66 protein-coding genes (2 of these 66 cut by a window edge) are annotated in these 57671 nt (G+C 43.5%); 10 read left to right on the top strand and 56 right to left on the bottom strand.

All coding sequences use genetic code 11. From position 1 onward, the window contains the following. The 33 genes from dnaG to gpr all read right to left on the bottom strand — a co-directional run. A protein-coding gene (gene dnaG / locus QR721_RS07975; protein WP_348025737.1) for a DNA primase crosses the window boundary here: on the bottom strand, positions 1-1618 show its 5' portion. It extends 203 nt beyond the left edge of the window; the window shows 1618 of its 1821 coding nt (coding positions 1-1618); the start codon lies at positions 1616-1618; its stop codon lies beyond the left edge, outside the window. Positions 1619-1969: 351 nt separating this feature from the next. After that, positions 1970-2776, bottom strand: coding sequence for a pyruvate, water dikinase regulatory protein (locus tag QR721_RS07980; protein ID WP_348025739.1), 807 nt, complete (start codon positions 2774-2776; stop codon positions 1970-1972). Between the two features lie 26 nt (positions 2777-2802). Further along, positions 2803-3432 (bottom strand): transcriptional regulator CcpN, encoded by a 630-nt coding sequence (gene ccpN / locus QR721_RS07985; protein WP_348025741.1) that lies wholly within the window; start codon positions 3430-3432, stop codon positions 2803-2805. Positions 3433-3516: 84 nt separating this feature from the next. Beyond that, a complete protein-coding gene (gene glyS / locus QR721_RS07990; RefSeq protein ID WP_348025743.1) occupies positions 3517-5601 on the bottom strand; it encodes a glycine--tRNA ligase subunit beta in 2085 nt (694 codons plus the stop codon). A gap of 4 nt (positions 5602-5605) precedes the next feature. Further along, the gene (gene glyQ / locus QR721_RS07995) at positions 5606-6481 is read right to left on the bottom strand and encodes a glycine--tRNA ligase subunit alpha (protein WP_348025745.1); all 876 of its coding nucleotides are present in this window, start codon (positions 6479-6481) and stop codon (positions 5606-5608) included. Positions 6482-6783: 302 nt separating this feature from the next. Then, positions 6784-7527 (bottom strand): DNA repair protein RecO, encoded by a 744-nt coding sequence (recO, locus tag QR721_RS08000; protein ID WP_348025747.1) that lies wholly within the window; start codon positions 7525-7527, stop codon positions 6784-6786. A gap of 20 nt (positions 7528-7547) precedes the next feature. Then, positions 7548-7688 carry a YqzL family protein gene (locus QR721_RS08005; RefSeq protein WP_348025748.1) on the bottom strand — a complete coding sequence of 47 codons (141 nt, stop codon included), beginning with the start codon at positions 7686-7688 and terminating at the stop codon, positions 7548-7550. 97 nt (positions 7689-7785) lie between these two features. After that, positions 7786-8700, bottom strand: a complete 915-nt coding sequence (gene era / locus QR721_RS08010; protein ID WP_348025750.1) for a GTPase Era — start codon at positions 8698-8700, stop codon at positions 7786-7788. A gap of 224 nt (positions 8701-8924) precedes the next feature. Continuing rightward, the gene (locus QR721_RS08015) at positions 8925-9290 is read right to left on the bottom strand and encodes a diacylglycerol kinase family protein (RefSeq protein ID WP_348025752.1); all 366 of its coding nucleotides are present in this window, start codon (positions 9288-9290) and stop codon (positions 8925-8927) included. Further along, entirely contained in the window at positions 9280-9744 is a 465-nt protein-coding gene (gene ybeY / locus QR721_RS08020; protein WP_348025754.1) for an rRNA maturation RNase YbeY, read from the bottom strand. The genes QR721_RS08015 and ybeY overlap by 11 nt, the downstream gene beginning before the upstream one ends. A 58-nt stretch (positions 9745-9802) precedes the next feature. Then, positions 9803-10765: a PhoH family protein gene (locus QR721_RS08025; RefSeq protein WP_348025756.1), complete on the bottom strand. Its 963-nt coding sequence runs from the start codon at positions 10763-10765 to the stop codon at positions 9803-9805. A 40-nt stretch (positions 10766-10805) separates the two neighbouring features. Further along, positions 10806-12029: a sporulation protein YqfD gene (yqfD, locus tag QR721_RS08030; protein WP_348025759.1), complete on the bottom strand. Its 1224-nt coding sequence runs from the start codon at positions 12027-12029 to the stop codon at positions 10806-10808. Positions 12030-12048: 19 nt separating this feature from the next. Continuing rightward, positions 12049-12330, bottom strand: a complete 282-nt coding sequence (gene yqfC / locus QR721_RS08035; RefSeq protein ID WP_348025761.1) for a sporulation protein YqfC — start codon at positions 12328-12330, stop codon at positions 12049-12051. A gap of 106 nt (positions 12331-12436) precedes the next feature. Continuing rightward, positions 12437-12955, bottom strand: a complete 519-nt coding sequence (locus tag QR721_RS08040; protein WP_348025763.1) for a hypothetical protein — start codon at positions 12953-12955, stop codon at positions 12437-12439. Between the two features lie 24 nt (positions 12956-12979). Next, on the bottom strand, positions 12980-13969 hold the full coding sequence (gene floA, locus QR721_RS08045; protein ID WP_348025765.1) for a flotillin-like protein FloA: 990 nt from the start codon (positions 13967-13969) through the stop codon (positions 12980-12982). After that, positions 13966-15321: an NfeD family protein gene (locus tag QR721_RS08050; RefSeq protein WP_431189539.1), complete on the bottom strand. Its 1356-nt coding sequence runs from the start codon at positions 15319-15321 to the stop codon at positions 13966-13968. The genes floA and QR721_RS08050 overlap by 4 nt, the downstream gene beginning before the upstream one ends. A 149-nt stretch (positions 15322-15470) precedes the next feature. Continuing rightward, positions 15471-15917, bottom strand: coding sequence for a GatB/YqeY domain-containing protein (locus tag QR721_RS08055; RefSeq protein WP_348025767.1), 447 nt, complete (start codon positions 15915-15917; stop codon positions 15471-15473). A gap of 15 nt (positions 15918-15932) precedes the next feature. Continuing rightward, on the bottom strand, positions 15933-16109 hold the full coding sequence (gene rpsU / locus QR721_RS08060; RefSeq protein ID WP_348025769.1) for a 30S ribosomal protein S21: 177 nt from the start codon (positions 16107-16109) through the stop codon (positions 15933-15935). Positions 16110-16248: 139 nt separating this feature from the next. Then, positions 16249-16917, bottom strand: coding sequence for a deoxyribose-phosphate aldolase (gene deoC, locus QR721_RS08065; RefSeq protein ID WP_348025774.1), 669 nt, complete (start codon positions 16915-16917; stop codon positions 16249-16251). Between the two features lie 3 nt (positions 16918-16920). After that, positions 16921-18144: an MFS transporter gene (locus tag QR721_RS08070; protein ID WP_348025776.1), complete on the bottom strand. Its 1224-nt coding sequence runs from the start codon at positions 18142-18144 to the stop codon at positions 16921-16923. A 4-nt stretch (positions 18145-18148) separates the two neighbouring features. Further along, complete coding sequence (locus QR721_RS08075) at positions 18149-18559, bottom strand: MarR family winged helix-turn-helix transcriptional regulator (RefSeq protein ID WP_431189496.1); 411 nt, start codon at positions 18557-18559, stop codon at positions 18149-18151. A 125-nt stretch (positions 18560-18684) separates the two neighbouring features. Next, positions 18685-20034 carry a tRNA (N(6)-L-threonylcarbamoyladenosine(37)-C(2))-methylthiotransferase MtaB gene (gene mtaB, locus QR721_RS08080; RefSeq protein WP_348025780.1) on the bottom strand — a complete coding sequence of 450 codons (1350 nt, stop codon included), beginning with the start codon at positions 20032-20034 and terminating at the stop codon, positions 18685-18687. A gap of 2 nt (positions 20035-20036) precedes the next feature. After that, positions 20037-20792 carry a 16S rRNA (uracil(1498)-N(3))-methyltransferase gene (locus QR721_RS08085; RefSeq protein ID WP_348025782.1) on the bottom strand — a complete coding sequence of 252 codons (756 nt, stop codon included), beginning with the start codon at positions 20790-20792 and terminating at the stop codon, positions 20037-20039. A gap of 35 nt (positions 20793-20827) precedes the next feature. Beyond that, on the bottom strand, positions 20828-21769 hold the full coding sequence (gene prmA, locus QR721_RS08090) for a 50S ribosomal protein L11 methyltransferase (protein WP_348029814.1): 942 nt from the start codon (positions 21767-21769) through the stop codon (positions 20828-20830). A gap of 28 nt (positions 21770-21797) precedes the next feature. After that, positions 21798-22922 (bottom strand): molecular chaperone DnaJ, encoded by a 1125-nt coding sequence (dnaJ, locus tag QR721_RS08095; protein ID WP_348025784.1) that lies wholly within the window; start codon positions 22920-22922, stop codon positions 21798-21800. A gap of 153 nt (positions 22923-23075) precedes the next feature. Beyond that, positions 23076-24911 (bottom strand): molecular chaperone DnaK, encoded by a 1836-nt coding sequence (gene dnaK / locus QR721_RS08100; RefSeq protein WP_348025786.1) that lies wholly within the window; start codon positions 24909-24911, stop codon positions 23076-23078. Positions 24912-24939: 28 nt separating this feature from the next. Then, positions 24940-25512, bottom strand: a complete 573-nt coding sequence (grpE, locus tag QR721_RS08105) for a nucleotide exchange factor GrpE (RefSeq protein ID WP_348025788.1) — start codon at positions 25510-25512, stop codon at positions 24940-24942. A 28-nt stretch (positions 25513-25540) separates the two neighbouring features. After that, positions 25541-26569, bottom strand: coding sequence for a heat-inducible transcriptional repressor HrcA (hrcA, locus tag QR721_RS08110; RefSeq protein WP_348025790.1), 1029 nt, complete (start codon positions 26567-26569; stop codon positions 25541-25543). Between the two features lie 76 nt (positions 26570-26645). After that, positions 26646-27809: a radical SAM family heme chaperone HemW gene (gene hemW, locus QR721_RS08115; protein WP_348025792.1), complete on the bottom strand. Its 1164-nt coding sequence runs from the start codon at positions 27807-27809 to the stop codon at positions 26646-26648. Positions 27810-27882: 73 nt separating this feature from the next. Beyond that, positions 27883-29694, bottom strand: a complete 1812-nt coding sequence (gene lepA / locus QR721_RS08120) for a translation elongation factor 4 (protein WP_348025794.1) — start codon at positions 29692-29694, stop codon at positions 27883-27885. Between the two features lie 169 nt (positions 29695-29863). Further along, entirely contained in the window at positions 29864-30187 is a 324-nt protein-coding gene (locus tag QR721_RS08125) for a hypothetical protein (RefSeq protein ID WP_348025796.1), read from the bottom strand. A 21-nt stretch (positions 30188-30208) separates the two neighbouring features. Then, positions 30209-31369: a stage II sporulation protein P gene (spoIIP, locus tag QR721_RS08130; RefSeq protein WP_348025798.1), complete on the bottom strand. Its 1161-nt coding sequence runs from the start codon at positions 31367-31369 to the stop codon at positions 30209-30211. A gap of 93 nt (positions 31370-31462) precedes the next feature. Further along, positions 31463-32554 (bottom strand): GPR endopeptidase, encoded by a 1092-nt coding sequence (gene gpr / locus QR721_RS08135; RefSeq protein WP_348025800.1) that lies wholly within the window; start codon positions 32552-32554, stop codon positions 31463-31465. A 155-nt stretch (positions 32555-32709) separates the two neighbouring features. Between gpr and rpsT the strand changes: the two genes are divergently transcribed. Beyond that, positions 32710-32976, top strand: coding sequence for a 30S ribosomal protein S20 (gene rpsT / locus QR721_RS08140; protein WP_348025802.1), 267 nt, complete (start codon positions 32710-32712; stop codon positions 32974-32976). A gap of 48 nt (positions 32977-33024) precedes the next feature. Here the strand turns inward: rpsT and holA are convergent, their stop codons facing one another. Beyond that, a complete protein-coding gene (gene holA, locus QR721_RS08145; RefSeq protein ID WP_348025804.1) occupies positions 33025-34047 on the bottom strand; it encodes a DNA polymerase III subunit delta in 1023 nt (340 codons plus the stop codon). A 260-nt stretch (positions 34048-34307) separates the two neighbouring features. Here holA and QR721_RS08150 point away from each other — a divergent pair, with 260 nt between their 5' ends. After that, complete coding sequence (locus QR721_RS08150) at positions 34308-34454, top strand: YqzM family protein (protein ID WP_348025806.1); 147 nt, start codon at positions 34308-34310, stop codon at positions 34452-34454. 40 nt (positions 34455-34494) lie between these two features. On the opposite strand, the gene QR721_RS08155 is transcribed toward QR721_RS08150, so the two are convergent. The 12 genes from QR721_RS08155 to QR721_RS08210 all read right to left on the bottom strand — a co-directional run bounded on the left by QR721_RS08155 (position 34495) and on the right by QR721_RS08210 (position 43436). Continuing rightward, positions 34495-36786, bottom strand: a complete 2292-nt coding sequence (locus tag QR721_RS08155) for a DNA internalization-related competence protein ComEC/Rec2 (RefSeq protein WP_348025808.1) — start codon at positions 36784-36786, stop codon at positions 34495-34497. 32 nt (positions 36787-36818) lie between these two features. Beyond that, positions 36819-37379, bottom strand: a complete 561-nt coding sequence (locus QR721_RS08160; protein ID WP_348025810.1) for a ComE operon protein 2 — start codon at positions 37377-37379, stop codon at positions 36819-36821. 59 nt (positions 37380-37438) lie between these two features. Next, the gene (locus tag QR721_RS08165; protein WP_348025812.1) at positions 37439-38068 is read right to left on the bottom strand and encodes a helix-hairpin-helix domain-containing protein; all 630 of its coding nucleotides are present in this window, start codon (positions 38066-38068) and stop codon (positions 37439-37441) included. Positions 38069-38164: 96 nt separating this feature from the next. Further along, positions 38165-38908, bottom strand: a complete 744-nt coding sequence (locus QR721_RS08170; RefSeq protein ID WP_348025814.1) for a class I SAM-dependent DNA methyltransferase — start codon at positions 38906-38908, stop codon at positions 38165-38167. 2 nt (positions 38909-38910) lie between these two features. Continuing rightward, on the bottom strand, positions 38911-39270 hold the full coding sequence (gene rsfS, locus QR721_RS08175; protein ID WP_348025816.1) for a ribosome silencing factor: 360 nt from the start codon (positions 39268-39270) through the stop codon (positions 38911-38913). Positions 39271-39272: 2 nt separating this feature from the next. Next, positions 39273-39845, bottom strand: coding sequence for a bis(5'-nucleosyl)-tetraphosphatase (symmetrical) YqeK (gene yqeK / locus QR721_RS08180; RefSeq protein WP_348025818.1), 573 nt, complete (start codon positions 39843-39845; stop codon positions 39273-39275). Beyond that, positions 39835-40401 carry a nicotinate-nucleotide adenylyltransferase gene (locus QR721_RS08185; RefSeq protein ID WP_348025820.1) on the bottom strand — a complete coding sequence of 189 codons (567 nt, stop codon included), beginning with the start codon at positions 40399-40401 and terminating at the stop codon, positions 39835-39837. Before QR721_RS08185 ends, yqeK begins: the two co-directional genes overlap by 11 nt. Positions 40402-40409: 8 nt before the next feature. Continuing rightward, entirely contained in the window at positions 40410-40700 is a 291-nt protein-coding gene (gene yhbY, locus QR721_RS08190; protein ID WP_348025822.1) for a ribosome assembly RNA-binding protein YhbY, read from the bottom strand. Then, complete coding sequence (gene aroE / locus QR721_RS08195; RefSeq protein WP_348025824.1) at positions 40700-41548, bottom strand: shikimate dehydrogenase; 849 nt, start codon at positions 41546-41548, stop codon at positions 40700-40702. Before aroE ends, yhbY begins: the two co-directional genes overlap by 1 nt. 27 nt (positions 41549-41575) lie before the next feature. Continuing rightward, on the bottom strand, positions 41576-42679 hold the full coding sequence (gene yqeH, locus QR721_RS08200) for a ribosome biogenesis GTPase YqeH (RefSeq protein WP_348025826.1): 1104 nt from the start codon (positions 42677-42679) through the stop codon (positions 41576-41578). 2 nt (positions 42680-42681) lie between these two features. After that, a complete protein-coding gene (locus QR721_RS08205) occupies positions 42682-43197 on the bottom strand; it encodes a YqeG family HAD IIIA-type phosphatase (protein ID WP_348025828.1) in 516 nt (171 codons plus the stop codon). A 104-nt stretch (positions 43198-43301) separates the two neighbouring features. After that, positions 43302-43436 (bottom strand): hypothetical protein, encoded by a 135-nt coding sequence (locus QR721_RS08210; RefSeq protein ID WP_348025830.1) that lies wholly within the window; start codon positions 43434-43436, stop codon positions 43302-43304. A 194-nt stretch (positions 43437-43630) separates the two neighbouring features. On the opposite strand from QR721_RS08210, the gene sda reads away from it, so the two are divergent. The 8 genes from sda to sigK all read left to right on the top strand — a co-directional run bounded on the left by sda (position 43631) and on the right by sigK (position 50131). After that, positions 43631-43792: a sporulation histidine kinase inhibitor Sda gene (sda, locus tag QR721_RS08215; protein ID WP_348025832.1), complete on the top strand. Its 162-nt coding sequence runs from the start codon at positions 43631-43633 to the stop codon at positions 43790-43792. Positions 43793-44021: 229 nt separating this feature from the next. Next, the gene (locus QR721_RS08220) at positions 44022-46355 is read left to right on the top strand and encodes a Na+/H+ antiporter subunit A (protein ID WP_348025834.1); all 2334 of its coding nucleotides are present in this window, start codon (positions 44022-44024) and stop codon (positions 46353-46355) included. Beyond that, positions 46356-46694, top strand: a complete 339-nt coding sequence (locus QR721_RS08225; RefSeq protein ID WP_348025836.1) for a Na(+)/H(+) antiporter subunit C — start codon at positions 46356-46358, stop codon at positions 46692-46694. Continuing rightward, positions 46687-48159, top strand: a complete 1473-nt coding sequence (locus QR721_RS08230; RefSeq protein ID WP_348025838.1) for a Na+/H+ antiporter subunit D — start codon at positions 46687-46689, stop codon at positions 48157-48159. The genes QR721_RS08225 and QR721_RS08230 overlap by 8 nt, the downstream gene beginning before the upstream one ends. Before the next feature lie 6 nt (positions 48160-48165). Then, entirely contained in the window at positions 48166-48648 is a 483-nt protein-coding gene (locus tag QR721_RS08235; protein WP_348025840.1) for a Na+/H+ antiporter subunit E, read from the top strand. Next, on the top strand, positions 48645-48956 hold the full coding sequence (locus QR721_RS08240) for a Na(+)/H(+) antiporter subunit F1 (RefSeq protein ID WP_348025842.1): 312 nt from the start codon (positions 48645-48647) through the stop codon (positions 48954-48956). The genes QR721_RS08235 and QR721_RS08240 overlap by 4 nt, the downstream gene beginning before the upstream one ends. Further along, on the top strand, positions 48928-49302 hold the full coding sequence (mnhG, locus tag QR721_RS08245; protein WP_348029815.1) for a monovalent cation/H(+) antiporter subunit G: 375 nt from the start codon (positions 48928-48930) through the stop codon (positions 49300-49302). The genes QR721_RS08240 and mnhG overlap by 29 nt, the downstream gene beginning before the upstream one ends. A gap of 121 nt (positions 49303-49423) precedes the next feature. Beyond that, complete coding sequence (sigK, locus tag QR721_RS08250) at positions 49424-50131, top strand: RNA polymerase sporulation sigma factor SigK (RefSeq protein WP_348025844.1); 708 nt, start codon at positions 49424-49426, stop codon at positions 50129-50131. A gap of 21 nt (positions 50132-50152) precedes the next feature. Here sigK and QR721_RS08255 read toward each other — a convergent pair whose 3' ends face one another. The 10 genes from QR721_RS08255 to alaS all read right to left on the bottom strand — a co-directional run. Then, positions 50153-50392: a YrhC family protein gene (locus QR721_RS08255; RefSeq protein WP_348025846.1), complete on the bottom strand. Its 240-nt coding sequence runs from the start codon at positions 50390-50392 to the stop codon at positions 50153-50155. Positions 50393-50434: 42 nt separating this feature from the next. After that, positions 50435-51148: a 5'-methylthioadenosine/S-adenosylhomocysteine nucleosidase gene (gene mtnN / locus QR721_RS08260; RefSeq protein WP_348025848.1), complete on the bottom strand. Its 714-nt coding sequence runs from the start codon at positions 51146-51148 to the stop codon at positions 50435-50437. A 20-nt stretch (positions 51149-51168) separates the two neighbouring features. Continuing rightward, positions 51169-51906, bottom strand: coding sequence for a YrrS family protein (locus tag QR721_RS08265; RefSeq protein ID WP_348025850.1), 738 nt, complete (start codon positions 51904-51906; stop codon positions 51169-51171). A 126-nt stretch (positions 51907-52032) separates the two neighbouring features. Continuing rightward, complete coding sequence (greA, locus tag QR721_RS08270; protein ID WP_348025852.1) at positions 52033-52509, bottom strand: transcription elongation factor GreA; 477 nt, start codon at positions 52507-52509, stop codon at positions 52033-52035. A 144-nt stretch (positions 52510-52653) separates the two neighbouring features. Continuing rightward, complete coding sequence (locus QR721_RS08275) at positions 52654-53295, bottom strand: O-methyltransferase (RefSeq protein ID WP_348025854.1); 642 nt, start codon at positions 53293-53295, stop codon at positions 52654-52656. Between the two features lie 22 nt (positions 53296-53317). Then, a complete protein-coding gene (mltG, locus tag QR721_RS08280; RefSeq protein WP_348025856.1) occupies positions 53318-54412 on the bottom strand; it encodes an endolytic transglycosylase MltG in 1095 nt (364 codons plus the stop codon). A 108-nt stretch (positions 54413-54520) separates the two neighbouring features. Continuing rightward, positions 54521-54808 carry a DUF1292 domain-containing protein gene (locus tag QR721_RS08285; protein WP_348025858.1) on the bottom strand — a complete coding sequence of 96 codons (288 nt, stop codon included), beginning with the start codon at positions 54806-54808 and terminating at the stop codon, positions 54521-54523. Between the two features lie 13 nt (positions 54809-54821). Continuing rightward, complete coding sequence (gene ruvX / locus QR721_RS08290; RefSeq protein WP_348025860.1) at positions 54822-55238, bottom strand: Holliday junction resolvase RuvX; 417 nt, start codon at positions 55236-55238, stop codon at positions 54822-54824. Beyond that, on the bottom strand, positions 55235-55507 hold the full coding sequence (locus tag QR721_RS08295) for an IreB family regulatory phosphoprotein (RefSeq protein WP_348025862.1): 273 nt from the start codon (positions 55505-55507) through the stop codon (positions 55235-55237). The genes ruvX and QR721_RS08295 overlap by 4 nt, the downstream gene beginning before the upstream one ends. Before the next feature lie 94 nt (positions 55508-55601). Beyond that, positions 55602-57671, bottom strand: partial view of an alanine--tRNA ligase gene (gene alaS / locus QR721_RS08300; RefSeq protein ID WP_348025864.1) — the 3' portion only. Its footprint extends 573 nt past the window's final position; only the last 2070 of its 2643 coding nucleotides appear in the window; the start codon falls outside the window, past its right edge — the gene reads right to left on this strand; its stop codon occupies positions 55602-55604.

Genomic DNA, 57671 nt, shown 5'->3' on the forward strand with positions numbered 1-57671 from the left:
TCGCAAGTTCAGCTGCCAGATTTTTTATTTTGTCATCTGATAGATGTTCAAGAAATGTACCGGTATTGCCGTTCTCAGTTTTCTCATGAAAGGCATAAAGATGTGTTACCAGAACCTGGTGAGCCTCAATATTAAAGGCGGCTCCAAGCTCTTCTTGTACACGTCTGGCAACTGTTGCATCATGTATCATGCAAGAAATAAGATTTCTCTCAGCATTGTGGAAGGCTTTAAGAAGTTTCCTGTCGCGTTGCTGCTTCGGTGTAAAGCCGGATTCAGAGCTGCGGCTCTGTGTCTTAACGGGCATATTTTGGGCGGAAAGATTCCTTAATAAAGAGCTGAGTTCCTCATTCAGTGTTTCAAAAGACACATCAAACTCTTCAGAAATTCCCTTTAAATAATGTTCCCGCTCCACAGGCCGTTCAATCCCTGCAATTTGCTTCAAAGCGGCCTCAACATATTGCAGTCGGTCACTTTCCAAATGAAGGTTGAACCCCTTCTTAAGATGGCGAAGACGGAATGCGGCGAATGAGTCAGCTGCTTCGATGACTTTGCGCCGGAACGCTTCAGCACCGTGTTCACGGATATAACTGTCTGGGTCCATATCTTCATCAAGATTCGCTGTTTTCACAATACATCCCGCTTTTTCAAGAAGCTGCCCAGCCTTTTCCGTAGCTGCTTGTCCAGCTGAATCACCGTCATAACAAATGACTACTGCATCTGCATATCGGCGAAGCAATTTTGACTGGAATTCTGTCAGCGCCGTCCCTAAAGTTGCTACCGCATTGCCGACCCCTGCTTCAAAGCAAGAAATTGCATCCATGTAACCTTCACAGAGTACAGCTTCATTTGTCTTCCTTATATGCGGCTTGGCAAGGTCAAAGTTAAAAAGCAGACGGGATTTTTGGAAAAGCCCGCTTTCGGGACTGTTCAGATACTTAGCATCCTGTCCTGAAATCGTTCTTCCTCCAAAAGCGACAATTTTTCCAAGATGATTGCGAATCGGAAAAATGACTCGACCTCGAAAACGATCTCGTGCTTTGCCATCATCAGAGACTGTAATCAATCCTGATTTGACAAGTGTTTGGCGATGGAAGCCTTTCTTCTCCAAGAATGAAACTGTGAAATCATCAGCAAGCGGCGCAAAGCCAAGCTGGAATTTGTCAATTGTTTCTTCAGTCAATCCTCTGTTCAACAAATATTGATGAGCTTCCTTGCCGTCTTTTCCGTGCCGCAGTAAATGATGATACAGCTTAGCGACCCAGCTGCTGGCAGAAAGCATATTTGCATCTTCATCCGAAAGCACAGGTCCATTTCCTGAAGCTTGCTCAGGCAACGCGATGCCAGCTTTTTCTGCGAGAGCCTCAATTGCCTCAATGAACCCAAGTCCTTCCAGTTCCATGAGGAATGTAGCCGCATTACCACCCTTTCCGCATCCGAAACAGTGAAAGATCTGTTTTTCAGGAGAGACAGAGAAGGACGGAGAGTTCTCTTGATGAAATGGACAGAGTCCGAAATAGTTTCTACCCTGTTTTTTCAAATGAACATGTTCGCCTACAATGTCGACGATATCATTGGCGGACCTTACCTGCTCGAGTATTTCTTCAGGTATATGACTCATAAATACCACCATGCCTAATAAGTATTCGCGAATCTCCTTAAAAATCCTGCATACTTCGACAAATTTCTTAAAAAAGCCGAAAAAAATCAATTACTGGGCAAGTCCAAAAAATGTATCTACCCAGTCTTATAACTATTCTTTTCTATATTCGATTGCAAAAATCCTGCAAAACAGTACAATCCTTTTTTTGGCTACTCAAAAAGAACTATACACAGAGTAATAGTAATATCATCATTGCACAAAAAAATATTATAATACACAATTTACGAATTTACCATATAAACAATCGCGGTTCTCTCCGATTAACACAAAACATTCTGCCCCTAAAGGATGCAGAATGTTTCGTTTATCTTAATGTTCGTCAATCATATGCATAATAAGATTGGCAGTTTCCTCAACTGCTTTGTTGGAGACATCGATTACACGGCAACCGATCTTTTCAGTGATTTTATTGAAGTATTCGAGTTCTTCCTCGATACGCTCCATATTAGCGTAAATCGCTTGATCTCCAAGACCGAGAGCCTTCAGTCGTTCTTTACGGATATCATTAAGCTTGTCTGGACTGATTTTCAGACCAATGCACTTATCCGGATCAATATCATATAACTCTTCCGGGGGATCGACTTCAGGTACGATTGGAACGTTTGCTACCTTAAGTCGCTTAAGCGCCAAATATTGGGAGAGTGGTGTCTTTGATGTTCTGGAAACACCGAGCAATACGATGTCAGCGCGTGAAATGCCACGCGGATCTCTTCCATCGTCATATTTTACTGCAAACTCAATTGCTTCTACTCGTTTGAAATAATCTTCATCGAGTTTGTGGACAAGACCAGGCTGCAGACGAGGCGGCTTCCCGAAAACACGTTCCATCGAATCAAGCATCGGGCCCATAATGTCAATTGCCTCTACGTTCCGTTTCTTTGCCTGTTCATTAACATATCGGCGAAGTTCCGGATCCACAATCGTAAAACCGATGACTGCGTTCTTCTCAATCGCCATTTCAATGGAATCATCAATAATCTTTGTGTTTTCAACGTAAGGTATGCGATGGAGGTCATACTCACCGTTATTGAATTGGCTGAGACCCGCCTTAATGACAAGCTCTGCCGTTTCACCGACTGAGTCGGAAAGTACATATACTAGCGGCTTTGCACACATAATTCGTTTTCCTCCTTAACACCATGTCAAATTTCATGAACTGTCGCCAACTCGGCAAAAGCTCTGGCAATCGTTGTTTTTGTAATTCTGCCGATGACTTCCAATCCTGTATCGGCATCTCGCACGACAGGCATGCCGTCGATTTCTTTCTCAATGAGCCTATTCGCCACATCGATAAGAAGATCCTCCTTACGGCAAACCGCAATGTTCGGCATTCTAGTCATAATAATATGAACCGGTACTGCATTTAAGTCCTGTTGGCCGATACTTGCTCGAAGCAAGTCCTTCCGAGAGACAACTCCAGCGAGCCGGCCATCCTCACCAGCTACAAAAAGTGTACCAATATCTTCAAGGAACATGGCGGAAATTGCATCATAAACCGATACATTTTCTTTTATGACAACTGGCAATGACTGATAATCCTTTACGAGCATGCGCCTGATTTTACCGGACAATGCTTCAGAATCATGCTTCCCTGTATAGAAATAACCGACACGCGGTCTTGCTTCGAGGAAGCCGGCCATTGTCAGGATTGAGAGATCCGGACGTAAAGTTGCCCGAGTTAGCTGGAGCTGTTCAGCTATTTTCTCTCCGGTAATCGGACCATCCGCCTTGACAATGTCCACGATTTTTTCTTGCCGGCTTGATAACTCCATATCTTCACCACCTACAGAACAAAGTCTGCTTTAGATTTCAATATATATCATTTCCCCGAAAAAGCGAAACATAACGCTGTTTTACTAGAATTGCTGCTTCCATTCGATTGCTGCAAGATCTGCATATTGACGTACCATGCTTGCAATCTGACCGAGAAGAAGAAGTCTGTTCTGCTTGATTGCGGGATCATCAGCCATGACCATGTTATTGTCAAAGAAATCTGCAATATACGGTGCAAGTGCAGCCAATGAGTCAAGTGCATCTGCTGCATTACGTTCCTTATCTGCAGTGATGTAGTTCTTCTTGGCAGTTGTGACCTGCTCATGAAGTGCACGTTCGGAATCTGTCTTGAATTTTGAGCTGTCCACTTCACCATCAATTGCTTCCTTGGACAAATTCAACACCCTTACAAGCGCTTCTTCTATTGATTTAAATGCCTGTTCATGACGCTTTTCTGCAAGTACGGTCGCCTTTTCTCTTGCATAGGAGAAAATCCCAATGCCACCTGCAGTAACAGCTTCGACAATGTCATATTCGATACCAGCCTCTTTCAACAGAAAGGCCGCCCGCTGATTAAAGAACTGCTTTACATTCGCTCTTGTTTCTTCCGCATTGTCACCAATCAAATCTGCTGCCTCAAGCTGTTCAAGAACCGCATCAAGGAGTTGTTCTACAGGGATTGCCCACTGTTTCTCATCGATGATACGCATAATACCTGCAGCCTGTCTTCTTAGACCGTACGGGTCCTGAGAACCGGATGGAATGAGCCCTGCAGCAATCGTACCGGCAACTGTATCCAGTTTGTCTGCAATGGCTACAACCGAACCTGGCAAAGTCTCCGGCAAGTCTCCGCTCGCCTGTACAGGCATATAATGTTCTCTGATTGCCACAGCTACAGCTTCCGACTCACCGAAATGGCGCGCATATTTCTCTCCCATAATGCCTTGGAGTTCAGTGAATTCTCCAACCATGTTCGTTACAAGATCGAATTTACAGATGAGACCTGCGCGTTGAACAGTTTTACTGTCTTCTTCGTTACAACCAATTAAATGTGCAATTTTCACTGCTAAAGCCGAGACTCTTTCAGCTTTTTCATAATATGTGCCGAGTTTTTCTTGGAAAACGACAGTCTTCAGCTTATCCATATTCTCGGATATCGACCCTTTTTTATCTTCTTCAAAGAAGAAATCGGCATCTGATAGACGGGCGCGAAGCACTTTTTCGTTCCCTTTGCAAACAGTCTCAATAAACTCTGCCGTTCCATTTCTAACTGCAATGAAAATCGGAAGCAGTTTACCAGCAATGTCTTTCACTGGGAAATAACGCTGATGCTCTTTCATTGAAGTGATTAGCACTTCATCTGGAAGGTCGAGGAATCCCGAATCGAATGAACCAGCAAAAGCTGTCGGATATTCAACAAGGTTAACGACTTCCTCAAGAAGCTCCTCGTCTATCGGCACATTGTATCCATTTTCTTTTTCAAGCTCATGGATTTGGTTAACAATTATATTTTTACGTTTTTCGAAGGTTGGGATGACGAATTGCTTTTCAAGCAACGCAGCATATTCAGCTGAATTCCCGATCTCGAACTCACTTCCGAGGAAACGATGCCCGTATGTTTTCTTACCTGTTGTGACACCGGCAATTTCGAATGGGATTACAGCTTCTCCATATAAGGCGACGAGCCAGCGAATTGGACGAGCGTAGCGCATCGTTTGATTTCCCCAACGCATGTTTTTGCCAAATTGAATACTTGTGATGATATCAGCAAAGCCTGGCAGTACTTCTTGAACCGGTTTGCCTTCTATTGTCTTTCTGACATGCAGATAGGAGACACCTTTCACTTCTTTTTCATAGAAGTCTTCAGGAGATTTCCCTTGACCGCGTGCAAAACCGAGAGCTGCCTTCGACCAGTTTCCTTCTTCGTCTTTTGCAATTTTGGCAGCAGGCCCTTTTGCCTCTTCTTCAATTGTCTCCTGCTGATCTGCTGCGTTGCGGATCAGGACAGCAAGACGGCGCGGTGTCTGGTATGTCTCAAGGCCTTCATAAGAAATTCTTTCTTCTTTCAGCCATGCAGCTGTCTTATCTCCAAGCTGTTTTTCTGCATCATTGATGAAACGGGCTGGCAATTCCTCAAGCCCAATTTCAAATAGAACATCTTTTCCCATCTGTTCAAACCTCCTCTTTCAGCAGTGGGAATCCGAGTTTTTCCCTTTCTGCTACGCATGCTTTGGCGATATTTCTGGCAAGGTTGCGGATTTTCCCTATATAGCCGGTTCTTTCCGTTACCGAAATGACACCTTTTGCGTCAAGCAGGTTGAACGTATGAGAGCATTTAAGAACATAATCATATGCTGGGAATACAAGATTTTTCTCCATGGCATCCCTTGCTTCCTGCTCATACATGTTGAAAAGCTTGAACAGCATTTCTGTATTGGATTCTTCAAAAGCATATTTGGAATGCTCATACTCAGGCTGATAGAAAATATCACGGATAGTCACACCGTTGTTCCATTCAAGATCAAACACATTATCCTTATCCTGAATATAGGAAGCAAGGCGCTCAATTCCGTATGTAAGCTCGACCGTTACAGGCTTTGCTTCAAGTCCGCCAATTTGCTGGAAATATGTGAACTGGGTAATTTCCATACCATCCAACCAAACTTCCCAACCGAGACCTGCTGCTCCAAGAGTCGGATTTTCCCAGTTGTCCTCAACAAAACGGATGTCATGTTTAAGCGGATCAATGCCAAGCTTTTCCAGAGACTTCAAATACAATTCTTGAATATTATCCGGTGATGGCTTCATGATAACTTGGAACTGATGATGCTGATAAAGACGGTTTGGGTTCTCTCCATAACGTCCATCATCCGGACGACGAGAAGGCTCTACATATGCCACGTTCCAAGGCTCTGGACCAAGGCTGCGCAAGAGTGTCATCGGAGACATCGTTCCTGCCCCTTTTTCCGTATCATACGCCTGCATGAGCAGACAATTTTGATTTGACCAGTAGTTCTGCAATGTCAAAATCATTTCCTGAATGTTCATTGTTTTCCTCCAATCACAAACTAAACCCGTCCCTATGCCAGGCAAAGCGCCTGACATAGGGACGGGTTGCTATCGGCCCGCGGTTCCACCCTACTTGCATATGGGCTCTGACCGCATATGCCGCTTTTTTAATTCATTCTGCTCGTGAAGCGCCCTTCCCTTTCAGAAACGCAGCCCGGCTTGCACCATCCCGGGTTCGCTCTTACGTCATATGAAAGGTACTCTTCTTCGTCAACGCAGTTTATTCAGATTCATTTCAATATGTAAAATGATACTTCATCGGCAAATTCGTGTCAAGAAACCTACTTGAACAGATCTAGCTGGTTCAAAAACTTTCTTGATTTAAGAAAATAACCGCCATATTTATCGTAATACGCATCAATGAGCTGTCTTAACAACCGGACGTTCTCAGGCTTCATCGAAATATTACCGATCCGTTCTATGCCTATTTCAGCAAAGAGTCTGAACAAGCGCGGCAGCTGACCTGGAAGTACGATGGCATCCTCACTTGAAGAAAAGCAACTGCGGCATAGCATTCCGCCTTCCGCAACAGAAAAAGCAGTCAACCCTTCAGTTCTGCCACAAAGAGTACAGTGGTTAAGGATAGGTGCGAAGCCTGCTTTTTGGAACAGCTTCAACTCATAGATCATGACTGGTATGTCGGCTGTTTCTTTTTCAGCAATCCAATGCATGGTTCGCTGAAACTGATCATATACATAAATGTCAGGCTCATGGTTCTCAATAAGCTTATCCGTAAGTTCAGACAAATAGGCAGCATATGCCGTTTTTATAATGTCTTCACGAATTTTACGAAAAGAGTCAAGGACGTCTCCTTGCTGCAAACTGCCAAGCTTATTGGAAGGATATATAAGAAATTGTGCATAAATGAATGGCTGCGTAAGAGCAGCCATTCTACTTTTCGGTTTTTTTGCACCTTTTGCGACAACAGCGAATTTACCAATCTTGCCGCTGAATATGGTGACAATTTTATTTGTTTCTCCGTAATCCTGTGTGCGGATGACGAAGCCTTCAATTTTTTCAAGCATTGTTCTTCAATCCTTGCCGGTTACATTTGCGGACCTTGGAAAGAGTCGAATGATACATCCGTGTCCCCTTCTTCCACATTTTCACCTTCCAATTCTTTCATAAGCAAATATGTTTCGATACTTCCTGTTTCACTGAATAGCTTCCATGTTAAATCCAACACAAGAAACCCCCGCCTTTCGTTGTTTGGAAATTTTAATTTTGCATATTCTTAGACTGGCCCGAAACTGGCATTTGCAAAAGCTGAAGTTTTTGCCAATTTAATATTCGTCTCTGCGGAAACCGTATTCTCTCAGTTGGCTTTCCTTGTTACGCCAATCTTTTTGAACCTTGATCCACAACTCGAGAAAGACTTTCGTACCGAGCAGCGCTTCTATGTCTTCTCTAGCTTTTTTGCCGATTTGTTTAAGCATTGATCCTTGTTTTCCAATTAGGATCGCTTTCTGAGTCGGCCTTTCTGTAATGATAGTTGCCTGGATGTATAGTGTATTGTTTTCCCGTTTTTCGATGTTTTCAATCACAACTGCGATAGAATGAGGAATTTCTTCTCTCGTGAGCTGCAGAACTTTTTCACGAATGAGCTCGCCCATAATAAAGCGTTCCGGATGGTCTGTCACCTGGTCAGCTGGATAATATTGAGGACCTTCTGGCATGTAATCCTTTAGCTTACCAAGAAGAGTATCAACATTATTGCCCTGTAAAGCTGAAATTGGGAAGATTTCCGCAAAGTCATGCTTGTCTTTATACTTCTCAATCAGTTCAAAAATCTCATCTGGATGAATCAGATCGATTTTGTTGATGATTAGGAAAACAGGACGTTTTACTTTTTCCAGGCGATCTAGAATATACTGATCTCCGCCACCATACCCTTCGTCTGCATTGACCATGAAGAGTACAGCATCCACTTCGTTAAGTGTGTTTTCTGCAACCTTCACCATGAAGTCCCCAAGTCTGTGTTTTGGCTTATGGATGCCCGGTGTGTCTATGAATATAAGCTGTGCATCTTCTTGTGTCAGCACACCCTGGATTTTATTACGTGTCGTCTGCGGCTTATCGCTCATGATGGCGATCTTCTGTCCGATGACTCTGTTCATGAATGTCGATTTCCCTACATTCGGTCTGCCGACAATAGATATGAAGCCTGATTTGTAGTTGTTTTCCTGATGATTGTCCATAACGTTCCTCCATCTGCTACTCTGTATATTATTTAAACGAAAACGTATTATTTTAAACTTGTTTTGCCAGCTTCTCTTACATCATACTACAAAAAAATCAGCATTTTAGAAAATCGACAAAAGCTTTAAAAACTACATTTTATCTTCATAAAATCGACAAGAAAGACTAAATTCCAATACTGCTTTTAAATAAAAAAGTCCTTTCCCGGGGAAGAAAGGACCTCTTAGAAAAAGATATCGTATAATTTCGGAACAAACAAGAGCAGACCGATTGCAAATGCAGCGAGCGCAGCAATCAGTACAGCACCGGCCGCAACGTCTTTCACAAGCCCTGCCACCGGATGGAATTCCGGCTTTATGTAGTCGATTAATTTTTCTGCTGCCGTGTTGAGCAGTTCTGCTTGAAGGACAAGGCCTATCACGACAACAAGAATCATCCATTCTAGCCGGTTAATTCGGAGCAGAAATCCCGCTCCGATTGCAAACACAGCAGCTATTGAATGAATCCTGAAATTGCGCTCACTCAAAAAAGCGGAGCCAATTCCTTTTATTGCGTGAAACAGCCCAATACCATGCTTCTTATCGTTCAAGACCGAACCTTCCAAGTATTTCTTCCTGTCGGCCGAACATTTTCTTTTCGTCCGATTCATTCATATGATCGTATCCCAAGAGATGCAGGAAGCCATGGACTGCGAGAAAGCCAAGCTCCCTTTCGAAAGAGTGTCCATATTCGGAAGCTTGTTCCGAAGTTCTGTCGACTGAAATGATAATATCTCCAAGAATTCTTGGCATATCCACGCCTGTAATCTGCAATTCTTCTTCTCCGGTCTCTTCAAGAGCGAAAGAAATGACATCAGTAGGCATATCCTTGCCACGATAATCTCGATTGATTTCCCTGATTTCCTCATTATCGACAAATGTAACGGACAGTTCAGCATCTTCTGGGATATTTTCATCTTGAGCAGCAAATTGCAGCAGTTCCTCAATCAGCTTCTTGTGGGAAGTTTCAATTCTTCCTTGTTCATCGTTGAAATCTATTTCCATTCTTGGTGACTCCTTCTATTATAAGAAAATACGGATTCGCTTTTTTATATTCGACAACCTATTTCCCCTGCTTGTCATAGGCCTCAATAATGCGCTGTACGAGCGGATGGCGCACTACGTCCGTCGCATTCATATGGATGAAGGAAATACCCTTCACTTTTCCAAGCATGTCTTCCGCAACTTGCAAACCAGACTTGACACCTTTTGGCAAATCAACCTGGGTAATATCCCCTGTAACAACCATTTTCGAGCCGAAACCGAGACGTGTCAGGAACATTTTCATCTGTTCTGGTGTCGTATTCTGGGCTTCATCGAGAATAACAAACGCATCATCCAGAGTACGACCGCGCATATAAGCAAGCGGAGCAATTTCAATTGTCTCCCTTTCAATCAAGCGCATTGTCTGTTCCACCCCAAGGACATCATGAAGACCATCATATAGAGGACGCAAGTAAGGATCTACCTTCTCCTTAAGGTCACCAGGCAAGAATCCAAGGCTCTCACCAGCTTCAACTGCTGGTCTTGTTAGTATTATTTTCTTAACCAGACCATTTTTCATCGCATGTACTGCCATGACAACTGCAAGATAGGTTTTCCCTGTACCTGCCGGACCAATGCCGAATACCATATCCTTTTCTTTAATTGCAGAAATATATGTTTTTTGTCCAAGTGTTTTTACACGGATTGGCTTTCCTTTTATATTCTTCAGAAGTTCATCTTCAAACAATGTTTCCAGCTGGCTGATATTGCCGGCCTGAGCAAGATCTACAGCATAGACAACATCTCTTTCAGAAATCGTCAAGCCGCGGCGAATGACCGAAAGCAGGGCCGCTAAGGTTTCCGCTACGAGTTGGATATCCTCATCATTACCAGAGGCTTGCACTTGGCCTCCTCTTGTCACGATAGATACATTTAGCTTTTGTTCCATCTGTTTAAGATATTTGTCATTTGTTCCGAACAGCTCCAAAGCCTCTGTCGGACTTGCCAATTGCAAGTCGATTGCATGTAGTTTATCCGGCATAATCAGTCTCCTTGGTCATTTTCAATAGCATTTCCGAACGTCATTTCTTAATCGGCTCGGCTAATGCAATATTTTCTTCAGCAGTAAGATATAAAGACAGTTTAACTTTACCATTCTCAATTGTTTGATGCAAAACTTTTCCTGCGACAATGCTCGCCTCCGGACCAAGCTGCAACTGTAGCTCCTGCTTAGCCTGTTCCAATGCAACAGCTATCGCTTCCTTATGAGTGCGTTTTCTGCTAATCAATTCTTTTTCGCTGAGTGTATCCGTCACAAATTGCATTGGCATGTCCCATTTGATAAAACGGATTTTATTCTCCTCATAATCATGCTGGGTATGCTTGTAATCCGTACTGCCAAAACCCCAGACCGGCAAATGGAAATCGCCAAAACGCATATAGTATTTCTTTTTGCTGTTTCCTGTCAGTGTCTCATATGTTGCATTTAGCGGTACGGTCACTTTTGTTTCATACCATGTTCGCGCTCTAATATCACCATCCGCTGCTACAATTGTACCCTTTTTCTTCGTTTTTTCTTCATCCTCTTCATCTGATGACTCTTCAAGATTTTCTCCGAGTTCCCCAGAAACGAGCAAGTCACCTTTTTCAACATAGTCATCAACTTGCTTCATCGGCCTGCCTTTTGATACATACATTTTTTTGATGACGCCATTTTTAGATGCGATGAGATGCCTTGGTTCCTTCGTTTCTTCTTTCGCAACAATCGTTTTCTCAACACCACGTAATTCTAAGGATGTGCCACTTTTCTTAACACCAATCCAAAGTAGCTGGGGAACGTCCTGCAGCAGCTTGTGCTGTATTGTACTCGGCTCATCGAGGGTGAAGAGCCATGCGCCTGAATGAATGCCATATTTCTTTAGTTGTTTTTCGATTTTTACTTCCAACTCATGCGGTACACCACTAACTTCAACCCGCCACAAAATATTAGAAAGAAAGATAATAAGCAACAGACTTAGAACTGCTGCTGCAAACCATTCTTTTTTACGCAAAAAACCGCGCCAGAGAAAAGGAAGCCCCTTCTTTTCTACAAAACGGATTTTGAAATTATAACCCCTGCGCAGTTCTCGAATTGCCGGGATGTGAACTTTTTCAATGCGACCCCGGCATGTATCTGTTCCCGTTTTTCTAATATCCCATGCCGGGATGCCTGCCTTGGCACAAGCTTGAAAAAAACGTTCAGGCAATTTTCCTGTAACGACAATTGTCACGTATCCGGTCATGAATGTTCCTTGATGCTTTGCCATGGCTATTTCAGCCTCCCTCCTAATCAGGTATGAATTTCACTTCATCAATATTTCCTTCAAGCAGGATTTCTTCAGGCAGCATCGTTCTTAGCACAAAGGAAGAACCTTTAATAAGAATATAGCCTTTATTTGCCTTCAGCCGGAGCTCTGTATCGGAGTAGACAGAGAGCCCCTGATGGTTTTCAATGTATGCATGGATCTGACCAATCATCGTCACCCGTGGCAGCTCCAAAAGGACATCAGAAGGCAATGCCAAATATTTGCTCATCCAGGCACGCATGCGCTGATGCATTTTTTTCAAGATGATGGCCCCCTCTCCTGTTTATATTTATGAAATAAATTGAAAATCAGAACAAAAAAAGGCAGGCAGAACATTCATATGTTCTGCCTGCCTTCTTGAATCCAATTTATTTGTTGCGCATGTTTCTATTTGAAGTATGTGGTTTTAACGCCCGAGGCGGACCAAGTACTTCACTCAGTACAATTCCTTCAGCAAGCTTTTGCCGATTCAGCTTTTTATGAGCGAAGGAATGCGAAGCTTGATGTTTGTTTGATGCTTGTTTCCGTATAGGAAGTGTTCCGGAACGCTTCGTATTTGCAGCATTCCGAGCCACTTCCAGCATTTCCTTTGTTTCATTCACTGCACTCTGTGCTGTCTCTTTCACCTGCTTTAATTGTCGGTCGCGCGCAGCTGATTCTTGGCTTCTTCCATTGCCTGAACGCTGCATACGCCTCAATTCGGGTGTTGCAGGCTTCCTTCTTTGTTCAGGAGCTTTCTGATGTTGCGGTTGTGTACGGTTTTCGCCTTTTTCCTGATCTGATTGCTGTTTTTTATTCCTGTCCTGAATAAAGGAAACAATCCCACCGATTACAATCAGCACGATAAAGAAATTCGATGCTACAAAATCAAACAGTTGCTCAAGCATCATTTCACCTCCCGAATTAGGGAATTACTTTTCTTCATCATGATGAGAGTCATCATTTTTTCCGATTGCACTGCGCATATTCGTATCAGCATTGATGTTCTGGTAGTTCATGTAATCCATGACACCCATCTTCCCTGATCGCAACGCCTCAGCAAGAGCACGAGGAACTTCAGCCTCAGCTTTTACTACATCAGCGCGCATTTCCTGTACGCGGGCAACCATTTCCTGCTCCTGTGCAACAGCGGCTGCACGACGCTCTTCAGCTTTCGCTTGAGCGATGTTCTTGTCTGCTTCTGCCTGATCCGTCTGAAGGATCGCACCGATATTCTTGCCGATATCAACGTCAGCAATATCAATCGATAGGATTTCAAACGCAGTACCAGCGTCAAGTCCTTTCGCAAGCACTGTATGAGAGATTGCATCTGGATTTTCCAAGATTACTTTATGAGTTTGAGAACTACCAATTGTACTAACTACACCTTCACCGACACGAGCGATAACTGTTTCTTCACCAGCACCACCGACAAGGCGGTCGATATTCGCGCGCACAGTAATTCTTGCAAGTGCCTTTACTTCAATCCCGTCCATAGCGATACCAGCAATAAATGGTGTCTCAATTACTTTCGGGTTAACACTCATCTGAACTGCTTCCAACACATCACGGCCAGCAAGATCTATTGCAGCCGCACGTTCAAATGATAGTTCAATATTAGCGCGATGAGCCGCGATCAATGCATTGACAACTCTGTCAACATTACCACCTGCAAGATAATGACTCTCCAGCTGGTTTGTCGTTACATCCAAACCTGCTTTATACGCTTTGACAAGCGGATTAATAACACGGGACGGGACTACCCTTCTAAGGCGCATCCCAACAAGTGTGAACAGACCAACACGGACACCAGCTGCAAGAGCGCTGATCCAGAGTGCGACCGGAACAAACGTAAACAAAACAATAACAGCAATAATGATTACTGCAATGATGATAAGTGGCAGCAAACCTTCAAATGTCATTCATTTTCCTCCTTATTATCTTTTATCTCTCTAACTACGACACGGACACCTTCAACTTTGACAACTCTTACTTTTGAATTACTGTCAATGAAACCACCTTCAGTTACGACATCAACACGCTCATCGACAATTACTGCGGTTCCTGATGGTCGGAGTGGGGTCATTGCGTATCCTTCAGCACCAAGCAGACTGCTGCGATCTGTGTTCGATACATAGCCCAGATCTGTCGTCGTCCTGTCCTTCAAGATGATATGCCTGAACAGGCCTCGCTCAGCTCCTACATATTTGAACAGAACGATGGCTGCCACAATCGCGACAACAAAAGCGATGCATATGCTCAAAATCATATTGTTCAAACTATAGCCAGACATAAGCAGTGATCCGACAATCGATGCAACCCCAAGGGCTCCAATAATACCCCCTGGCACGAAGAACTCGAGTACGATGAGTACAATGCCAAGTGCCAATAAGACGACCGCTTCCATTCCAGCAAGCCCTGCAATGATATGTCCATAGAAGAATAGAATGAGAGAAACGAGCGCCATTGTTCCTGGAATACCAAACCCCGGAGAATACAATTCCACAATAAAACCGAGACTTGCTACAGAGAGAAGAATCGGTACAACGACCGGATTTGTCAGGAATCCGGCAAGCTCTTCAGCAAAACTCGTTTTCGTCTCAACAACTTCTGCTTTCGCTAAGCCAAGATCGTCCAATACACCCGTCCGATGTTTAAAGATTCCTTCTGCATAACCTACTTTTACAGCTGTCTTCGGGTCAAGTGTCAGAAATTCTCCCTTCGGCGCACCAAGATCCGGCAAATCGATATTTTGATTCGCCATTGCTTCAGCATAAAGCGGATCTCTGTTCTTTGACTCTGCAGCACTGCGCATTGCTGCAATCCAAGCAGACTGGGCTTTCTTGTCGGCAGCTGTGCCATCCTGATTAATGACACCGCTTGCTCCCATTGTCGCGTGCGGAGTCATATAGATCTGATCTGTATTGAGTGCAATATAGGATCCTGCGGAAAGCGCCTGATTTGTGACGAAAGCGGCCGTCGGAATATCGAGGTTTTGCAGAAGTTTAGCAATTTGGCTGGCAGAATCGACTCTGCCTCCAGGCGTATCAATCTCAAAAATAATTTGATCAGCGCCTTCTTCCTCGGCTTCTTTTGTTGTCCGTTTCAAAAACGCTTCAAGTCCCCGCTGAACCTCTTTCTCCACCGGAATCACATAGACAAGCTTACCCTGCCCCTCATGATTCTTCTGTGCCTCCGCCTTTGGGGAAGATACGAAGAATGCCATTGAGAACAGCAATAGCCCAAGAATGGAAAAAACTATTTTCCTTTGCAGTACATTCACCTCCCTGCCTGTTTATTGATATGTAGTCGGGCACCTAAATCATAACATAGTTTCCAGAAAGACAAACAGAACATTGCCAATTTTGAACGCAAAAAACTCAAAAAAACCCTGCCGCAAAAGCGACAGAGTCTTTTCGTAGATTATTGCAAATGCTTTTGAACAATTTTATTAATCAATGAGCCATCAGCTTTGCCTTTCACTTTCGGCATGACTGCACTCATCACTTTGCCCATGTCTTTTTTGGATGCAGCTTGAACTTCCTGAATGGTCGACTGAATAATATCTTCCAATTCAGCTTCGGAAAGCTGCGCTGGCATATATGCTTTCAGCACTTCTATCTCAAAGTTCAATTTCTCTACAAGATCATCGCGGCCAGCTTCTTTGAATTCGTGAAGGGAATCTTTTCTCTGCTTGAACTCTCGAGTCAATACAGTAAGTTCTTCGTCTTCCGAAAGAGTGTCCTTGCCAAGCTTGATTGCTTCATTTTGCAGCGAAGCCTTGACCATGCGGATGACACTGAGACGTTCTTTCTCGCGTGCTTTCATGGCAGACTTCATGTCCTGGTTCAATTGTTCCAGTAATGTCATATGCTTTAACCCTCTTTAGTGTTTGCGTTTTCTAGCCGCCTCAGATTTCTTTTTGCGGCGTACACTTGGTTTTTCATAGTGTTCACGCTTACGGTATTCTTGTAGTGTACCACTTTTTGACACGCTGCGCTTAAAGCGACGAAGAGCATCCTCAAGAGATTCGTTTTTACGAATACGAGTTGTGTTGGACATGCTATTTCCCTCCCTCCGAAGCATAAAACATAAATATGCAGACATATTTGTCTATCATATGTCTTGGATAAGTATAATATATGCCATGTTCACGGTCAACCGGTTATTTACAATCTCATTATAATTCGGGCTAATTTCTTCAATAGTCTGAACTGCTTTCAAGACCATTGACTAAAGCAACGCCGCTGCTTGCCCCAAGGCGTGACGCACCGGCTTCAATCAAGGCTTTGGCATCCTCATAGGTACGGATGCCTCCTGAAGCTTTTACTTGTACTTTGTCAGAGACCGTTGATCGCATCAGTTTGATATCTTCAACTGTTGCACCGCCGCCTGAAAAACCTGTTGATGTCTTGACGAAATCTGCTCCAGCCTGTTCAGCCAGTTCACAGGCTCGTTTCTTCTCTTCATCTGAAAGTAGTGCAGTTTCAATAATCACTTTGACAATTGCCCGGTTTTTAGCCGACTCGACAACCATCTGGATATCATCAAGTACGACGGCATCGCGCTTCCCTTTCAATTCTCCTACATTGATTACCATATCGATCTCTGTTGCACCATCTATAATTGCCTGTTTTGTTTCAAAAGCTTTTGTTCTAGATGAAGAGGTACCAAGAGGGAAGCCGATTACAGTGCAGACTCCTGTCTCTGTACCTTCAAGCAGACTACTGGCGAATGGTACCCAATAAGGATTTACACAGACTGTTGCAAACCCGTATTCCTTCGCCTCTGATATTAGAGCCTCAACTTGTTCAAGTGTCGCATCAGGTTTTAGCAATGTATGGTCAATATAACTAGCGAGATTATTCATCTATTATTCCTCCGTTGAAACTGTTTCCTGTATCGTATTATCTTTAGTTCCCACTTGCAACTTTTTACTGTTTTTGCGAACGAGCAAATACAATAAGAGAACGACGATAATCAAGCCTGATGTGAAGACATATACATTGCTGAAACCGAATCCACCCGCAACGAGACCCAATGTATAGGTTCCGAGTGCGATTCCAGTATCATAGAGAGTATAAAAAGTCGCAGTTGCATGACCGCTGCGATGCGGGTCTGTAGAATCGACGGCCATCGTCTGAAATCCCGGCAGCAGCGAACCGTACCCTAGACCGGATACAGCTGCTGCGAGGAGAAGCATGCCTCCTGTCTGTGTAATACTGAGCATATATAGGCTGATAGCGAATAGAATCAGACTAGGTATTATAACAAAGCTCGGTCCTTTCAAGTCGAACATCTTTCCTGTTATCGGCCTGGTTAGCAGCATAATAGCTGCAAAAACGATAAAGAAGTAGCCAGATACTTTTTCAAGGTGGAGTTGGTGCGAATAAACTGAGATGAGTGACACAATTCCTGAGTATGCAAAACCGACAAGACCTGACACAGCGGCAATTGGCAAAGCTTTCAGTTCAAAAAGTGAATGAACAGAGAACTTCTCTTTCACTGGAGGCAACTCTACCTTAGGAACTCTGACTAGAAACGTAATACAAATGCCAATAATGCCAACGATACCAAGAATGAGAAACAGCATATGGAATGATACGTATTGCAACAATGTGAGGCCGATAAACGGACCAAGTACCATTGCTACGTTCATTGCCATAGCAAAATAGCCAAGCCCTTCACCACGGCGGCTCGCCGGTATGACGTCAGCAGCAATTGCACCTGTTGCTGTTGTAGCGATCGCAAACGAAATGCCATGTATAAATCTAAGAACGAGCAAACTCGTATATTGGTCAAAGAGCAGATAAAGGATCATAGTAGCTGCAAAAAGCAATACAGAGAAGATGAGCATCCGCTTTCGGCCGAACTGTTCTAGAAGTTTACCTGAAAATGGGCGGAAAATTATTGCTGAAGCCAACATGACCGTTACCATCAATCCGGCTTCTGCTTCATTTTTGTGAAGGAATTCTATTGCATAGACAGGCAAAGTCGTCAGCAATGTGTAGAAGATGAGAAAAACGATAAAGTGGTTCAAAGATGTAGCAATAAAACTTTTTGTCCAAATCGGTTCTTTTATATGTGTTGATTCCATAGCATCACACTTCTTTCATTATTTTTTTCATCAGTGCATTCAATGTGTCAATTTCATTATCCGTAAGGTTACCGAGCTGCTCGTTTTCAAAAGTCCGTATTTTGTTTTGTATAGACGGCATTTTTTCAAGAGCCTCTTCACTTAGACTAATAAGATTCTCCCGTTTATCCTCTCCTTTTGTTCTAATGATCCAGCCATTTTCCTCAAGCTTTCGAATCGTGCGGGTTACAGTCGGTCTTTCAACGTTCAAATAATGGCTTATTTCCGTTTGTGACAGCTGTCCCTTCTTATCCAAACAGTAAAGAATCGTCCACTGAGAACTGAAAAGACCGAATTCCATTAATGTTTCATTCGTCTTTTTGTTCAACAGGCGCACGGTCTGGTTAAGTAAATGGATTGAATTATCTTTATTCAAAACGTTCACCTCATAAATTAATTACCTAGGTAACTATTTTGTTTACCTATTCATTTTACATCTTGCTTTGATAATTGTAAATAAAAAATAAGAGCACTCCGTATCGTAGCGGAGAGCTCTTAAAATCAGTTTGCATGAAGAACCGAAGCGTTTTCTTCCATGACACGAACGAATGAACCTTCGTTATATGGATAGCCTGCCTTATCGATTTTCACTCTAACAATTTTTCCAATCATATCAGGTGTACCACGGAAACGGACCTTCAAGTAATTGTCTGTATATCCTTCTAACACATCAGGATGATCTGCATCGGGTACGCGTTCTTCCGGAATAACTTCAAGTACTTCATTTTCATACTTGGAGGCATATTCCTTCGCTTGCTGGTCGGAAAGTGCGATCATTCGGTGAACCCGCTCATTCTTCACATCTTCATCAACTTGTCCATCCATGCGAGCAGCAGGTGTCCCTGTTCTGCGTGAGAATGGGAATACATGAAGTTCAGAATAGCCGATCTCCTGAACGGAACGATACGTTTCCATGAATTCTTCCTCTGTTTCACCCGGGAACCCGACGATGACATCAGATGTAATTGCAAGACCTGGGAGCGCCTTTTTGATTTTATCGACTTTCTGTTTGTAGAAAGCACAAGAATACTTACGGCGCATTCTTGTTAGCACGGAATCCGAACCTGACTGAAGCGGCATATGCAGATGACGAACAATCTTCTCGGACTTGTCAAGAACCTCGATCACTTCATCTGTAATCTGGCTCGCTTCAATGGAAGAGATACGGATGCGTTTCAAACCAACGACTTTTGACTCCAAGTCACGAAGCAACTGTGCAAAGTTGTAATCTTTCAAGTCTTCACCGTAACCGGCTGTATGTATGCCAGTCAGTACAATTTCTTTATACCCTGCGTCAACAAGCTGCTGAGCTTGCTTGATAACATTCTCAGGATCACGGGAGCGCAACAGCCCTCTTGACCATGGAATGATACAGAATGTACAGAAATTGTTGCAACCTTCCTGGATTTTCAGAGAAGCTCTCGTTCTGTCTGTAAATACAGGGACGTCCATCTCTTCAAATTCGCGGGTCTTCATAATATTCGTCACGCCATTGATTGGTTCGCGTGTCACTTTATGTTCTTCGATATATTCAATCATCTGTTTGCGGTTCTGCGTTCCAACAACGATATCAACGCCCGGGATTTCCATGATTTCACCTGGTGATGTCTGGGCATAGCAGCCTGTTACACAAATGATTGCTTCGGGATTCTTACGGACTGCGCGTCGGATAATCTGACGGCTCTTCTTGTCTCCTGTGTTTGTAACAGTGCAAGTGTTGATTACATAAACATCGGATGAGCGCTCAAAATCGACACGTTCGTATCCATTTTCCTTAAAAACACGCCAGATTCCCTCTGTTTCGTAATGGTTCACCTTGCAACCTAATGTATGAAATGCCACTGTAGGCATATTCAGCACCTCAATTCTTCCAAATGATAAGAAATGCCAGCAAGTGCATACAATGCAGCTGTCTCTGTACGCAAAATACGAGGGCCGAGTCGTACAGGCTTCATTCCTGCTTCCTTGAACAATTCGACTTCCCTGTCCGAGTAGCCGCCTTCCGGACCAATGCAGATTAACATGCGCATTCCCGGCCTTGTCTCATGGAGCACCTTTGCGAATGAGTGGTGTACTTCAGAACGGGCTTCTTCCTCATAGGCAAAAGCAGCGATATCATATTCCTTGCTCAATTCCGCCAATTGTGTTGAACTTACAGGCGGCTCTACTGCTGGAACATGATTCCGATGGCTCTGCTCACTGGCTTCTTTTACAATTTTATCAAAACGCGGCTGCTTTTTGTCGATTTTTTTTTCGTCCCAGACAGCAACAGATCTGTCAGCCTGGAAAGGAATAAAAGCACCAGCTCCCAGCTCGGTCCCTTTTTGAAGGACAAGTTCGAACTTGTCTCCTTTAGGAATCGCCTGGGCTATTGTGACATGGACCGGCATTTCGGCAGACTGTTCCATCCATTGTTCAACAAGCAGTTCAATAAACGTATCTCTCAATGTCAAAATCATGCAAAGCGCCGCCCTGCCGTCCGGATGGTTGCAGAATACTTTGTCACCCGGTTTCATCCGCATGACTCTCGATATATGCCTGGCATCATTGCCTTTGACGATGACTTTATCTCCCGACCAAGAGGATTCAGGTACAAAATATCTTTGCATCAATGTTCACTTCCCAGCTGTTAGTCAGCAGTTGTTCACTGCTGTTTGATCGCCGAAATGGAAATCCAGTCATCCTGTTCATGTACTGATTCAATTTGGAAGCCGCTCTTAATGAGACGTTCCTCAACCATTTCCTGTTTCTCTGAAATAATTCCTGAAACAAGGAATCGTCCGCCTTCCTTTAGACAGTTCCATGCATCATCGGTAAATTGCACGATGATTTCGGCAAGGATATTTGAAACGATGATATCAGCCTCGGCCGAAATTCCTTCAAGAAGACTGTTTCTCTTGGCAATAAGCTTCGTTTCAACACCGTTCAGCACCGCATTCGAAATTGTGCTTTCAATCGCAACTTCGTCAATGTCATAAGCGTGAACTTCAGAAGCGCCCAAAAGCAAAGCAGCAATTCCGAGTATGCCTGATCCGCACCCAACATCAAGGATGAAATCGCCTTTTTTCACATGACGGTCCAGGGCCTGAATGCTCAGACTTGTTGTTGCGTGGGTACCTGTACCGAAAGCCATACCCGGATCCATTTTGATAATCTTCTCATCTGAACTTTCAGGTGTGTAGGATTCCCATTCCGGAACAATTGTAATATGGTCTGACACTTTAACAGGTTTATAATACTGTTTCCAGGCATTCGCCCATGATTCTTCTACGATATCTCGCTGAGTAAGCGTACCCCGGCCGATATCTATACCAAAGTCGCTAAGCTCATCAACCCTTGAACGGATTTTTTTAAGATTTCCAGGCAATTCATCTGTTTCAGCAAGATATGCTTTAACATAGACACCTTCCTCTGGATAATCTGCCGGATCCAGGGAATACATCTCCCCAAATTTGTCCGGCCGTTCTTTCAGCAGTTCAGCAGGATCCTCTATGGAAACGCCAGCTGCCCCTTCTTCATGAAGAATATTGGAAACAGCTTCAACTGCCTCGTTCGTCGTATGAATGCATACTTCTATCCAGTCCATCATTCCACTCATTTCTTAAAATCAAGGATTACTCGCCTTTGAATGCTTTTTTAAAACGCTGGAAGAATGAATCTTCCTCTTCTACAGAATCATTACCGCCAATTTCATTGAATTCCCGCAGCAGTTCTTTCTGTCTGTCGGTCAATTTCTGAGGAGTTATGACCCGGACTTGCACATGCTGATCCCCATGTCCATAACCACGCACATTTGGAGCACCTTTGCCCTTCAGTCTGAATGTTTTTCCAGTCTGTGTGCCTGGTGCGATTTTCATCTTGACGCGGCCATGCACAGTCGGTACTTCGATTTCATCACCGAGCGCCGCCTGGGCGAATGTGATTGGCAATTCAAGATAAATGTGATCCCCTTCACGCTGGAACATTTCATGAGCCTTTACCTGGATTACAACAAACAGATCACCTGGAGGACCTCCATTAATACCAGGCTCACCTTTACCGGAAACACGGATTTGCTGGCCTTCATCAATGCCTGCAGGTATCTTAATATGGATTTTGCGATTTTTCTTAACTTTGCCGGTACCATGGCAAGTTGTACATTTTTCAGGAATGATTTTACCTGTACCGCCACAATGGTTACAAACGCGACGGTTAACAACTTTTCCGAATGGTGTCGACTGCTCTACATTCAGCTGGCCCGAGCCATGGCAGTGTGAACATGTTTCGACCTTTGTTCCCGGTTTGGCACCTGAGCCGTTACATGTATCACAATTCTCCTCTTTCGGAATCGTAATATCTGTCTCTTTTCCGAAGATGGCTTCTTCAAAATCAAGAACCATACGATACTGTAGATCAGCACCTTGACGCGGGGCATTCGGATCTTGTCTGCGTCCGCCTCCACCAAAGAACATGTCGAAAATATCTCCGAAACCGCCAAAATCTTGGCCGCCTCCTCCGAAACCGCCAAAGCCTTGACTTTGCGGACCTGCATGCCCGAACTGGTCATACTGGCTCCGTTTCTGTTCATTGCTGAGTGTTTCGTATGCTTCTTTCACTTCTTTGAACTTGTCTGCAGCGCCCGCTTCCTTATTCACGTCCGGATGGTACTGGCGTGCAAGTTTTCTATATGCTTTTTTAATTTCCTCTTTAGAAGCGCCTTTATCAACGCCGAGGACCTCATAGTAGTCTCGCTTGCTCAATTTGTTCTCACTCCCGACAGCTATTGCATGTTGTTAATCTTATCATCTCTTGGTCTTCGCTGGCAACCGGGCTCCATAGCCACTTTTTGCCCATTTGCAGGAAAAGGGCCAAAGCCTGAACTAACTGGACTTTGACCCTTCCTCAAAAATTACTTATTTTTTCTCGTTATCATCGTCAACTTCGCTGTAGTCTGCATCTACTACATCATCAGCTGAGCCAGCTTCAGCATTTTGGCCTTCAGCAGCTTGTGCATCTTGCTGCATTTGTTCATACAGTTTTACAGAAAGCTGTTGAACTTGTTCCTGCAAAGCATCTTTCTTCGTTCTGATTGCTTCAATATCGGAACCTTCCAACGCAGATTTCAATTCTTCTTTAGCTGCTTCTGCTTTTTGCTTGTCTTCATCAGAAACTTTGTCACCAAGGTCTTTGATTGTCTTATCTGTAGTGAAGATTAACTGATCCGCTTCGTTACGAAGTTCAACTTCTTCACGACGCTTCTTGTCCGCATCTGCATTTTCTTCCGCTTCACGAACCATTTTTTCAACTTCTTCATCAGAAAGACCTGAAGATGATTTAATCGTAATAGACTGTTCCTTATTCGTACCAAGATCTTTCGCACGAACATTTACGATACCGTTCGCATCGATGTCAAAAGAAACTTCGATCTGTGGAATACCACGTGGTGCTGGCGGAATATCAGTCAACTGGAAACGTCCGAGCGTCTTGTTGTCAGCAGCCATTTCACGCTCACCTTGCAAAACATGAATGTCAACAGCTGTCTGGTTGTCAGCAGCAGTTGAGAATGTTTGTGAGTGGCTTGTCGGAATTGTTGTATTGCGCTCGATCAGCTTAGTGAATACGGAGCCCATTGTTTCAATACCGAGTGAAAGTGGTGTTACGTCAAGAAGTACGACGTCTTTTACATCACCGCGAAGTACACCACCCTGAATTGCCGCACCAAGTGCTACAACTTCATCAGGGTTAACGCCTTTTGATGGTTCTTTACCGATTTCTTTCTTGATTGCTTCCTGTACTGCCGGGATACGAGTTGAACCACCGACTAGCAATACTTTATCAATATCAGAAGCAGAAAGGTCTGCGTCTTTCAATGCTTTTCTAGTAGGAATCATTGTGCGTTCCACAAGATCAGAAGAAAGCTCTTCGAATTTCGCACGTGTCAAGCTAGTTTCCAAGTGAAGCGGTCCAGCTTCCCCTGCTGTGATGAAGGGAAGGGAAATTTGTGTCTGAGCCACACCGGACAAATCTTTCTTCGCTTTTTCTGCAGCGTCTTTCAAGCGCTGTGTTGCCATCTTATCCTGAGAAAGATCAATACCGTTTTCTTTCTTGAATTCCTGAACAAGATAATCGATGATCACTTGGTCAAAGTCATCCCCACCAAGCTTGTTATCACCTGCTGTTGAGACTACTTCAAAAGTACCTTCACCAATATCAAGGATGGATACGTCGAACGTACCGCCACCAAGGTCATAAACAAGTACTGTGTGATCTTCATTACCTTTGTCGATACCGTATGCAAGTGCTGCTGCTGTCGGCTCGTTGATGATGCGCTCTACTTCAAGACCGGCAATTTTACCAGCATCTTTTGTAGCTTGGCGCTGTGCATCATTGAAATATGCAGGTACTGTGATAACAGCTTTTTCAACAGTTTCACCGATATAATCTTCTGCATAGGACTTAATATATTGCAGGATGATTGCAGAAATCTCCTGAGGTGTATAGTCTTTTCCTTCAACATTGACTTTGTAGTCAGTACCCATATGGCGCTTGATTGAAAGAATTGTGTTTGGGTTTGTGATAGATTGGCGCTTCGCAACTTCCCCTACTTGACGTTCGCCGTTTTTGAAAGCGACAGCAGATGGAGTTGTACGGTTTCCTTCCGGGTTCGGGATGACAACCGGCTCGCCGCCTTCCATTACTGATACACATGAGTTAGTAGTTCCCAAGTCGATTCCGATAATTTTGCTCATAGTTTCATCCTCCTAGACGTTGCTTAGATTATTGATTGACTTTAACCATGGCCGGTCTGATGACCCGGTCTTTAAGCATATAGCCTTTTTGCAATTCTTCTATTACAGTATTAGCCTCTTTGTCCGGCTCGCTCACTTGCATCACTGCATGATGCAAATTCGGATCGAACTCTTTGCCGACTGTCTCGATTTCTTCGATACCATGGGCTTGCAATGCTTCTGTAAGCTGTCGATAGACCATTTCCATGCCTTCAACAAAAGTTTTAGCCGCAGCATCCACTTCAGTTTGCAATGCTCTGTTGAAGCTGTCGACAACAGGCAGCAGATCACCCGCGATATCCTGGGCTTTATATTTGCGTTCCGCCTCTTTTTCCTTCACGGTACGCTTTCTGAAGTTATCAAACTCAGCTTGAGCTCGAAGCAGCTTGTTCTTAAGCTCTTCATTTTCCGCTGTCAGCTTGTCAATTTCCTCCTGACGCGGTTCAGTGCTCGCTTCCCCCGTACTTTCTTTGTCGGAAGAAGCTGCATCTAGTACTTCCACTTCATCGGTTTCAGTGTTCTCTGTTTCTTCATTGATATCATTATTCTTGTTCTCTTCCAATGAAAGTACCTCCTCTTGACCCGTTATGTCATCCATTGCTTTTATACCATAGGTACAATGCGTCTGTCATTTCATTTGAAAGTGTATGGAGCAGAGCCATCACTTTGCGATATTCCATGCGTGTCGGACCTAGAAGCGCTATCGTTCCAGTCTGTTCGTCACCGAGATGGTAAGTCGCTGTAATCAGACTTAAATCTTTGATCGCTTCCAGCTCATTCTCATGCCCGATAGAGACCTGGATGCCAGACGTTTTTGCTTTTAACAAGTTAGCCATGACGGTCTCATTGTCGAGCATTCTGTACAGCGCATGTACCTTTTCGGCATTGTTGAATTCCGGCTGCATCAGCATGTTTGACTTGCCACCGAAGTAGAGTTTGACATGCTGGTCTGCAGTAAAAGCTGCTTTCAGATATTCAAAAGCTCGTCCTGATGCATCCATATACTGAAGCATCAGCGTGCGAACTTCCGTCTGCAGCAGTTCAGGAAGCCGATATAATGGCTCGCCCTTGAGTCGATCGTTCAATATGTTGACCATTTTCTCAAGATCCGACGTGTCCATGTCTTCCGGAATTGCGAATGAGCGGTGTTCAACATGGCCCGTATTCGTAATGAGAATCGCAACAGCTGTCTGCTTCGTCAGTGCAACGAGCTGCAGCTGTTTAAGCTTTGTCTCAAACATTTCCGGACCAAGAATAATTGCAGTATAACTCGTCAGATCGGACAAGATATGTGCAGACATTTGTACAATCTGCTCCATTTCGAAAAAATTCCCTTGAAGCCGATCCCTGATAACTGTCGGCCCGCCCTTAATCGCTGAACCTATGACATGATCCACATAGTATCTGTAACCGAGTTCGGAAGGAATTCTGCCGGACGACGTATGAGTCTTTTCCAGCAACCCCATTTCCTCAAGGTCTGCCATTTCATTCCTGATTGTGGCAGCACTGAAAGAAATATTGTCTTTTTTAGCTATTGCCCGCGATCCTACCGGTTTCGCAGACTTAATAAAATCATCAATGATCACTTCCAAAATCAGCAGTTGCCTATTCGTCAACATGATGATCACCTCTGTTAGCACTCTTTATACTTGAGTGCTAATGCTGATATTAAATTATCAAATTGCGCTTTTATTGTCAACGAGAATGCACTTTTTTCATCTTGGTTTCGTCGAGCAGGAATTCAGCCATCGCCTCATTACCAAAAAGGATGCCATCATCAGTCAGATGAATATGATCAGCAGTCTCTCTCAACCAGCCTTTTCGCTGTAAGTATTCGATTTCTTCACGATACAAATCGTCTATGTCAATTCCATAGCGCTTTTTGAAATGTATCTTGCTTACACCTTCAAGGCGGCGCAATCCGAGGAACATTTCTTCTTCAATTTCCTCTTTACGACCGATTTTTTCTACTTGTAGAACCGGATTCCCTGAAGCCGAGGCTTCTTTTATATAAGCAGGAATCGGACGTATGTTGACAACACGTTTCCCTGGCAAGTAGCCGTGGCTGCCTGCCCCAAAGCCGTAATAGTATTCATTGCTCCAGTATGTCAAGTTATGACGGCTTTCAAACCCCGGTTTTGAGAAATTGCTGATTTCATATTGTCTGTATCCACTTTTCGCCATTTCTCGACGCAAGAGTTCATACATTTCCGCTTCTTCTTCATTCGAAGGACGGTGGAGCTGACCTTGACGGTGCATATTATAGAAAACGGTTTTCGGCTCAATTTGCAATGAATAGGTAGAGTAGTGCGGCAATTTGAACTGGAGTGCCTCATCAAGGGTTTTATGAAAATGTTCGACAGTCTGATGTGGCAAAGCATAAATCAAATCAAGGCTCACATTGTCCAATCCCGTCCGGATAAGTGAGTTGATCGTGTTGTATACATCAGCCTTTTTATGCAGTCGCCCTAACTGTTCAAGCATCGCATCGTCAAATACTTGTACCCCAAGAGAGACTCGGTCAATACCACGGTTTTTCAAAAGTTCCATTTTGTCTCCGTCAAACTCTCCCGGATTTCCTTCAATGGAAAACTCAATACAATTAGATAGATCAAAGTGGGCATCTATGATATCCATTAATTTATCCAGCTGCTTAAGAGTAAGTGCCGTTGGTGTACCACCGCCAATAAAGATTGTGCGTGGTTTCAGTTTTTCCCCTTGAAGTGAAGTGGCAATCTCTTTCTCCAAGGCAAGCAAATAATCATCTGCAAGCTGTTCATCGTAGAAAAACTTGACGAAATCACAGTAATGGCAGATTTTCTGACAAAACGGAATATGGATATATGCCGACTGGATCATGGTGTTTCACTCCTTGAATGAAATAAGGAAAACGAGCTTAAGGGGAACCCCAGCTCGTTTTCATGCAACAGTTCTATTTATCGTCGTCCATTTTAAGTACTGCCATAAACGCTTCTTGTGGAACTTCTACTGAGCCAACCATCTTCATCCGCTTCTTTCCTTCTTTTTGCTTCTCAAGCAATTTGCGCTTTCGGGAAATGTCCCCACCGTAACATTTGGCAAGTACGTTTTTACGGATTGCTTTAATGTTTGAACGTGAGACAATCTTTTGGCCAATTGCAGCCTGTACCGGAACTTCGAATTGCTGGCGCGGAATCAATTGTTTTAGTTTCTCAACAATTTGCTTACCGCGTTCATGAGAGAAATCTTTATGAACAATGAAAGAAAGGGCATCGATTTTTTCGGCATTAAGCAGAATGTCCATCTTGACAAGATTGGAAGCTCGGTAGCCGATCAACTCATAGTCAAATGAAGCATAGCCTTTCGTCTGGGACTTAAGTTGGTCGAAGAAGTCATAGACAATCTCTGATAGCGGAATATGATAAATGACATTTACCCGGATATCATCGAGATATTCCATATCGACGAACTGTCCGCGTTTTTTCTGAGAAAGCTCCATCACTGTTCCGACATAATCATTCGGCACCATGATGCTTGCCTTCACGTAAGGCTCCCGTACTTCTTCAATGGAAACCTGATCAGGCATCATTGACGGGTTGTCGATCTTAAGCACTTCGCCGTCAGTCTTGACCACTTCATAAATTACACTTGGTGCTGTTGTAATTAGGTCAATATTAAATTCGCGCTCAATCCGCTCCTGAATAATTTCCATATGAAGAAGGCCGAGGAACCCACAACGGAAACCAAATCCGAGCGCCTGAGATGTCTCTGGTTCATATTCTAGAGAAGAGTCATTCAGCTCCAGGCGTTCAAGCGCTTCTCGCAAATCATTATATCTATTGGAATCGACAGGATACAATCCGCAGAATACCATCGGATTCAGTTTCCGGTAACCGGCGAGCGGTTCAGTCGCACTATTTTTGGCAAATGTGATCGTATCACCAACACGTGTGTCTCCAACATTTTTAATAGCTGCAGCAAGATACCCAACATCACCGACAGAGAGTTCTTTTTTAGGCAGGGGATTCGGTGTGAACACGCCGACCTCGTTCACTTCAAATTCTTTGCCTGTTGCCATCATTCTTATCTTGTCCCCGACCTTAACTGTGCCTTCTTTGACACATGTATAGGCAATAACTCCACGATATTGGTCATAGAGCGAGTCGAAAATAAGTCCTTTTAGCGGCGCTTTTGCATCTCCCTCAGGAGCAGGGATACGTTCCACAACTGCCTCGAGAATATCTTCAATTCCGATATTTGCTTTAGCGGAAGCAAGGATGACGTCATCCGGATCTATGCCGATTACATCTTCAAGTTCCTTTTTCACACGTTCAGGATCAGCATTCGGCAAGTCAATTTTATTTATGACTGGAATGATTTCCAAGTCGTTATCGAGCGCAAGATAAACGTTCGCAAGTGTTTGCGCTTCAATCCCCTGAGCGGCGTCAACAACGAGAATCGCCCCTTCACAGGCTGCTAGGCTTCGTGAAACTTCATATGTAAAGTCGACGTGCCCAGGTGTATCGATCAAGTGGAATGTATATTGTTCTCCATTCTTGCTGTCATACTTAAGTTGGACCGCGTTCAACTTGATTGTAATTCCACGCTCTCTCTCAAGGTCCATCGCATCCAACATCTGATCTTTCATTTCACGTTTCGTCAAAGCTTTTGTATTTTCTAATATCCGGTCAGCAAGCGTCGATTTCCCATGGTCAATATGAGCGATAATCGAAAAATTGCGGACGTTCTTTTGGTTATCTGCCATGAAGCGGTTCACTCCCAATTGTTCTGTTTCTCCAAAGAGGGAAAATGCCCAAAATGCCCGAAGCCCATGCATCGCTGCACGGGCTTCTAGGGCACTGTTCCAGTTCGCTCTTTCAGCTAGATTTGATTATAGCAATAGAGGCTGTCAGTTTCAACAATTATCAAGCTATCTAAAAGAGTAGACTGGCAATACTGTATAGGAAATTGACGATGACATTGTACATTACTGACACAGCTCGTTCCATCACTGAAGCCGTTTTATTTGTGAGCAGTCCTTCTGATTGTTCCGGAACTTGCTCCACAGGGAGGAAAACTGGGTCTGACTCAGCCTGCATTTCCGTTTCTGGCAATATCGGCAGATCAGTTTGAGGTGTTTCTTGCTGAATTTCAAATTTTTGCTGAGCTTCCTCGTCAGAAGTCTTTCCTCCTGCCGTATGCATGCCCATGAAAAAAACTGCGAGAAACAGCCCAAACCATAAAAGACCTTTCTTCATCCTCCCTGCCCCTTTCCAATCCTATTTCGCGTTTACTTTCTCTGCATTCCAGTAATATTCACTGAAGACCTCAGCGAGTACATCTGCTGTACGATATACTTCATCCAGACTATTTTCATAGCCGCCAATCTCTACAAGAACTGCGTTGCCGGACAAGTCCTGATTGAAGATACCGTTTGTCCCGGCTCCGGCCTTTTGAATAACACCACGGCTCAAACCTTTATATTTTTCCTCAAGCTTATAGTGCAATTTAGTCGCTAGACGAAGGTTTTTCTCATAATTCGGATGATCTGCTCCCACAACAAACATGATTTGTCCGTAACCTTTTCCTTTGATCGTTTTCGTCGTATGCTGACGAGGCAAGCTGTCCCGGTGGATATCAAAAATGTATTCCAAGTCTTTGTTGCCTGAGACCGCAGCCTCGACAACACTCCTTGAAGCCGCATATGACTGACCATATCCCCAGCCACGTTTGTTCAAGATACTCATAAAGTCACTGTTATCACGTGCTGTCCCAAGTCCGTTCTCCTGCAAGCGTTTCTCAAAACGTGCACTTACTTTAGATATGTTTACTGATTTATGATAAGCTTCATCCGGTTTTGTAGAGCTTGGCATCTGCGGAAGGAATGCTTCCCTATTATGCGTATTGTAAATGAAAGCGACCTTTCGATTGCCTGTCGTTTGCTTCGCTTTTTTCGGTTCTTCTTTCTTCACTTCTTTTTCCTCATCTTCATCTCCACTAATTGCATGGCGGTCTTTCAGCACTTCATCGAGCGGCGGTGAAGATTCCAATGTAAGGTTCGCATAGTCCGTCCCTTCACCGGCTACGATGATTTTACTGCCGAAAGAGTCAAAGCCCGGCAACTCTTGACCGAGGAGACTTCGTGGATCACTCGGTTTAATATTCGTCATTATATGAAACAGGGTAGTCGACACTTTCGGCAGCTCTTTTTCTTTTGGATATGCCTCCTGGAACCCCCGGTTTTCCATTCCCATCAAGTAAAGAAAAGACGAACTGTCAATATCGCTTGTCCACCTGCTGATTGTTTCAGATGATAATCGATATGCCGGAGCTATCGTTGTTAGCAACCCAATAAGGAAGAACAGCACTGCAATACAAATGATATAAATGCCACTCTTCCTGTAAAATAGCGAAAACCCGCCAAATCGCTTGTTCAACATCGGTTCCACCCTTCCCCTGCGGCTAGCTATATATCAACTCTATGAACGCAGAAGAAGAGATAGAACAGACTATTTATTTTTTAATAGAGAACTTTAGCGTGTATATCCAGATGATTCATCAGCCGCAATTTTTCCATGAAGGGCTGCATTGATTCCAGCGGCAATTACATGAGACATATCTTCCATGAAACCATCTACTTCCTTTGGAGTCACAATTAAATTATGATCGATTGGTCCGAGCACTTCCCTAACAAGCTCCCGTTTTTCATTATCCGAGAGGGTACCGACCATTCCCATGAATACCTGGCGTTTATCCATATCAGGCATATCGTCGTCAGTCAATTTTTCCTTACCGAAGTGAAATCCACCTGGCACAAGAGATTGTGATGGTTTGTTGTCATTTTCCCATGTTCGTCCAAGATACTTCAGCAAATCGTCCATTGTGTCACTCGCTATAGTAGCTGCATCGACAACAGTCGGAACTCCGAGAGCGAAGACCGGAACACCAAGGGTCTCTTTTGAAATAGCCTTACGTTTATTACCAATCCCGGAGCCTGGATGGATGCCTGCATTGGACAGCTGAATCGTTTCGTTAAGCCGCTCAACAGCTCGTGCAGCGAGCGCATCAATTGCAATGATAAAGTCCGGCTTGAACTTTTCAGCTATACCGAAAATGATATCGCTCGTTTCCATTCCTGTAAGTCCCATAACACCTGGGGAAACAGCAGCAACGGGACGGTAATCTCCATGAACTGTTTCTACTTCCAATTCAAATAAATGATTCGTTACGAGCACTTGTTCAATTGTCATCGGACCAAGCGCGTCCGGAGTCACTTGCCAATTACCGAGCCCTACGACAAGTCCTTTCATCCCTTTCTCTATCCCTGACTCTTCCAACAGCTTGCCTATTTCTTCAGCAAGTACTTTACTAGCCATCTGTTGCCTGTCCGTATCCTGGCGTTTTACACTATCTGTGTAGATTGTTACGTATGTGCCCGGCTGCTTTCCGATATCGACTGAGGCATCAGACGTAATTTTCACTGTGCTGACCTTTACCCCGCCTCTGTTTTCTTCGGTGGATATGATCCCTTTTTTATCAAGTGAATCCCCACTTTTTTCCACAATCATATCTCTCGCTTCTACAGCCAGATCCGTTCTCGGGGAAAAATGCCCTTTCTTTTCCATGTGATCGCCTCCATTTGTCCAAAAGGTTTTTACAAATATTGTTTGCAATGTGATTGTGATTCATTCATAAGGAGAAAAAGTATTGAAAAGATAGCGCCCGTTTGGTAAAATACTCTTGTTCATCTAAAGTGAACGGATGATTGGGAGGTGAAATCATGGCTAACATTAAATCAGCTATCAAACGCGTTGGAGTTAACCGCAAAAAGCATGACTTGAACCAGTCTTACAAATCTGCTATGCGTACTGAAATCAAACGTGTAGAAAAGCTTATTGAGGCTAATGACGTTGAGAACGCTAAAACAGCTCTTAAAACAACGATCAAGAAAATCGATAAAGCAATTCAAAAAGGCATCATTCACCGCAACACAGGTGACCGTCAAAAGTCACGTTTGTCTAAAAAAGTGAATAGCTTGAGCGCCTAATTGCACAAAAAACGATCCTGCATTTGCATGGATCGTTTTTTCTTGTTTTTATGCTTTTTTAATTATGTCATAAAGCAGCAGTTCGAAGGCAAGCCTTTTATCCATCAGCCCCTGTTTCATCCTTACATCCGTTTCAGTGAATTTTTGGATTATCCGCTCCAGCTGTCCAACCGAGAAGGAACGCTCTCTGGAGGCTGCGATTTTCACTACATAGGGATGGACTCCGAGCTGCTTCTGCATTTGCTGCTGGGAATATCCTTTTGCCTTCATCAGCTTTACTCGAAGAATCGTCCTGAACTGGAAAGCAAGCAGACCGAGCAGTGCAATCGGTTCTTCCTTCATCTTCTCTAGCTCTTGGAATATTCGCAAAGCGCCATTCAGATCTTTGTCAATCACCTTATCAACGAGCCCGATCGCCGTACTGTTCGTTGTTTTGGCAATTAGCTTTTCTGCAAGCTCTTTCGTTATGACTTTGTCTTCCCCTGCATACAAGGCCATCTTCTGTATTTCATTTTCAAGCATGCGCAAATTGCTTCCAAGTTCGACTTCAAAAATTTCATAAGCTGCCTTTTCAATAACGATATTATGCTCTTTGGCAATCTGGTCAATCCATGGGCCAATCTGCTGTTCTTTGACCGGGTGGCATTCTGCAACAACTGCATGTTTTTTTAAGAGTTTCACGATCTTTTTACGTTCATCCAGCTTTTCATATGGGGCTGTAAGTACAAGTACACTGTAGGGAACAGGAGCTTCAAGGTACTGCTCCAATTTGGCGACATCATGCTCAAACGGAAGCTTATCTCCACTAGCCTTCAGGAATCCAGGGTTATTGGCAAGAACCAATTTTCTTTCAGAAAAGAAAGGATACGTTTCAGCGTCACCAACAGCCGATTCAATCGGTGTTTCTTCCAAATCATAGACAGAAATATCTCTCTCCTCATCGTCCCGGAATATAAGCCCTTCAATAGCCGTTTTAATATTCTGGGCAAAATAAGGTTCTGTTCCATATATAAGATAGACAGGCGCAACTTCTTTCTTTTTCAGCCTGTTCATTATTTCAAGATAAGACATGATTCCACTCCCGCTCAAATAGATGCTTCCATTATACAGTAAAATGAGCAAAATGGTTATGGTGCGGAAGAGTTCCTGACTCTTCCGCAATCTATATGAACGCCTTTATGGCGGGATTATAATTAGCTTGGCTGATTTGGCCTAAACTATTGCTGACAACTACTGGTGCTTGAATTGGAACAGAATGGATGGAATTCCTGCGATGTTGTAGCTTTTTTTCAGAAAATATTCTATACTTGAGGCAATTAGGAGGGGTAATTGTGTACGAAAGCGAAAACGAGTTTGAATTGGATGTCCAATCTAAAAATCATGACGTCGTTGACAGCATTAAGGGGTTTACTTTCTCGCTATTGTTCTTCATTATCATCTTTGCAATCGGTGTCACCATCAGTGTCATGACAAAGTAAAAGAGACTTTTAAGGTCTCTTTTTTCTTTCCTGCTTTATGCTATGGGCGAAATGGCAAAAAGGTTCCCGAATGCCCGTCCTTATAGCGGTATATAACGGCTCCCGACTGGTCTGTTCTGAAGACCTTCACATTGTTTCTCTGCAAAATTTCCAACACTTCAGGTGCCGGATGTCCGTACCGATTTCCTCTCCCTGCCGATATGAGGGCATACTCCGGATTTAGCTGTTTAATAAATTGTTCATCAGTTGAATTTTTGCTGCCGTGATGACCCGCCTTCAGTATATTGGCATTTATACCGGGATAGCTTTCAATCAATTTCCTCTCTGCCGGGTGTCCGATATCTCCTGTAAAAAGCCAGCTTCTATTTCCTATTTCCACAAAGAGTACAAGAGAATTTTCGTTAGCAGACTCCGTTTTTTCGAGAGGACTGAGCGCATGAAATTCAATATCTCCGATCTTCTTAACTTCTCCTGCAGCCAAATACTGCAGATTCGCTCCCGATTTTTGTATTGCTTTCTGAATGAATAAAGCAGGCTCATACAGCGGACTGGCAATTACTTTCCCGACACTTAATTCCTCAAGGATAAAAGGAAGACTTCCATCATGATCGAGATCCTCATGGCTGATGAATACAGCATCAATATGCTGAATGCCGCGACTTTTAAAAAATGGGCTAATGATTCGCCTGTAAACATTCCTGTTCGGTTCCATCGTCTCATATGAAAAACTTGCTCCCGCATCGATTATGATAACCCCTTTCCGATAAGGCTGTTCGATTACGAATGCATCTCCTTGGCCTATATCCAACATTGTCACCCTTCCCTCATTTGAGAAATAAGGAATGAGCGCTGGAGCAAGCAGAACTGCAACCGACGCAATCCCTGCAATGAATGCTTTGTTTTTCCTTTCTTCAAGCAAAAAGTGCATGAAAAGAATAAAAGTAAAAACATACAAAGGTGATAATCGGAGAAAAGACTCTCCCGGCAAAATCGGAAAGTCCGCATACTGATCAATGAATGTTACAAATTTCATAACCTGTGGATGAATTTTTTCAAAACAGCTGCTGAGTATGATAATGGGCATTTCAGAAAGCGGCAAAAGCAGTAATAGAAACAGAATGAACATAACAGGTATGACGAAGAAACTGAAGTACGGAACAATAATCATATTCAGGATGATTGAGAGCGGCTGTAACTGTTGGAAGTAGGCGATTTGCAACGGAAGTATCATCATCTGTGAGACAAAACCGAGACGAAGCATCGCAACAAATAGAGATTCTGATCTGGAAAGCCATCTTTGAGACAAGATGATTCCAAAAGAGACGAGGAATGAAAGCTGAAAACCGACATTGGTTATCATCGAAGGAGAAAAAAGCAAGAGGGTTAGAAAAACAATCGAGATAATGTCTGAAGTCTTGAGTGACAACTTTATTTTAAAAAGTAAAATAACGAGTGCAGTCATGAGACTTGCCCGCCAAACAGATGGCTGTCCACCTGCAATGAATGCATAAGCCGGGAGCATTATGATGAGAGCCCATTGTGCCTTCTCTTTTGTAAGAAGACCCAAATTAACGACGAGGAAGTAGATCATTGTCACAATCAGTCCTACATGAAGACCGGAAATAGCCAATAAATGCGAAAGGCTCCATCGCTGGAACAATTCGATAACTTCATCTGGAAGTGCTTTATCATCACCAAGTACAAGTGCCTTATGCCAGGAAGATGTATAAGAGGATAGGCGAGATGAGGATACTTCGAGCAATTCATTACGAAGGTCAAAAATTGAAGCCCACTTCGATTTACCACTGCATTTTGCCTTTTCCAAATCAGTTATGATGAGCTGCTGCTTAAATCCAGCTCTGTGCAAATGTTTGGCAAAATCAAATTCTCCAGGGTTGGTCGCAGGGTCGGGAGTCTCCAAACTGCCTGCAAATAGACAGTAGGCACCATGCTGAAGCATCCCTTTATTAATCGACTCGTCTTCCTTCAGGAAATAGAGGGCGAGCACTTCGTCCCTCCTGCCATCAGGTGTAAAAGAAAAACTCAGTTTTCTATTCTCTATCTCAACAGAAGACGAAATAATCCCCGCCTGCTGCCCTAATCTTCCTTTTTCACTAAAAGGCAAGACATCATTTACCTGTTCAGGAAGCATAACATAAAAGACGATTAGCAACGTGTTTGCAAGAAAAAATGGCAACGCCGGAATTCTCCGCATTATGAATAAACCGGCAAGCCAGAGTACAAAGGCAGCGACAAAGAGAAGATTCCCTAACATTTTCGCGAAAATAAGAGCGGTCACTCCGAGTGCGCCATAATGCCAGAAACCTTTCAATGCATCTCCTCCCTCCGAACAGGGCTATTAAATTAGCTGAACAACTCTTTCGCTTCTTTTTTATATTTAGCCAAAGTTGCTTCATCAAGTTGGCCGTTCTCTGCTGCTTGCAGAAGCTGTTTCACATAGTCTCCTTTGGCCGCATAATCAGCGTCAATTACTAAATACTCCAGCTTAACTTTTTTCGTTTCGACACCAGCTTCTTTGAATAACTCTTCCGCATACGGGTGATTTTTATAGTCTTCCGCATAGTAGACGGTTTGGATGCCGCTTTGGATAAGCTGCTTCGTGCACTGCAGGCATGGAAAATGCGTGACATAAATATCAGCACCCGCCGTAGGCACACCAAATTTTGCGCATTGCAACAGCGCATTTGCTTCAGCATGAACAGTGCGGACACAATGGCCGTCAATGACATAGCAACCTTCATCTACACAATGGACACTGCCTGTCACACTACCATTGTAACCACCTGCTATGATTCGTTTATCACGGACAATCGTAGCACCGACCATTAGTCTTGTACAAGTACTCCGCATTGCAAGCAAATGGCTTTGTGCCATGAAATACTGATCCCAGGAAATTCTCTCCACAATCGTACCTTCTTTCAAATCATTTCTTTATCAAGTGTACATCCCGTACCAGTTCTGCGTCAACGCACCTCGATTTGATCCTGTAAATTTTCAAATGTCTTTTGTCCAATGCCGGATACATCTGTAATACTTGAAATATCTGCGAAAGGGCCGTTCTCTTCCCTGTGGCGGATAATGGCCTGTGCTTTGGAAGGACCAATACCGGACAAGGACTGCAAAGCTGCTTCATCTGCACTGTTTATGTCAACTTTGCCTCCAGATTCTCCTTGGCCGCCCGTCTTACTTCCAGAAGTACTAGCTAATTGAGGCAGCACTTGCTCTTCACCTTTTTTCACTATATGGATGACCATTTCATCTTGAACTTTTTGCGCAAGATTGACTAGGTTAGGATCAGCTTCAGCAAGGAATCCTCCTGCACGCTTAACCGCATCTGCAACCCGCGCATCCGGTTTCATTTCATAGATCCCAGGATTTTTCACTGCACCTTTAACATCAATGAGGACTGAAGTTTGTTTGGGCTGGGGCGAGGAATCAGAAGGATTAGGAAGAGAGGACTTATCCATAAAGGCTGGTCGTTCATTCTGAGGGGACTCTTCTTGAGGGAGAGGATCCTTTGAAGTAAATATGGCATATGCAATCAAAACAACTGCTCCTAAGGCAATCAATACTGGCTTAAGAGACCTTTGCAACCCGAAACACCTCCTTTTATTCAATTATAGACACTCTTGAAAGTTTGGCAAAAATGCACGAAAAAAATAAAAACCGAAGAAATTGATTTTCTCCGGTCATTTGCATGCCAAAATAAAGATTTTGGATGCATGCTCATTCATATTTTTTAATTTCAGATCAGCTCCACCGAACCAAAAATTTTTTTTGAATCCAGCCTCAAGAAGCTTACTTTCATAGAAATCTATCGGATATGTACGCTGATGATGGTACTCATCAAATCTTTTATACTTATCATCTTCACGCACAAAAAATGTTAGATCATGGTACACTTCCCCAGGAGATTCCCCTGCTTCACAGAACCACACGTAGCAAAGTTCGTCTTCTATAACCGAGAATGTCTCCCCGGCATAATGGTTCTCAATGCTATGCATGGAATGGACATCAAACAGAAAAATTCCTTCATCATTTAATGATGATGAAACTCGTTTGAACATTTCAGACAGTTCTTCTGGTTCAGTAACATAATTAACGACATCAAAAAAGCTAACAGCTGCATCGAGATTACGTAATCCAGCTAATTCCCGCAAATCCTGATGGATGAACTGGATGTGCGCTCCAGCCTCTGCTGCCTGTTGCTCCGCTGCAGTTAGCATATCTGCAGAATAATCAACCGCCTGTACAGAGAATTTGCTCTGTGCAAGCCGAATTGCCATTGTACCGGTTCCACAGCCAAGATCAGCGACATTTTTCACATTCTTACCATATTCATTAAAAACAGCGCAAGTGAAATCAAGCAATTCATCATATGGCGCATCCACCATGAATGCATCATACACTTGCGCCAGCTGTTCATAAGCCATTGTTATTCAGCTTCCACATCAATCTTTAATTCAACATGCGGTGCATCGCCCCACAATTTTTCGAGATTGTAGTAAGAACGTTCGTCTTTATGGAAAATATGGCAGACGACATCGCCAACATCAAGAAGAATCCAGCGAGCTTGATCGAATCCTTCCATTCGTTTCACGTCGATACCGTTCTCTTCAGCTGTTTCCTTTACAGAACGGGCAATTGCCTGTACCTGACGTTCGTTGCTCCCGTGGCAAATAAGGAAATAATCTGCAATTAATGACACATTGCGCATATCCATGGCAATGATACCTTCCGCTCTTTTATTATCACATGCTCGTGCTAGTGTATCCAGCAATTCATTGTTTTCCAATATTACATACCCCCGTGTATTTTTAATGTCAAATCATTGTATGCTTGAAAGCTCTCCGGGTAAATGGCTGATTGCTTGTCCATCAAATAACGGATCGTTCTGCCTGAGGCCAACCAACATCCCTTTACCAAGTCTTCTCGGGCTACTTCACGAACTTCTTCAAGACCCGGGAAGTTGCGACCTGGTTCAATGTAGTCAGCAAGGAAAATAATCATTTCCAGCCGGCTCATATGTGGCCTTCCTGTCGTATGGTAGTGGACCGCGTTCAGAATCTCTGTATCATTGATACCGTGATTCTGCCTGATCATCAAGGCACCGACCGGACCGTGCCACAATTCATGATGATGAAGCAGAAGATCCTTAGGCAAATTACTCGTTTCAATCCATCTTTTCAAAAGTGATAGATCCATGCATTTCGCATAATCATGAAGCAAAGCAGCCAGTTCTGCACGTGCTTGATTCTCACCGAATATACTGGCAAGTTCCACAGCTGTTTCTGCAACCCGAAGTGTATGGTCAAAGCGTTTTTCAGTCATCAAGGGCTTGATGATCTCTTTTGCTTGTTCAACTCTCATAAAGCTGGTGCTCCTTTATAAACTGTATAACCTGGTCCGGCACCATATATTTTACTGACATGCCCTCTTTGATTCGCTTCCGAACCAATGTGGACGAAATATCAAATGCAGGAATGTTGACAAGGTGTACCGGGTAGACTGTTTCCACACTGTAGCCAGATCTGTTTACTCCAGCAAATTCAATCAACCTGCTTAACTCATCAATCTTATGCCACTTAGGCAAATAAGCAATCATATCTGCACCAATGATAAAATAAAATTGAGAATCAGGATGGTTCCTTTTCAATTCTTTCATCGTGTCAATCGTATATGAAGGCCCTGAACGCTCGAGTTCAATTCCATTCACTTTGAAATGACAATTTGATTGTATGGCAAGTTCTGTCATCCTAAGCCTCATTGGGGCCGGAGTTGCTGTAGACTTTTTATGAGGCGGCATTCCGGCTGGCAGGAACCAAATTTCATCCAGCTGCAATGCAGTCCTCACTTGTTCAGCTGCAAGCAGATGACCATTATGAGGCGGATCAAACGTACCTCCAAGTATGCCGACTTTCTTCATTAGAAGACCTACGGAAGAACGATTTCCTTATTTTCTTCAGATTCCTTGTAGAGAATGATCTGGTTCCCGATCACCTGTACAAGCTCTGCGCCTGTTCCTTTTGCAAGTGCCTCCGCTACCTCGTCTTTATCTTCAAGGCAGTTCTGCAAAATACTTATTTTAATGAGTTCACGCTTTTCAAGCGCCTCCCCAACCTGTTCGATCATATTATCATTTACACCGCTCTTTCCGACTTGAAAAATCGGTTTTATACGGTTTGCTTTTCCTCGCAAAAATCTTTTTTGTTTCCCTGTAAGCATCAAGATGCTCCTTCCAGAATCTTTTTTAACTGCATTGCAAGCTCTTCACATGGCACTTTATGGCCTGTCCAAATCTCAAAGGCGAGCTGAGCCTGATATAACAGCATCGTGTGACCATGATGCACGCGTGCCCCCAAAGAGGCTGCGTCGTGAAGGAATTTCGTTTCGAGCGGTTTATAGACAATATCGCTCGCAATCACATCTTGTTTTAGCTTGGTTGGACGTATTGGCGAAATCTCGCTTTCAGGTTCCATACCGACAGAAGTGGTCTGAATGATAATATCATATTGATCTAAATTCCGCTCTGCCTCCGCAAGCGACAATACCTCAGTCCGAGCTTCAGATGTAAGCTGGCTTATTTTCTCTGCACTGGTCAACGTACGATTCGCAATATCAATCATTTGGTAACCTGTTGCAGCAAGCGCATAATAAATGCCTCTTGCTGCACCACCAGCTCCAATCAGTAGGACCTTCTTCTGATCTCTATTTGCTATCAGATCAGGATAGGCCGTTTCCAGCGAGCGTACATATCCTGACCCATCGGTATTAAAACCAGTCAGTTTGCCATCCTCTATAAGCACTGTATTGACCGCACCCATTTTCTCCGCCTTGTCATCTATTCTGTCAAGAAACGGAATAATTGTTTCCTTATAAGGTACTGTTATATTGAACCCGCGAATGTCCGACTCAATGAACCCACTAATCCGATCCTCAAACGACTCTCCGGGCGCTATTTCGAATTTCTCATAGCTTCCGGATAAACCGGCCTCCCTCAAGAATTCATGATGAATCCAGGGGGAAAGCGAGTGTCCTAGCGGATAGCCGATCAGGCCGAGTTTGTATTCCATGACGTATTCCCCCCTTAAGCCTCTGACTTAAATTAACGAATTCCTCATTGAAACACGGACATGTTTTGGACTTGAAACGGAAACAGTTGCGTTTCCTTCAGTCAGGCTTACCCAACCAAGTCCGGGAAATACGATATCAGTCCGTCTGTCACCTACTTTGAAAGTGCTCTTCGTCAAAGGCGGCAACATTTCCAAAGACTCGGCATCCGGCGGAGCTAATAACTTCCCTGCATGCTCCTCATAAAGCGCATCTGCCTTTTCCAACTTTGTCCGGTGGATTGGCAATTCATTTGAAAAGTAACAGACGAAAGACTGCCGCTCACCTTTAATGAAATCAATTCTTGCAAGTCCGCCAAAATAAAGCGTCTGTTGTGCATTCAACTGATAGACACGCGGTTTGATTTCTTTCCTTGGCGTAATTAGTTTCAAATCTTCAGCAGAAACATAATGGGCCATCTGTTCACGGTTGATTAAACCCGGCGTATCAATAAGAGCCGTTTCGTCATCAAGCGGGATTTCAATGAAGCCGAGTGTTGTGCCCGGGAAATAAGATGTCGTGATAACCTGATCCTCCCCAGCAGACTGTTTAATAAGCCGGTTGATGAATGTCGATTTTCCGACATTTGTCGTACCAATTACATAAACATCTTTTCCGTCCCGCTCCACTTCAATCGCTTCCGATAGTTCATCGATCCCGATTCCTGACTTGGATGAAATGAGGAATACGTCTTTCACACGCATCCCCTGTTCCTTTGCTGCAGCTCGAAGCCAGTTCTCCAGTTTGTTCAGATTGGTCGACTTAGGCAGCAAGTCGACTTTATTTCCGACAAGGATAACCGGGTTGTTTCCAATAATACGGCCGAGGCTCGGAACCATGCTTCCGCTTGCATCGAATATATCAATCAGATGGACAATCAGACTGTCTGTCTCAGCTACAGAGCTAATCATTTTCAAGAAATCATCGTCTGTCAGATCCACGTCCTGGATTTCGTTATAATGCTTTAATCGGAAACAGCGCTTGCATAGTGGCTGTTCCTTTTCAAGAGAAGATGCGGGCGCATATCCAAGCGCATTCGGATCTTCAGTCTGCAGCTCAGCGCCGCAGCCGATGCAATAAACCGTTTCCTGCAATGTTATTCCTCCCAGTCAATCAAGCCTTTTTTTCTGAAATAGTTTAAAATTCGGCGCTCAATCATCCGGTTCATCCTCGTAATTCGGCCATCAGTCTGGACAATCGGCACTACGAGGACTGTATGGAATCCGGCTGAATTGCCACCGAGCACATCTGTGAGCAGTTGGTCGCCAATGACGGCAATTTTACGCTTATCGATGCCCATTTCTCTCGCCGCACGCTTGAATGACTTCGACAGCGGCTTGCGGGCACTGAACACATATGGTGTTCCGATCGGATCGCAAAAAAAGGATACCCTTTCCTTATTATTATTGGAAAGAACGGACACCTTGATTCCCTGCTCCTTCATTTTAGCAAACCATTCGATCACTTCCGGAGTAGCCGTGCGCGTATCCCAGGAAACGAGTGTATTATCAAGGTCTGTAATAACACCCTCGATCCCCTGCTCTTTCAATTTTTCAGGCGTAATGTCAAAAATACTTTTCACATGCGCACTTGGCAAAAAACGTTTCAGCAAAAAAACACCTCATTATCACATATAAATGCCGCAATGGGCACAGTTGTGTCCATTATTGTATGTTTCGAACTCAGTTCAATTGACTATTATACATGAAGAACAAGCTATTTCGCTACCATTGCAGCAAATGTGCAATCGACAATTGCTGATAAATCGTGCAATGATACTCGAAATGCGCCAAGATATTCAAAGAAACGTTCGACAAATTCCTTCCGTTTTCGCGATGTGGATAACTTCATTCACATGAACACCGTCCATAAACCGTTGTATAGCGAGGCATTCAAGGCTTTTACCCACAACTTATCTACAGACAATTGTGTGTATATCCCGGGTTGTTAAGCCAAGTCATTCGTGATAAATTAAACATATCGCAGGAATGAACGCGCTATTTAACGCTTCATGACGAAAACGGTAAAAGGAAAGGGGAATGGAGATGCAGCATTTGTCAGATGAACTATTGATGGAATCCTATCTGAAAGCCAAGGATCTGAATCTCAGTGCCGATTTCATTTCATTGATCGAAGAAGAGATACAACGCCGGCAAATAGAATTTCCCAGCAGTGTGACTGCTCACGAAAACAATGCTGTAACTTAAATGAATGTCCTGCCTGTGAATTGATAAGAAGAATATTCCTGACCTTTCCCCCATCTCCTATAGTAGGAGATGGGGTTTTGATTTTTGTCACTAATTATATCAGGGCAGGTATGATATTATATATAGAAACACGTCTGAATTTATGTTGCTCCCAAATCTATGAAAATCAGGCGGCTTGTCTGTTCCTTACAGACTTGTTCTTATACATATTAAAGGAGGCCTTTACCGCATGCTAATCACCATTTTGCTGCCTTTAATCGCAGCTTGTCTCGTCCCGGCACTGGCCCGGATGAAACAGCGAATCCATACAGGCTTATTTGTCATATGGATACCGGCGGCAATATTTATCTACTATGCCAGGATGATCGGCGGAAAATTCCAAGTACTGAACGAACATACACGCTGGATTCCATCTCTCGGCATCAATTTGGATTTCCATCTGGATGGCTTAAGCCTGCTCTTTACTTTGCTCATTTCAGGAATAGGTACACTTGTTGTCCTTTACTCCATCTTTTACTTGAGCCGAAACGAACAGCTGGGCCATTTTTATGTGTATTTGCTTATGTTCATGACCGCTATGCTCGGAGTCGTGCTTAGTGACAATGTATTCGTGCTTTATACATTCTGGGAGCTCACTTCAATATCATCATTTCTATTGATTGGTTACTGGCACCACAGAGAAAAATCCCGCTATGGCGCACTAAAGTCAATGCTCATTACAATTTTTGGTGGCTTGAGCATGTTTGGTGGTCTTATTCTCCTGTCAGTCATCACTGGAACAACAAGTATCCAAGGAATGATACAAAATAGCGCAGTCATTCTTGATAGTCCCTATTTACCGCTAGTCATAGGGTTTATCCTAATTGGAGCATTTACAAAATCCGCTCAATTCCCATTTCACATCTGGCTTCCAGACGCGATGGAAGCGCCTACACCTGTCAGCAGTTATCTGCACTCTGCGACAATGGTAAAAGCCGGGTTGTATTTGGTAGCCCGCTTCTTCCCGATATTCTCGCAATATGAATGGTTCGTCCTCATTGTAAGTCTGATCGGTATTATTACATTATGCTGGGGATCATACATGGCCGTGCGTCAGACAGATCTAAAAGCGATTCTCGCCTTCTCGACAATCAGTCAGCTCGGGATGATCATGTCTATGCTTGGTTTTGGGACAAAGATGGCTGTTTTCGCAGCATTATTCCACATACTCAATCATGCGACCTTTAAAGGGAGTCTCTTTATGATTGCGGGTGCAGTAGACCATGAAACGGGCACGCGGGATATTCGTAAGCTCGGCGGCCTCATGGCATTCATGCCTTATACGGCAGCTCTAGCGCTCTTTGGGACATTTTCCATGGCAGGCATTCCGTTGCCATTCCTTAATGGTTTCTATAGTAAAGAGCTTTTCTTTGAAACGACATTACACAATACAGCAGATAGTGGCACCTTCGCCAGCTGGCTGTTTACTGCAATTCCGTATCTCGCTGTGATAGGCAGTATTTTTACTTTTGCCTATTCTATGTACTTTTTCTTCGGAGTGTTCTTCGGCAAATATAAACCGGATGCCTTCGAAAAAAAACCGCATGAAACACCGCTCGGAATGCTCATTTCTCCGTTCATTCTTGTGCTCGGCATTATCCTGATCGGTCTCTTCCCGAACAGTGCTGTCGAAGGACTGCTCGTTCATGCAGCAGCAGCTGTCAGTGGAGAAAGCTATAAAACAGCTATACACTTCTGGCATGGGTTCAAACCGGCGTTCATTATGAGTCTCATCGTCGTAGTTGTCGGAACGATCATCATAGCGAGCAGGAATTATTGGAAGGGTATATATGACATACTTCCAGGCAAGTGGAGTCTAAACAAAGTATATGACAGGATTGTCGCTGGATTAAACCATTATACTGAGAAACTTACAAACTTCTATATGACAGGCTCAGTAAAGAATTATATGCTGCTTATTCTCAGTGCAACCATCCTTGGTACAATCGGGACGATGGTCCTTACAGATGGTATTCATATTTCACAAAAAGGCTTGGCACCTGTAACGATTATGGAACTATCGATTGTTCTGATCATGGTTGTAGCCGCTGTAGCAACAATCTTTGCGAATAACAACCTTGCCGCCATTCTTATCCTTGGAGTCGTCGGATTCGGAACTTCAATGCTGTTCATCATTTATCGTGCACCAGATTTGGCACTAACACAGCTTGTCATTGAGACAATTTCAATGGCACTGTTTCTATTAACCTTCTATCACCTGCCGAAACTGAAGAAAAGAGATGATTTAAAACGTGTGAAGATTACCAATCTGATCATCTCCATCGCCTTCGGGGCAATGCTTTCCTTAATTGGAATCATCAGTTTGAGCAGCGAATCATTTGGAAAAATTTCTGATTACTTCATTAATACATCCAAAACGGTTGGCGGCGGCAACAATATCGTCAATGTCATTCTTGTCGATATGCGTGGTTTCGATACATTATTCGAGATTTCCGTTCTTGGAATTGCTGCCCTTGCAATCTATGCACTTGTCCAATTCAATAGAAACAAGGGGGAGCGCTAGATGGAATTCATCATCTGCATACTTGCCGGCCTGCTCTTCGCTGCCGGCGTCTACAACATTTTGCAAAAGCAGATGCTGCGAATCATTATTGGAACGGGACTCATTTCACATGGTGCCCATCTTTTTATACTGACGATGGGCTGGCTGAAACGCGGCAACCCGCCGATTTTGACAGATGGCATCACTAAATATACTGACCCACTTCCCCAGGCTCTGATTCTGACTTCAATTGTTATCAGCTTCGGGATTACAAGTCTGATTCTCGTGCTCGCCTACAGAACGGCGAAAGCGAACGATACAGACAATATGGAAGAACTGCGAGGAACCGAAAATGAGTAACCTGGCCGTACTGCCAATTGTTCTGCCGCTCGCTGCGGCAATCATACTGGCTTTTACCCATAAAAAAATCGGACTTTCCCGCATACTGGCACGAATCTTCTCTATAATCTATGCAGGATTTGCTAGTGTGCTTTTATGGAGAGTGCTTACTACTGGAAGTGTCATATTGGAATTGGGCGGCTGGAAAGCACCATACGGTATCGTATTGGTAGCTGACAAACTGTCTGTCCTGCTCATTTGTACGACAGCCATTGTAGTAATCGCCTGTACTTTCGCATCAGGCTTTGTCGGCAAGCAGATGGAATATCATTATTTCCATGCTTTTTTCTACTTTTTAATCACGGGGATTTCAGGAGCTTTTCTAACAGGCGATCTGTTTAACCTGTTTGTATTCTTTGAAGTACTGCTCATGGCCTCTTATGCTCTAATCACACTTGGAGGAAAACGTGTGCAGCTCCGTGAATCGATGAAGTATATGCTGATCAACCTGTTCTCTTCTGTCTTATTCGTAACAGCGATATCGTTCCTATATTCCGTTGTAGGAACGGTGAATATGGCTCAAATTGCAGAACGTGTTCAAGATGTTCAGCAAACAGGTATACTAACGACGATTGCAGTTCTGCTATTCTTCGTTTTCGCGACAAAAGCAGCACTGTTTCCGCTTTATTACTGGATGCCGAATCCTTACATTACGCCGAATCCGGTCATTTCTGCCTTATTTGGCGCTCTGCTTACAAAAGTCGGTATCTACTCTATACTGCGAGTCTTTTCCCTAATCTTTATTTACAGAATGGATCTGACTCACACAGCATTTATTTGGATTGCGGGGCTTTCCATGCTGTTCGGCATCGCAGGTGCATTGTCCACGCATAACGTAAAATTGATCATCGCCTACAATATTATTCCGGCGATCGGTTTTATACTCCTTGGTATCGGAGTATTCAACGGTGACAGCCTGACTGGTTCTGTTTATTATCTGACTCATGACATGCTGATAAAGACAGCACTGTTCTTAATAGTCGGAGCGATTGTTTATGTTACCGGGACGTCCGACCTTCGTAAAATGGGCGGACTTATCCATACATATCCGCTCCTTGGCTGGCTGCTCTTCATAGCTGCCTTTGTCCTTGCTGGCATTCCGCCATTTAGCGGGTTCATCAGCAAATTGCTGCTGCTTAAAGGAGCTTTTAAAAATGGTGACACGGTCATAATCATCGTCTCCCTTTTAACAAGCCTGCTTATTCTATATTCAGTCATGCGAATCTTCATCCAAGGATTCTGGGGCGAGAAGAAAGATTACGGTCCTAAAAAGAAAACAGCCTTTCTCACAGGGCCTGTCATCCTGCTTCTAGCTGGTTCAATTGCACTCGGAATCGGTGCTGAACTATTCTTGCCGTATATGCAAAGCATTTCAGATTATCTGTTGAATCCAAGTGACTATATCAATTCTGTGTTAAAGGAGTAGGTGAAAATGCCGTTTCAAATTATCATCCATTTGATCATCGCTTTCATGTGGATGCTGCTCAATGAATCTTATACAGGATCGAGCTTCATTGCCGGTTATCTCATTGGCGCAGTGCTTCTCTTCCTGATGAGACGGTTCTTGCCGGGGTCCTTTTATTTACGGCGTCTCTTCATGGTTCTTGGGTTGATCATCCTGTTTATAAAGGAATTGATCTTATCCAACATCGACATTGTAAAGCTCGTATACAAACCGAGACTGAAAGGAAAAGTCGAACCTGGTATTTTCGCCTACCCGACCGAGTTAAAAAAAGAATGGGAAATTGCCTTACTGGCGAACCTCATTACATTAACTCCTGGTACACTGTCAGTTGCACTCTCAGATGACCACTCAATCATCTATATACATGCAATGCATATCGATACCGAGGAAGAAGCAATTCAATCTATTAAAAACACGTTTGAAAAAGCAATTTTGGAGGTGACACGATGAACGATTTACTTCTGCTCACCGAAAAAGTTATGCATATAGCCGTCTCCATCAGTGTTATCGGAATTTCAATCTCATTGCTGTTGCTCCTTTACAGAGTGATGATTGGACCGACAAATCCAGACAGAGCAGTCGGTCTTGATCTGATTGGAATTAATCTGATGGGAATTGCGGCTCTTGCGGCAATCATGCTTGCATCCGATAAATTGAACGACGTCATCTTGCTCATTGGAATCCTTTCCTTTATAGGAACTGTCGGGATTTCCAAATATCTTGAAAAGGGTGTTCTCATTGACAGAGACTTTGATTGATATCATCTCCAACATCGCTACAATCGTGCTTCTGCTCAGCGGAACCTTTTTCATAATCTCAAGTTCAATCGGTGTATTGCGTTTCCCCGATGTGTTCACAAGGCTCCATGCAGCTACGAAAGCATCAACACTTGGCATTGCCAGTGTACTGGTCGGCACCTTCATCTATCTCTATGCAGAGTACCATGTCGTGAGCGGGAAGCTCATCTTGGCCATACTGTTCATTTTTCTGACGAATCCAGTATCCGGTCATATGCTTTCACGCGCAGCTCACGGGAGAGGCATCAAACCAATCATACACAACCGCAAAGATGCTTATGAAGATGCCATTAAAAAATCCGAATAGACAAAACGGCCCGCACAAAAAGTGCGGGTCGTTTTAATTTGGACAAACACAGCGGACAAGCAGCCTGCATACAATCATATATGGGCAAAAGGCCAAAACATCTGATCTGGGAGGTAATCGATTGTCAGTTCTGCTAACTGCTTTGTCGTTTGTTGTGAAAGAAATGGTCATGTTCGCTTCTTTTGTAAAGAACCAGGTTTTCCCCCAGCCCCTCTCTTCAGCAGATGAAGCTATGTATTTGAAAAAATTGCAGGAGGAAAACTGTCAGGATGCACGTAATAAACTTATTGAACATAATTTGCGGCTCGTTGCACATATCGTTAAGAAATTCGACAATACCGGAGAAGACTCGGAAGATTTAATTTCCATTGGCACAATCGGCCTGATTAAAGGTGTAGAGAGCTTCAAATCCGGAAAAGGGACGAAGCTCGCTACATATGCCGCTAGATGTATTGAAAATGAAATTCTCATGCACTTACGAAGCCTTAAGAAACAGAAGAAAGATGTTTCCCTTCATGACCCGATCGGCCATGATAAAGAGGGTAATGAAATCAGTCTAATAGATATACTGGAAGCAGAAACAGAAAATATTATCGAGTATATCCAGAAAAGCATGGAGATCGAACAGATGCATGAATTCCTCAAAATATTGGATTCTCGTGAAAAAGAAGTGATTCTCTATCGCTATGGCCTTGGCGGTGAAGATGAGCTGACACAACGTGAGATTGCGAAAAAGCTCGATATCTCAAGAAGTTATGTTTCCAGGATTGAAAAGCGTGCGCTTATGAAAGTGTTGCGCGCTTACTACAAACTTGAGAAAAATGAGTAAAACAAAAAGGAAGACACCTGTTCAGCAGGCGTCTTCCTCTTGTATTTTTCTTCTGATTTTATAAGCCTTCAGCAGAAATACCATTGCTGAAACTGCAAATCCAATTGAAAGCAGGGCGTACTTCGTTCCCCCTGCAGCATGTCTTATATAAATTTGAATGAGCGTACCGATATAAAAGTAGACGCCCATTACAATCAAAGTTCCTGCGAAGCGGTTATAGTCTCTCAACTTTGCCATGAGCTGTTCACCAGTTTCTTTCATGGGACATCCCTCCGCAACCATTGTAACATGGAATAAAGGCCGTTATCTTTGGGAACTTTTGGCTTCCTTCGCTGCCATACTGACTACACGAATAATAAGTTCTGCAGCATTTCTGCCTGCTTTGATAATAAATTCGTCAAAAGTAACGGCAGATTCTTTGCCCGCAATATCAGATAGTGCCCGAATGATGACAAATGGAATATTGTACTGCCAGCATACTTGTGCAATTGCCGCTGCTTCCATCTCTGCTGCAATCATATTAGGGAATTTTTCACGAGCAAACGCAACGCGTGCCGGGTCTGCCATGAATGTATCGGCAGTAGCAATAAGTCCGACTTCATAGCCAAGATCTATTGATTTCACTGCTTCCTCAGTCATTTCAATCAATTTCGTATCAGCAGCGAAGACTTCAGGCATGCCTGGTACTTGTCCATATTTATAGTCAAACGCAGTCACATCGACGTCATGATGTACTACATTTTCGGAAATAACGAGGTCACCAACCTCAAGCTTACTGCTAAAGCCCCCCGCAGATCCTGTATTGATGACAAAGTCCGGTGCAAAGCGTTCTGCGAGAATAGCTGTTGCCATAGCAGCATTCACTTTCCCGATTCCCGACTTCAAAAGAACAACATCCGCACCTTCAAGTTTACCGCTAATAAACTGGCAATTGGCGACATCCTGCTCCTTTTTGTCTGTCATACGTCCTTTCAGCAGTTCCACTTCTTCTTCCATTGCCCCAATAATACCAATCATTTGTCTTCCCCCATATCTGTTTATCTGTAACGATATTGCTGATCGTTCTTTTTAAGCTCTTCTACTTTGACTGGTTTCCAGCCTTTGCCGTCAACCCATTCCAAATTGACACGATATGTTTTATTTTCATTTGATTTGCTTGAAACAGTCGCTTGAACTTGCTGCTCGCCATGACGGCCGATCCACCAAGTTGTCATGCTGGAAAGACCTGTCGCTTCTTTAATCGCTTTTTCCATTTCAAGACGGTCTTGTGAACCATCGTTGTAGTTCGTCGTATGACTTCCACTTTGATCTGTGCCAATTGGCTTCCAATTAGCTGTATATGCCTTTTTGACATTACCGTCTGAAGGCTCGGCTTTTTCCTTCTTCAATTTATCTTTCTTCTTATCTTTTTTCTTGTCATCTTTTTTCTTATCTTTTTCTTTATCTTCTTTTTCTTTATCAGATTTCTCTTTATCTTTTTCTTCCAAAGTCATCTTCTCATTCTGCGTTTCCTTAGCCGCAGTCTGTTGCTCTTTATTAGCTTGTTTTTCCGCCTGGTCCTTGTTTGCCTTTGCTTGGGTGTTCTCTGTCTTCTGATTGGCAGTCTCTGTCGCAGCCTGTTCGCGCTGCTTAGATGCTTCGCTGTCACTGAATACAAAAATACCAATTAGAAATACGAGAAGTACACTGGCAACGATGACGAGTACGGATATCAGTCTTGTAAGTTTCCTTTTCTGTTCAAATTTATTGAGCCTGGAGCCACGATTTTGGTCCATGTAAGTCCCTCCTTCATCGTTATTCCCCATTATACTATAATCCGGATAATTTTCATTTGCGAAAAGAATTTTTTAAGCAAAAAGCCGACATGTTAAGCATGCCGGCCTTTTCTCAAGCTTATTTATTTACTGTACTTTAATAATTTTTACTTCAATATCCCCACCAGGAGTCGGTACATTCACGACATCTCCTGCTCCCTTTCCAATGATTGCCTGTGCCATTGGTGAGTCGTTGGAGATTTTCCCTTCAAATGGATCTGCTTCTGCAGAACCGACAATTCGATAAGTCTCTTCATCGCCATCTGGCATCTCAATGAATGTAACAGACTTACCAAGACTAACAATGTCCGGATTGCTGTTATCATCTTCAATGATGACAGCATTGCGGATCATTGATTCAACCTGGGCAATACGTGATTCAACGAATGCCTGCTCATCTTTAGCCGCATCGTATTCTGAGTTCTCGGAAAGGTCACCGAAATCACGAGCAATCTTAATACGCTCAACAACTTCCTGGCGACGGTCCGTTTTTAAGAATTCGAGTTCATCTTCCAGTTTCTTTTTACCTTCTTCAGTCATGTAATAGCTTTTTTCAACAGCCATCGGACAGCACTCCTTCTCATAGAACAAAAAAACAGCATGATTGCCATGCGTGCTTTTTGTTTTTTTATAATTTTGGATGTATGGATTCTATTCATATAATCATACAGATTTGCGTGCAATTTACAATACTTTTGCTCGCCATATTCAGAAAAGTTTGATGCTTGATGCTACCCCGTCACCAATCGGCATAATGACAGTACTGTAGGATGAATGGTGCATAAGCATTTCATTGTAGAGTTTCAGCTTCTTCACCATATTTTTAAACTTCTTTGGCACCTCACTGTCATCCGCTACATATCCTCTGAAAAGCACATTGTCCGTGACGATTAGACCGCCTTTTGGTACAAGGGCATGAGCCAGTTCAAAAAACTTTCCGTATTGACCTTTTGCCGCATCAATAAAAACGAAATCAAACCGTTCCCCGTCTTGAACGAATTTTTCCATCTGTTCAAGTGCATCTCCGAAGATAAGATGAATTTCCTTTTCCTTGTCTAGCCTTTTAATATTCCTGACAGCCTCATCATACCGCACTTCGTCTCTCTCCATCGTCACAATCTGTGCATCAGGGCAGACTTTATTCATCTTAAGTGCAGAATAGCCGATTGCTGTACCGACTTCAAGAATCCTTTTTGGCTGATGAAGACGGAGCAGCTGCTGAAGATACTCGATTCCGAGCGGCTCCATAATCGGGACATGATGCTCGAGTGCATATGCTTCAAGCTCTGCTTCCCACTCACTGCTTGTCTCCAGCAAAGATTCCAAGTATTCATTTGTCATTTCTATCATTTGTTCAATCCTCTGTTTCAGCTCATTTAATATACTGCTGTTTCAGCTTAAGATGTTCATCAAAGTCTTTAGCGAAATGAACTTTTCCTTCTTCATCATGAAGAAAATATAGATAATCGGTTTTTGCCGGCTCAATCGCTGCTTCAAGGGCACTCTTGCCGAAATTGGATATCGGTCCGACCGGAAGACCTTTCACTTTATATGTATTATAAGGTGATTTCACTTCCAAATCTTTGAAATAGACTTTCTCCTTATGCTTACCAAGCGCATAAAGTACTGTCGGGTCCGTCTGTAACGGCATGCCTTCTTTAATACGATTGTAGAAAACGCCCGCTATTTCTTTACGTTCTCCGCTCGTACCAGTTTCCTTCTCGACAACTGAAGCCATCGTAGCAATCTGATGCAAGCTCATGCCACTCTTCTTAATCTCATCCTGATAAGGCCCAAACTCTTTATCAGATGTTTTAACAAGACGCTCAATTACCATTTCTGGCGTAGTGCTGACACGATTGAAATCATAAGTCGCTGCAAAGAGATAACCTTCCAGTGGTGTGCGAAGTTTTTTGTTCAGAATATCCTTCTTCAACAGGTTCGGGTATTTATCCATCAGGGTAGCTATGAATTCAGGATCATTCGCTTTTGTGAGAAAATCTTCTTTTGTGAATTGCATCCTCTTCGCGAAAATATCCGCAATCTCATCAACTGTCATTCCCTCTGGTACCGTAACTCTATAAGCAGGCCCTGCGACCGAGTATCCCCGTTTCAAGGAAGTCGTGATCTCATTCAGTGTCATTGCAGGAGTGAATACATATTCACCTGCCTTAAAACCTGTTTCTTTTTTAGCTTTCGTATAAAATCTGAATACACGCGCATCTTTGATAACGCCTTTTCCTTCCAGAATGCTGCCAATAGAAGCAGCACTTGAGCCTCTCGGAATCTCAACTGTAACTCTTTTGTTACTCCCCGGCTGTACTGGCTGAAGCGCCGATTTTATGTATAGATATCCTGAAATGCTGCCAATAAGAACTATTACTGCAATGGCTAGCACCATAATTAAAACTATTTTTTTCGTTTTCCTGCCGTCATGCGACCCGAAGCCGCCTTCTCGATCCGACATAGGGCAAATCCCCCCATTCATCGTAAAACATACTTGTCCTAAAGCTTCATATAGCAAAAAGGAAAAGCCGCGAGTCGCAAGGACCCTTGGCTTTATCCTTTTTGACAATTAGGACAGTTCGTCTTCTTCAATTAATGTATTAAGAACTTCTTCGACCATTTCCCACTCTTCATCCGATTCAATCGGGAATAGAGCTAGGTCATCTTCTTCAGATTCCGCTTCTTCATAACGGAAAGCATATACTTCCACTTCTTCATCATCCTCTGCCTCTGCAGGGACAAGTGCGATATAAGTCTGGTTGTTCTCTTCTACATCAAAAGTATAGAGAACTTCAAATAGATGCTCTTCACCATTTTCATCAGGGATGATAATACGTTCGTTTTCTTCTAGTGCCATTGTAAAACGCCTCCTATTTTCTCGAATCAAGATAGCCTTGCAAAATCATGTTTGCAGCCATTTTATCTATTACTTTTTTGCGCTTCTTCCTGCTAAGATCTGCTTCAAGCAGGACTCGCTCGGCAGCCATCGTTGTGAGACGCTCATCCCAGAGGATCGCTTTGATGCCATATTTTCTTTCCAAACGGTTTGCAAAGATGCGGGAGGCCTCGCCACGCGGTCCAATCGTGCCATTCATATTCTTTGGCAGACCGACAACAGCAAGCTCAACTCCATGTGTGTTGATGATTTCCTCCAACTCCTCATCAGCCGTGGACATATCTGATTCATTCCAATGTATAGTCGTAAGCCCCTGGGCCGTCCAGCCGAGCTCATCGCTCAGCGAGACGCCAATTGTTTTGGAGCCTACATCCAGTCCCATGATTTTCATTGATTCTCCCGTTTCTTTGAATCGAGATAAAATTTAACAAGCTCCTCAATAACTTCATCTCTCTCAACTTTTCGTATCAGATTGCGGGCATCCTTATGCCTCGGTATATAAGCAGGATCGCCTGAAAGCAGATAACCGACAATCTGGTTGATCGGGTTGTAGCCTTTCTCACTCAACGATTCATGCACTGAAAAGAGAATCTTCTCTATATCCTGTTCGAATGGCTCTTCTGAGAAGTTAAACTTCATTGTTTTATCAATAAAGCTCATCAACAACACCCCGTTCCATACTTTGCCTTCTTTTACCCCATTCTAACATGTTTGCATCAATTATTATATCTTTTTGCGGATATAAAAGCGAATGTCATCCATTGATTATGTCTGAGACATACTGTTTCGCACTTTCAAGCGCTTCACCGATTTTAGAAGCATCCTTGGCACCAGCTTGAGCCATGTCCGGACGTCCACCGCCGCCGCCGCCACATATTGATGCAGCCTGTTTGATCAGATTGCCCGCATGGAACCCCTGTCCAGTCAACTCTTTGGAAATACCAGCTGCGAATTGGACTTTTCCGTCATTCGCTGCAGCGAGCAAGACGATTGCTGGTTCTAGCTTAGCTTTCAAATCATCAACCATATTACGCAATTGGTTCATATCTTTCGCATCAACTTGTTCTGCAAGCAGCTTCACATCTCCGAAGCTTACCGCTTTATCAACAATACCTGATGCTTCAAGGTTTGCCAGTTTTGCAGCAAGTGATTCATTTGTTTTGCCAAGTGAACGAATTTCATCAAACTGGGCTGCAATGCGTTCAGGTACTTTTTCATCAGTTGTCTTGAGAGCAGCTGCTGATTTAGCAAGCACATTCAATTTACCAGTTGTCCATTCATAAGCGAATTGTCCAGTGACTGCTTCAATTCTTCGGGTACCTGCACCAATTCCTGATTCGGAAACAATTTTGAATATGCCGATTTCAGAAGTGTTGTAAACATGGCAACCGCCGCAAAGCTCAAGGCTGTAATCGCCAATCTGTACTACACGTACGATATCACCATATTTTTCGCCGAACAATGCCATGGCACCCATCTGCTTCGCTTCATCAATTGGTTTTAAATCGATTTGTAAAGAGATTCCTTCCCAAATCTTTTCGTTAACGATCTGTTCAATCTGCGCAAGTTCTTCTTCCGTAATCGCATTGAAGTGGCTGAAGTCAAAACGCAGGCGATCTGGTGTTACAAGGGATCCTGCCTGGTTAACATGCGCACCGAGTACGTCCTTCAATGCCTGATGAAGCAAGTGCGTTGCTGTATGGTTTTTTACGATGTTCGTACGGAAACGCTTATCTACAAGCGCACGTACTGTATCACCAGCAGATACTTTTCCTTCTTCAATGACGACTGTGTGCATGTTTTGGCCTTTTGGCGCCTTCTGAACATCTTTAACATATGCTTTGAATCCATCAGCGTACAAATAGCCGTTATCAGAGATCTGTCCACCACTCTCAGCATAGAAAGGTGTCTTTTCAAGGAATAAGAGAACTTCATCACCTGCCCCAGCATGATCAGCGACTTCACCATCACGGACGATTACAGACACTTTTGTTTCGATATCCTTGTTTTCATAACCTACAAACTCGCTCTGAGCATCAATTTTCATCAATACTTCATCCTGGACACCCATTGACTCAGACTGCTGGCGGGCACTGCGGGCACGCTCACGCTGTTTCTCCATTTCAGCTTCGAAACCTGCCTCATCGACTGTGAAGCCTTCTTCAGCAACGTATTCTTCAGTCAGCTCTTTCGGGAACCCATATGTGTCGTAAAGACGGAACGCTTCTTCTCCAGGGAAGATGCTGTTGCCTTTTTCGCGTTCTTTTTTCATGATGGACGTAAGCATTTCCAATCCGTCATGCAATGTTTCATGGAAACGTTCTTCTTCTGTCTTGATAATCTTCTCAATGTAGTCTTTCTGGTCAATAACATTTGGATAGAAGTCCTTCATGATGTTGCCGACAGTATCGACAAGCTTGTACATGAACGGCTTATCAATGCCAATTTCCTTCGCGAAACGAACGGCACGGCGCAACAATCTTCTTAGAACGTAACCGCGACCTTCATTAGAAGGAAGAGCATGGTCAGCAATTGCAAAAGAAACAGTACGAATATGATCAGCAATTACACGATAGGCGCGATCGTGAACTTCTGATTTACCATAATTCACATTTGCAAGTTCCTGTGTCTTTTCAATAATAGGCATGAACAGATCTGTATCAAAGTTCGTCGGCACTTCTTGAATGACGGATACAATTCGTTCCAGACCCATCCCTGTATCAATGTTCTTCTGCGGAAGCGGAGTATACGTGTCATCCGGGTTATGGTTGAACTGTGAGAACACAAGATTCCAGATCTCTAGATAGCGTTCGTTCTCTCCACC

This window comes from Aciduricibacillus chroicocephali, from assembly GCF_030762805.1.
Classification (GTDB): Bacteria; Bacillota; Bacilli; order Bacillales; family Amphibacillaceae; genus Aciduricibacillus; species Aciduricibacillus chroicocephali.

Excerpts from the sequence above, each read along its gene's own strand:
- QR721_RS08295 (WP_348025862.1), bottom strand. The coding sequence starts at position 55,507 with ATGAGCTTTATTGATAAAACAATGAAGTTTAACTTCTCAGAAGAGCCA.
- ccpN (WP_348025741.1), bottom strand. The coding sequence starts at position 3,432 with ATGGAGTTATCAAGCCGGCAAGAAAAAATCGTGGACATTGTCAAGGCG.
- QR721_RS08185 (WP_348025820.1), bottom strand. The coding sequence starts at position 40,401 with ATGAAGAAAGTCGGCATACTTGGAGGTACGTTTGATCCGCCTCATAAT.
- rpsT (WP_348025802.1), top strand. The coding sequence starts at position 32,710 with ATGGCTAACATTAAATCAGCTATCAAACGCGTTGGAGTTAACCGCAAA.
- QR721_RS08040 (WP_348025763.1), bottom strand. The coding sequence starts at position 12,955 with ATGCTTGAGCAACTGTTTGATTTTGTAGCATCGAATTTCTTTATCGTG.
- ybeY (WP_348025754.1), bottom strand. The coding sequence starts at position 9,744 with ATGGAAATAGATTTCAACGATGAACAAGGAAGAATTGAAACTTCCCAC.
- QR721_RS08170 (WP_348025814.1), bottom strand. The coding sequence starts at position 38,908 with ATGGCTTATGAACAGCTGGCGCAAGTGTATGATGCATTCATGGTGGAT.
- floA (WP_348025765.1), bottom strand. The coding sequence starts at position 13,969 with ATGACATTTGAAGGTTTGCTGCCACTTATCATCATTGCAGTAATCATT.
- ruvX (WP_348025860.1), bottom strand. The coding sequence starts at position 55,238 with ATGAAAATCATGGGACTGGATGTAGGCTCCAAAACAATTGGCGTCTCG.
- QR721_RS08025 (WP_348025756.1), bottom strand. The coding sequence starts at position 10,765 with ATGCCGGATAAACTACATGCAATCGACTTGCAATTGGCAAGTCCGACA.
- mtnN (WP_348025848.1), bottom strand. The coding sequence starts at position 51,148 with ATGATTGGTATTATTGGGGCAATGGAAGAAGAAGTGGAACTGCTGAAA.
- QR721_RS08220 (WP_348025834.1), top strand. The coding sequence starts at position 44,022 with ATGCTAATCACCATTTTGCTGCCTTTAATCGCAGCTTGTCTCGTCCCG.
- QR721_RS08285 (WP_348025858.1), bottom strand. The coding sequence starts at position 54,808 with ATGGCACTAGAAGAAAACGAACGTATTATCATCCCTGATGAAAATGGT.
- greA (WP_348025852.1), bottom strand. The coding sequence starts at position 52,509 with ATGGCTGTTGAAAAAAGCTATTACATGACTGAAGAAGGTAAAAAGAAA.
- hrcA (WP_348025790.1), bottom strand. The coding sequence starts at position 26,569 with ATGTTGACGAATAGGCAACTGCTGATTTTGGAAGTGATCATTGATGAT.
- QR721_RS08240 (WP_348025842.1), top strand. The coding sequence starts at position 48,645 with ATGAACGATTTACTTCTGCTCACCGAAAAAGTTATGCATATAGCCGTC.
- aroE (WP_348025824.1), bottom strand. The coding sequence starts at position 41,548 with ATGGAATACAAACTCGGCCTGATCGGCTATCCGCTAGGACACTCGCTT.
- hemW (WP_348025792.1), bottom strand. The coding sequence starts at position 27,809 with ATGATCCAGTCGGCATATATCCATATTCCGTTTTGTCAGAAAATCTGC.
- QR721_RS08070 (WP_348025776.1), bottom strand. The coding sequence starts at position 18,144 with ATGGAATCAACACATATAAAAGAACCGATTTGGACAAAAAGTTTTATT.
- deoC (WP_348025774.1), bottom strand. The coding sequence starts at position 16,917 with ATGAATAATCTCGCTAGTTATATTGACCATACATTGCTAAAACCTGAT.
- QR721_RS08055 (WP_348025767.1), bottom strand. The coding sequence starts at position 15,917 with ATGACATTACTGGAACAATTGAACCAGGACATGAAGTCTGCCATGAAA.
- sda (WP_348025832.1), top strand. The coding sequence starts at position 43,631 with ATGCAGCATTTGTCAGATGAACTATTGATGGAATCCTATCTGAAAGCC.
- yqeK (WP_348025818.1), bottom strand. The coding sequence starts at position 39,845 with ATGAGAGTTGAACAAGCAAAAGAGATCATCAAGCCCTTGATGACTGAA.
- glyQ (WP_348025745.1), bottom strand. The coding sequence starts at position 6,481 with ATGAACATTCAGGAAATGATTTTGACATTGCAGAACTACTGGTCAAAT.
- QR721_RS08265 (WP_348025850.1), bottom strand. The coding sequence starts at position 51,906 with ATGGACCAAAATCGTGGCTCCAGGCTCAATAAATTTGAACAGAAAAGG.
- QR721_RS07980 (WP_348025739.1), bottom strand. The coding sequence starts at position 2,776 with ATGTGTGCAAAGCCGCTAGTATATGTACTTTCCGACTCAGTCGGTGAA.
- mtaB (WP_348025780.1), bottom strand. The coding sequence starts at position 20,034 with ATGCCTACAGTGGCATTTCATACATTAGGTTGCAAGGTGAACCATTAC.
- QR721_RS08255 (WP_348025846.1), bottom strand. The coding sequence starts at position 50,392 with ATGAAAGAAACTGGTGAACAGCTCATGGCAAAGTTGAGAGACTATAAC.
- QR721_RS08275 (WP_348025854.1), bottom strand. The coding sequence starts at position 53,295 with ATGATAGAAATGACAAATGAATACTTGGAATCTTTGCTGGAGACAAGC.
- recO (WP_348025747.1), bottom strand. The coding sequence starts at position 7,527 with ATGCTTGAAAAAATTGAAGGCTTCGTCATCCGCACACAGGATTACGGA.
- QR721_RS08225 (WP_348025836.1), top strand. The coding sequence starts at position 46,356 with ATGGAATTCATCATCTGCATACTTGCCGGCCTGCTCTTCGCTGCCGGC.
- era (WP_348025750.1), bottom strand. The coding sequence starts at position 8,700 with ATGGACAATCATCAGGAAAACAACTACAAATCAGGCTTCATATCTATT.
- holA (WP_348025804.1), bottom strand. The coding sequence starts at position 34,047 with ATGTCTTATCTTGAAATAATGAACAGGCTGAAAAAGAAAGAAGTTGCG.
- yhbY (WP_348025822.1), bottom strand. The coding sequence starts at position 40,700 with ATGCTTACAGGGAAACAAAAAAGATTTTTGCGAGGAAAAGCAAACCGT.
- QR721_RS08235 (WP_348025840.1), top strand. The coding sequence starts at position 48,166 with ATGCCGTTTCAAATTATCATCCATTTGATCATCGCTTTCATGTGGATG.
- gpr (WP_348025800.1), bottom strand. The coding sequence starts at position 32,554 with ATGGAAAAGAAAGGGCATTTTTCCCCGAGAACGGATCTGGCTGTAGAA.
- mltG (WP_348025856.1), bottom strand. The coding sequence starts at position 54,412 with ATGTCGGATCGAGAAGGCGGCTTCGGGTCGCATGACGGCAGGAAAACG.
- QR721_RS08210 (WP_348025830.1), bottom strand. The coding sequence starts at position 43,436 with ATGAAGTTATCCACATCGCGAAAACGGAAGGAATTTGTCGAACGTTTC.
- dnaK (WP_348025786.1), bottom strand. The coding sequence starts at position 24,911 with ATGAGCAAAATTATCGGAATCGACTTGGGAACTACTAACTCATGTGTA.
- rpsU (WP_348025769.1), bottom strand. The coding sequence starts at position 16,109 with ATGTCCAACACAACTCGTATTCGTAAAAACGAATCTCTTGAGGATGCT.
- prmA (WP_348029814.1), bottom strand. The coding sequence starts at position 21,769 with ATGGACTGGATAGAAGTATGCATTCATACGACGAACGAGGCAGTTGAA.
- yqfD (WP_348025759.1), bottom strand. The coding sequence starts at position 12,029 with ATGGCAAAGCATCAAGGAACATTCATGACCGGATACGTGACAATTGTC.
- glyS (WP_348025743.1), bottom strand. The coding sequence starts at position 5,601 with ATGGGAAAAGATGTTCTATTTGAAATTGGGCTTGAGGAATTGCCAGCC.
- lepA (WP_348025794.1), bottom strand. The coding sequence starts at position 29,694 with ATGGCAGATAACCAAAAGAACGTCCGCAATTTTTCGATTATCGCTCAT.
- spoIIP (WP_348025798.1), bottom strand. The coding sequence starts at position 31,369 with ATGTTGAACAAGCGATTTGGCGGGTTTTCGCTATTTTACAGGAAGAGT.
- QR721_RS08230 (WP_348025838.1), top strand. The coding sequence starts at position 46,687 with ATGAGTAACCTGGCCGTACTGCCAATTGTTCTGCCGCTCGCTGCGGCA.
- QR721_RS08125 (WP_348025796.1), bottom strand. The coding sequence starts at position 30,187 with ATGAAGAAAGGTCTTTTATGGTTTGGGCTGTTTCTCGCAGTTTTTTTC.
- QR721_RS08085 (WP_348025782.1), bottom strand. The coding sequence starts at position 20,792 with ATGCAAAGATATTTTGTACCTGAATCCTCTTGGTCGGGAGATAAAGTC.